Source organism: Amycolatopsis minnesotensis, assembly GCF_039529815.1.
GTDB classification, from domain to species: domain Bacteria; phylum Actinomycetota; class Actinomycetes; order Mycobacteriales; family Pseudonocardiaceae; genus Amycolatopsis; species Amycolatopsis minnesotensis.
On sequence record NZ_BAAANN010000026.1, the window covers coordinates 56,491 to 112,947 of the forward strand.

The window sequence follows — 56,457 nt, forward strand, 5'->3', positions numbered from 1 at the left end:
GTTCATCCTGCTCGCGGTGGCGGTGCTGCTCGGCGTCACCGGGTGCGCCGGTGCGGGCGCGATCGGGGCGGGCGGCCGCACGCTGGTGATCGCGATCGTGGCCAACCCGCAGATGAAGGACGCCATCGCCCTGTCGAAGCAGTTCGAACAGGAGAACCCCGGCGTCAAGCTGAAGTTCGTGTCGCTGCCGGAAAACCAGGCCCGCGCGAAGATCACCGCGTCCACCGCCACCGAGGGCGGCGAGTTCGACGCCGTGATGATCAGCAACTACGAGGCGCCGCAGTGGGCTGCCAACGGCTGGCTCGAAAACCTGAGCCCCTACATCGACCGGACGCCGGGGTACGACAAGGACGACTTCATCCCCAGCATCCGCGACTCCCTGTCCCACGACGGTTCGATGTACGCCGTCCCGTTCTACGGCGAGTCGTCGTTCCTGGCCTACCGCAAGGACCTCTTCGAGAAGGCCGGGCTGACGATGCCCGCGAAGCCGACCTGGAAGCAGATCGCCGAGTTCGCCGGGAAGCTCGACGACAAGGCGGCCGGGGTGTCCGGGATCTGCCTGCGCGGCAAGCCGGGCTGGGGCGAGAGCCTCGCGCCGTTCTCCACGGTGGCCAACACCTTCGGCGCCCAGTACTTCGACAAGGACTGGAACGCGAAGCTCACCTCGCCGGAGTTCAAGGCGGCGGCGAACTTCTACGTCGACCTCGTCCGCGAACACGGTGAGGTGGGCGCGTCGAGCGCGGGCTTCTCCGAATGCGGCACCGCGTACACGCAGGGGCAGACCGCGATGTGGTACGACGCGACGGTCATGGCCGGTACCAACGAGGACCCGTCGGCCAGCAAGGTGGTCGGCAAGTCCGGGTACGCGCCCGCGCCGGTGGACAAGACGCAGGCGAGCGGCTGGCTCTACACCTGGTCGCTCGGCATGCCGAAGGTGGGCAAGAACAAGGAAGACGCCTGGAAGTTCATGCAGTGGATGACCAACAAGCAGTTCGTCAAGGACGTCGGCAAGACGTTCGGCTGGAACCGGGTGCCGCCGGGCGTGCGGAAGTCGACCTACGAGATCCCCGAGTACAAGCAGGCCGCCGCCGCGTACGCGCAGCCGACCCTCGACGGGATCGACGCGGCGAACCAGCAGAAGACGATGGTGAACCCGGTCCCGTACCCCGGGATCCAGTTCGTCGGCATCCCCGAGTTCCAGGACCTCGGAACCAGGGTGAGCCAGCAGTTGTCGGCGGCCATCGCCGGGCAGATCTCGGTCGATGACGCGCTGGCGCAGTCACAGGAGTACGCGCAGACGGTCGGCGCGTCCTACCGGGAGGGACACTGATGTCCACGCTCTCCGCCCCGGCGCGGTCCGCGCCGTCCAAGGCCACCACGGGTAAGGCCGCGAAACCGCGCACGTCCGGTTCGTGGAAGCGGCGCCTCCCGCTGATGCCCGCGCTCCTGTTCACCGTCGCGGTCACGCAGCTCCCGTTCCTGCTGACGGTGTTCTACTCGTTCCAGTCGTGGAACCTGGTCCGCCCCGGTTCGCGGCACTTCGTCGGCTTCGGCAACTACCTCGACGTGTTCACCGACAGCCAGTTCCGCGGCGCGATGCTGAACACGGTGATCCTGACCATCGTGTGCGTGTTCTTCTCGCTGCTGCTCGGGCTCGGGTTCGCGCTGCTGCTCGACCGGAAGTTCCTCGGCAGGGGAGTGGTCCGCACGCTGCTGATCACGCCGTTCCTGATCCTGCCCGCCGCGGGCGCGCTGCTGTGGAAGACGACGATGTTCCACCCGAGCTTCGGGTTGCTGCACTTCGTCTTCGGCACCGACACCGACTGGCTTTCGGCGTTCCCGCTCGCTTCGGTGATGGCGCAGATCGTGTGGCAGTGGACGCCGTTCATGATGCTGCTGATCCTGGCCGGGCTGCAGAGCCAGCCGAAGGAGGTGCTGGAGGCCGCTTCGGTCGACGGCGCCGGCCGGGTCCGCACGTTCACCGCGATCACGCTGCCGCACCTGAGCCGGTACCTGCAGCTCGCCACGCTGCTCGGCGCGATCTACATCGTGAACAGCTTCGACGCGATCTTCCTGATGACCCAGGGCGGTCCCGGCACGGCGAGCACGAACCTGCCGTACTACATCTACCAGCGCGCGTTCGAAGGCTTCGACATCGGGCAGTCCTCGGCGATGGGCGTGATCGTGGTGATCCTGACCATGATCGTGGCGACCTTCGCGCTGCGCCTGATGTTCCGGACCTTCGCGGTGAGCGGAGGCGTGAAATGACCACGGCAACGGCCACCAGGCAGGCGGAACCGGCGAGCCCGGCCCCGCGCAAGCCCAAGCGCGGGCTCGGTCCCGGCGCGCTCACCGCGGCGACCTGGATCGTCGCGATCCTGTTCGTGTTCCCGTTGATCTGGATGGTGCTCACCGCCTTCAAGACCGAGAGCGACGCCTTCACGGATCCGCCGAAGCTCTTCTTCACCCCGACGCTGGACCAGTTCGCCGGGGTGATCGACCGCGGGTTCCTGCCCTACCTCGGCAATTCCGCGTTCGTCACCGTCCTTTCGACACTGCTGGTGCTGCTGCTCGGCGTGCCTGCCGCGTACGCGCTTTCGCTGGCACCGGTGAAGGGCACCAGCAACGCGCTCGGCTTCTTCCTCTCCACGAAGATGCTGCCGATCGTCGCGGCGATCATCCCGCTGTACGTGATTTCGCAGAACGTGCAGCTGCTCGACAACGTGTGGGCGCTGGTCATCCTCTACACCGCGATGAACCTGCCGCTGGCGATCTGGATGATGCGCTCGTTCTTCCTCGAGGTGCCGACCGAGATGATCGAAGCGGCCCGTGTGGACGGTGCGAGCCTGCCGACCCTGCTGTACAAGGTGATCCTGCCGGTCGTCGCGCCGGGGATCGCCGCCACGGCACTGATCTGCGTGATCTTCTCGTGGACGGAGTTCTTCTACGCGGTGAACCTGACCGCGGCGCGCGCGGGCACGGTCCCGGTCTTCCTCGTCGGCTTCATCACGAGCGAGGGCCTGTACTGGGCGCAGCTTTCGGCGGCGGCGCTGCTCGCCTCGCTGCCGGTGATGATCGTTGGCTGGATCGCACAGAACCACCTGGTACGCGGCCTTTCCATGGGCGCGGTCAAGTAAGGAGAAAAAATCATGGCCGCAGTCGCTTACGCCGCCGCGTCCCGCGTGTACCCCGGTGCCAGCGCGGTGCGCGCCGTCGACCGGCTCGAACTGTCCATTCCGGACGGTGAGTTCCTGGTGCTGGTCGGGCCTTCGGGGTCCGGCAAGTCCACCGCGCTGCGCATGGCGGCCGGGCTCGAAGACGTCGACGAGGGCGCGATCCACATCGGTGACCGCGACGTCACGGACCTGCCGCCGAAGGATCGCGACATCGCGATGGTGTTCCAGTCCTACGCGCTCTACCCGCACATGACGGTCGCCGACAACATGGGCTTCGCGCTGCGCCTTCGCGGTGTGCCCAAGCCGGAGATCGCGGACAAGGTCAAGGAGGCCGCCGGCCTGCTCGACCTGACGAAGTACCTCGACCGCAAGCCGAAGGCGCTTTCCGGCGGGCAGCGGCAGCGCGTCGCGATGGGCCGCGCGATCGTGCGCGAGCCCAGTGTGTTCCTGATGGACGAGCCACTGTCCAACTTGGACGCGAAGCTGCGGGTGGAGACGCGCGCGAACATCGCGAAGCTCCAGCAGCGGCTCGGCACCACCACGATCTACGTGACCCACGACCAGGTCGAGGCGATGACCATGGGGGATCGGGTCGCGGTGCTGAAGGACGGCGTGCTGCAGCAGTGCGCTTCGCCGCGCGAGCTGTACGAGAACCCGGCCAACGCGTTCGTCGCGGGGTTCATCGGCTCGCCCGCGATGAATCTGGGCACCTACCGGGTCGTCGACGGCGGGGCGCGGCTGGGCGAGCTGACCGTGCCGGTGCCGCGTCCGGTGCTGGACGCGGCCTCGGGCCTCGACGAGATCGTGCTGGGCGTGCGCCCGGAGTCGCTCGGCCTGGTCGGCGCCGGCGAGGACGGTTTCGAGCTGACCGTCGACCTGGTGGAGGAACTGGGCGCGGACGCCTACCTGCACGGCACCGTCGACGGCGCGAGCGAGCGCATCGTGGTGCGCGTGGACGGCAGGACGCCGCCGCGGATCGGCGAGAAGGTGCGCGTCGGCCTGCGGGACGCGGGCGAGGTGCACGCCTTCCACCCGGAGACGTCGCGGCGCCTCGGCTGAGAGTGCTTCGGCCGCCCGGCGGGAACCCCTTACCCGCCGGGCGGCCGCGCGTTTTCGACTGCCCGAAGGTCACCTCCGGGGCGTCACTCCTGCTTGAGCGAGAGCGCCTGGCTCGGGCAGACGTGCACGGCTTCCTGGACGCTCACCAGGATTTCGCCGTCCACCTCGTCCCGCTGCACCAGTACGGTGCCGTCGTCCTCGCTCTGGTCGAACACGGCGGGCTCGGTCAGCACGCACTGCCCTGCCCCCACACACCGATCGCGGTCCGCGATGATTCGCATGGTTCCTCCCTACCAGGTCACGGGCAGCTCGTGCAGCCCGTAGATGGTCGCGTCGTCCTTGAACGGCAGGTCGGCGACCTTCGCGGCCAACCGCAGCCCAGGAATGCGCGCGAAGAGCGTGTCGAACACGATCTGCAGCTCCATCCTGGCCAGATTCTGCCCGAGGCACTGGTGCGCGCCGAACCCGAACGCCACATGGTGGCGCGCGCCGCGTTCGAAGTCGAGGGTGTCCGGGGCCTCGAAGGCCGCCGGGTCCCGGTTCGCCGCGTTGCCGAGCGTGATGACGCCTTCGCCCGCTTTCACCAGCACGCCACCGATTTCGATGTCCTCGACGGCGACGCGGGACGTCGCGGTCTCGGCGATCGTGAAGTACCGGAGGAGTTCCTCGACCGCGTCCAGCGTCCGGCTGGGGTCGTTCTTGATGATCGCGAGCTGGTCGGGGTTCTCCAGCAGCGCGAGCGTGCCGAGCGAGATCATGTTCGCTGTCGTCTCGTGCCCGGCGACCAGCAGCAGGAACGCGAGCGACACCAGCCCGTCGTGGTCCTCGGCGTCCTGTGCCCGCTGGCGGAGCACCTGCCTGCCGAGCAGGTCGTCCTCGGTCGGCGCCTTCTCCTTGCCCGTGACGAGCTGGTCGAGGTAGTCGAGCAGCTCGTCGAAGGCTTCGCCGCGCTCGTCGGCCGGGGTGTGCCGGTTGAGCAGCTTGGCCGTGCGGGCCTGGAAGAAGTCGTGGTCGCGGTAGGGCACGCCGAGCAGTTCGCAGATCACCAGTGACGGCACCGGGAGCGACAGCGCCCGCACCAGGTCGGCGCCGGGCGGCCCGGCGAGCATCGCGTCGATGCGCTCGTCGACGATCTCCTGGATCCGCGGCTGCAGCGCCTTCATCCTGCGGACGGTGAACTCGCCGACCACCTCGCGCCGCGCCTGCCCGTGCTCCGGCGCGTCCATCGTGATGAGCGAGGCCTTGAAGTCCGGCCGCCTGCGCTGGCCCGGCACGATCATTGGGAAGTTCGGGTTGCGCCGGTCGGAGCTGAGCCTCGGGTCGGTGAGCATGGTCCGGACGTCGTCGAGCCGCGTGACCACCCACGCGCGCTGGCCGGTCGGCAGCTCGACCTGGGAGACCGGGGCCTCCTCGCGCATCGTGCGGTACTCGGCGGGCGGCGAGAACGGGCAGGTCCTCGTCATCGGGAAGCTGGCGACTTCGGTGTCCGCGACTTCGGTCATGGGTGTGGTTCCCCTCAATCCAGGCAGTCCGTCGGGAGCGGAGCTATGTGGAGTTTGTTCGTCCACTTGTGAAACCAGGGTACTTAAGCGGAGAGTTTCCGTCCACGTGCAAAGGGGTGATGGTCACGGAACGGACGTACGTTCCGTTGGTCGTTGCCCATGCGAGAATCTCCGCGTCAGTGCTGAGAGGTGACGAGATGACGGCGGACCCCGAGACCCGGCTGCGGGCCGACGCGCGCCGCAACCGCGACCAGATCCTGGCCGCCGCGCGGGCGATCTTCGCCGATCACGGCCCCGACGTGCCGATGGAGGAGATCGCGCGCGCCGCCGCGGTCGGCGTCGGCACGCTCTACCGGCGGTTCCCCGATCGCGAGAGCCTGATCAGGGAGATCGCGCGGGAGAACTTCGACCGGATGCTGAGCCAGGCGCGTGCCGCCGCCGACGAGGAGCCGACGGCGTGGGCGGCGCTCGTCCGGATCCTGCGGCACTCCCACGAGCTGCAGCTGAGCATCCAGCTCGCGATGCTGTCGCCGATGGCGCACGCGGTGCTGCAGAACGACCCGAAGACCGAGGAGTTCCGGACGGGGCTGCTGCGGACCATCGACGAGGTGGTCAGGGCAGGCCAGGCGGAGGGCTCGCTGCGCACCGACATCGACACCGGTGACGTCGCCATCCTGGCCGCGATGCTGCTGCGGCGGGTGCCCAAGGGCCGGTTCACCGCGATCGCGGACCTGGCGACCGACCGGTGCACCGCGATCATGCTCGACGGCCTGCGCGCGGGCGTCGGAACCGCGTTGCCGGGCAGGCCGCTGACCGCCGACGACATCGAGCCCCCCGGCCGCACTACCCCCCGCTGACCGCCGCGGTGCCGTCACGGTGGCTTTCCCTCATGCCGCGAAGGCCACAGTGATGATGTGTGCGCGTTGATTCTGGTGAGGTGGGTGGCGGAAGCGCGGAGCCGCCCGGGGGCTTGGTCTGTGAAGGTCGCCTTCGGGGAATCTGACGCCGCGATCTCGTCCCTCGCGGCGGGCGGCACGGCGACGCTGATGCCCTGAAGGGGCCCTTCGCGGCATCAGATTCCCTCAAGGGCCCCTTCGGGGTATGCGCCCGGGGCAGAGCGGGTCTGTGGAGGCCGCTTCCGTGGCATTCACGCCTATGAAGGCCTTTTTTGGGGCGCCGGCGCGGAGATGAGAATGAGACGTGAGCGGCGAAGTCCCAGTGCATGCTGTGAAGGGCGCCTTGAGGGAATCTGACGCCGCGATCTCGTCCCTCGCGGCGTGCGGCATGGTGGTGCTGATGCCCTGAAGGGGCCCTTCGCGGCGTCTGATTCCCTCATGGGCCCGTTCGGGGTATGCGCCCGGGGCAGAGCGGGTCCGTGGAGGCCGCTTCCGTGGCATTCACGCCTATGAAGGCCTTTTTTGGGGCGCCGGCGCGGAGATGAGAATGAGACGTGAACGGCGAAGTCCCAGTGCATGCTGTGAAGGGCGCCTTGAGGGAATCTGATACCGCGATCTCGTCCCTCGCGGCGTGCGGCACGGTGGTGCTGATGCCCTGAAGGGGCCCTTCGCGGCATCACATTCCCTCATGGGCCCCTTCGGGGCATGCGCCCGGAGCAGAGCGGGTCCATGAAGGCCACATCCGCAGTATGCACGTCGATGAAGGCCCTCTTTCGGGGCGCCAGCGCGGGGATGAGAATGAGACGTGAACGGCGAAGTCCCAGTGCATGCTGTGAAGGGCGCCTTGAGGGAATCTGACGCCGCGATCTCGTCCCTCACGGCGGGCGGCATGGTGATGCTGATGCCCTGAAGGTGCCCTTGGCGGCATCAGATTCCCTCAAGGGCCCTTCAGGGCACCTCGCTTTTGACCTCTACAGGAGCATCCTTCGGGGCATGAGGGTGGTCAGACGCCGAGCGGGTGCCAGACGGTCTTCGGTTCCAGGTAGCGGCGCAGGCGGGCGATGTCCGGCGTCGCGGTCCAGTCCGGCTCGGCGTCCGGCACGGTCAGCACGCGCTTCACGGTGCCCGCCGCTTCGCGCGCCAGGCCCGCGCGGTCCTCCGGCGCGGCCCCGGTCGGGTCGAGCGCGTTGACGTCGCCGTGCGCGGCGAGCCACGAGCCCAGTTCCGACGCCTTGCCGGTGAGGATGTTCGCGACACCGCCGGGCAGGTCCGAGGTGGCCAGCACCTCGGACAGCGTGATCGCGGGCAGCGGCCGTTCGGCGCTCGACACCACCACGGCCGTCGAGCCGGTGGCGAGCACCGGCGCGAGCGCGCTCACCAGCCCCAGCAGCGAGGAGCGCTGCGGCGCGAGCACGCCGACCACGCCGGTCGGTTCCGGGACGGTGAACGAGAAGTACGGGCCAGCCACCGGGTTCGCCGCGCCGAGCACGGTCGCGATCTTGTCCGTCCAGCCCGCGTACCACACCCACCTGTCGATCGCGGTGTCCACAAGGGACTGCGCCTTCTTCGCGGTGGCACCCTCCGAAGCGGACACTTCGGCGATGAACTGGTCGCGGCGGCCTTCGAGCATTTCGGCGACGCGGTAGAGCACCTGGCCCCGGTTGTAGGCCGTCGCCGACGACCAGCCGCCGAACGCCTTGCGCGCGGCGACCACGGCGTCGCGGACGTCCTTCCTGGACGCGTGCGCGGCGTTGGCGAGGAACTTCCCCTTGGTGTCGCTGACCGGGTACACCCGGCCCGACTCGGAGCGGGGGAACTTCCCGCCGACGTAGAGCTTGTAGGTCTTGGCGACGGAGATGCGCTGATCGTCAGACATCGAGGTAGGCCTCCAGCCCGGTCCGCCCGCCTTCGCGGCCGAAACCCGACTCCTGGTAGCCGCCGAACGGGGCGGTGGGGTCGAAGCGGTTGAACGTGTTGGCCCAGACGACACCGGCGCGGAGCTGGTTCGCCATCCACAGGATGCGCGAGCCCTTCTCCGTCCAGATGCCCGCCGAAAGCCCGTACGGCGTGTTGTTGGCCTTCGTCACGGCCTCGTCCGGGGTGCGGAAGGTCAGCACCGACAGCACCGGCCCGAAGATCTCTTCGCGCGCGATGCGCATCGACTGGTGCACGTCGGAGAACACCGTCGGCGCGAAGAAGAAACCCTTGTCCGGCACCGGGCACGGGCTCGTCCACCGCTGCGCGCCTTCGCTCTCGCCGGACTCGACGAGCCCCTTGATCTTCGCGAGCTGCTCGGCGGAGTTGATCGCGCCGATATCGGTGTTCTTGTCCAGCGGGTCGCCCATGCGCAAAGTGGACACCCGGTGGCGCAGCTTCGCCAGCAGCTCGTCCACAATGGACTCCTGGGCGAGCAGGCGCGAACCGGCGCAGCACACGTGGCCCTGGTTGAAGAAGATCCCGTTGACGATCCCCTCCACGGCCTGGTCGAGCGGGGCGTCCTCGAACACCACGTTCGCCGCCTTGCCGCCCAGCTCCAGCGTCAGCTTCTTCGCGGTGCCCGCGACCTGGCGCTGGATGAGTTTGCCGACGTCGGTCGAGCCGGTGAACGCGATCTTGTTGACGTCGGCGTGCTCGACCAGGGAGGCCCCGATGTCACCGGCGCCGGGCAGGATGTTCACCACGCCGGGCGGCAGCTCGGCCTGCTGGCAGATCTCGGCGAACACCAGCGCGGTCAGCGGGGTCGTCTCCGCTGGCTTGAGCACCACGGTGTTGCCGGTGGCCAGCGCGGGCGCGATCTTCCAGGCCAGCATCAGCAGCGGGAAGTTCCACGGGATGATCTGACCGGCGACGCCGAGCGGTTTCGGGTTCGGGCCGAGCCCGGCGTAGTCGAGCTTGTCCGCCCAGCCCGCGTGGTAGAAGAAGTGCGCGGCGGCCGTCGGGACGTCGGAGTCGCGGGACTCCTTGATCGGCTTGCCGTTGTCCAGGCTCTCCAGCACGGCCAGCTCGCGCGAGCGCTCCTGGATCAGCCGCGCGATGCGGAACAGGTACTTGGCGCGCTCGCTGCCCGGCATCTTGGACCAGACCCGGTCGTAGGCCCTGCGCGCGGCCTTCACCGCGGTGTCCACATCGGCCGTCGAGGCGGTGTTGACCTCGGCGAGCACCTCTTCGGTCGCCGGGTTGACCGTCTTGAGCGGCTCGCCGGACCCGTCGACGAACTCGCCGCCGATGAACGGCCGGTAGTGCGGTTTGAGGTTCGCGATCGCGCGGGACTCCGGCGCGGGCGCGTAGTCGAAGATTCCCATCAGTCCACCGTGACGTAGTCGGGGCCGCTGTAGTGGCCGTCGGCCTGGGTGCGGCGTTGCAGCAGCAGGTCGTTGAGCAGGCTCGACGCGCCGAACCGGAACAGGTGCGGGGTCAGCCACTGCTCGCCGGCGACCTCGTGCACGGCGACGAGGTAGCGCACCGCGTCCTTCGTGGTGCGGATGCCGCCCGCGGGCTTCACCCCGCGCAGCTCGCCGGTCTGGGCGTGCCAGTCGTGCACCGCCTGCAGCATCACGTGCGTGACCGGCAGGGTCGCGGCGGGCGAGACCTTGCCGGTGGAGGTCTTGATGAAGTCGCCGCCAGCGAGCAGCGCCAGCCAGGAGGCGCGGCGCACGTTGTCGTAGGTCGCCAGCTCGCCGGTTTCGAGGATGACCTTGAGGTGCGCGGGACCGCAGGCGGCCTTGATCGCCTTGATCTCGTCGAACACCTGCCCGTAGCGGCCTTCGAGGAAGGCGCCGCGGTCGATCACCATGTCGACCTCGGCCGCGCCCGCGTCGACGGCGATCTTCACGTCGGCGAGCTTGATGTCGAGGCTCGTGCGCCCCGACGGGAAGCCGGTGGCGACGCTCGCCACGTTGATCCCGGTGCCTTCGAGCGCTTCGACGGCCGTCGCGGCGAGGTCCGGGTACACGCACACGGCCGCGACCTGGGGAGTGTCCGGCCGGTCGGGGTCGGGCCGCTTCGCCTTCGCGGCGAGCGCGCGGACCTTGCCGTGCGTGTCGGCGCCTTCGAGGGTGGTCAGGTCGACCATCGAGATGGCGGTGTCGATCGCCCAGAGCTTGGCCGCCTTCTTGATGCTGCGCGTGGCCAGCCCCGCGGCCCGCTGCTCGACGCCGACCTGGTCGACGCCGGGCAGGCCGCGCAGGAACCGGCGCAGGCTCGCGTCGTCCCTCGTCGCGTCCTGCAGGGCGGGCGGCAGCGGGGTCTCCGCGGCGCTCGTCTGCGGTGACGTTGCCGTCGTTGCTGTCATGCGGTCGAGTGTATTCGCCGGTCAACGGCCGTGGGCGTGGCCGGGGAGAGGCGCGAAGATCTTCGGGGCCGTTCGCCCGGGATGGCCGCCGGGTGACCGAGCGGCTGCGGGGGCGCGGTCGCGATCACAGCATCCGAGGGCGGTTCCGATGTGCTTGGGATAGAGATGGGGCGACAGGTCTTCTCTTCCTGATCTTGACTCTGCTCGAATTGTCGGTGGTCTTCGGTAGAGTTGAAAATGGGGGCTGCTTTTTGGGTTTTGCTCGCGTGTTTGGGGGGCGCGGTGAAGGTTTACGGCACGCCTTCGGCGCGCCGTTGGCAATCGCCGCTCCTCGGCGCGGGTCGCGTCGTTGGTCACCAGCGGCGATTGCCAACGGAACGAAAACCTTTGGTCGCCTTGGGGTAGCGTCCCCGACGCACTGTCGGTCCCGTATGTTGTTTGGCTTGCGGTTTCATTGTGGGCGCGTTGTGGCAGGTTGTGATCATTTCTGTACCCGATCGGGTGATGGGTTGATTGATAGAATTGTTTTGTGGATGTACTGGAGAAGTCTGACGGTCGGGTTATTTCTGATTCTGCGGAGCATTGGAAGAGGTGGTTCCGGTTTGGGCAGGCGATGTTGTTGCGGCAAATCGCGCAGATGAGTGGGGTGTGGTCGCGAAGATCGGTGCTGGCGTGGGTGGCGTTGTCGTGCAACTGCACCCAAGCCGGGGCGGAGAAGAAGGCGGCGCTCGCTGACGCGTTGACGTCCTACCTGCCGCGCACCCTGGAGGCGTTGGAGAACGGGCTCATTGATGAGGGTATGGCGTCGAAGGTGTTTGAGGCTACCGCGTGTGCGTCTCGGGAGGTGGCGGCTGAGGTGGACTCGCGGTTGACGTTCGAGAACAAGAATCCAGGCTCGTTACGACGGATGGCCAACTCGCTGCTGATGCGGGTCGATCCCGAGGGGTATGAGCAGCGGCGGCGGGCCAAGACCGCCGCGCGGATGGTGGAGATCCGGCACGGGGATCACGGGTCCTCGACGTTGTTCGCGGAGTTGCCCTCGGATCGGGCGCAGGCGATCTATGCCCTGTGTGACCGGTACGCGTTGGACAAGAAGCGCCAAGGCGACGTGCGCACCATGGACCAGCTCAGAGCCGATGGCCTCGTGGAGCTGTGCCTGGGTGGGGAGTGCGGCGGTAAGCCGACGGCGCAGGTCTTCGTCTACATCGACCTGCCGACCCTGATGGGCCTGCGGAACAACCCCGCCGAGCTGGCCGGGTGCGGCGAGATCTCACCGGAGATGGCGCGCGAGATCGCCTTCGACTCGAACTCGGTGTGGAACCGGATCGTGTCCGAGCCGATGACCGGGCTACCGATCGACATGGGCCGCAAAAGCTACCGGCCGTCGAAAAAGATGCGCAGGTACGTCCAGGTCTTGCACCGCACCTGCTACCTGCCGGGCTGTTTCCGGCCCGCCCAGTACAGCGACCTCGACCACATCCAGCCCTGGAGCGAAGGCGGCGGCACCGACAAAGTCAACTTCCGACCCTTCTGCCGCGTGCATCACGGCCTGTGCGATGAACCCGGCTGGGAATTCCACACCGGCGACGACGGCACCATCACCGTCACCACCCCCGACGGCCGCACCTACACCGAAAAACCGACCGGGTTCATCTAGCGGATCGACTTACTCTTCGATCTGCTTGGTGGGCTTTTCGCGCGGCTTGCGGACCACCGTCACGCCGCCCCAGAACGCGAAACCGGTGATCTTGACGACCGGGGCGCCTGCCGACGGTGCGGGGCGGTCGCTGCGATCGTTGAGTTCGAAGCCGCCCATGATGCCGATGCCGTTCACGTCGACGACGATGTCGTCCGGCACCACGATGTCGATGCCGCCCATCACGGCGACAGCGGTGATGGTGGAGTTCTTCACCGCGAAGCGGGCGTGGCGCAGGTCGATCTCGACACCGCCCCAGAACGCGACACTGGTGTGCTGCGGCGGGACCACCCAGCTGCCCTTGCGGCTGGCGCCCGACATGAACGCGAACGACATCTGCGAGCCAGCGGTGCCGCCGATGCGGCTGTCCGGCCCGGTGACCGTGTGTGACTGGGCGGGCTGGATCGCCCCGCCCGGCGTCGCGGTGACACCGGGTAGGTCCACGACCACGGGTTCAAGTTCCTTGAGCGTTTTCGCTGCGTACACGGTGTCGAGGCGCTCTTCGAGTTCTTCGACCGTGATCCGGCCCTCGCCGAGGGCGTTGTGCAGAATCTGGGCGAACCGCTCACGATCGGCGTTCGACGCACGCATGGCCGGAAGCTCAGGCACAGGGGACTCATCCGTCACCCGGAGGAGCTTAGCGGGTCTGATGTCGCAGGAAGGCCAGCCAGGCGGAAGTCGGCAAGGTCAGCGCGCCGCCGGGCCGGTCCTTCGTGTCCCGGACTCGCACGGCCACCGGCGCTACCGCAACCTCGACACAGTTGGCCTGGTCGCTGCTGTAGCGGCTCTTCCGCCAGTGTGGCGCTGCGGTCATGGATTGCGCTCCTCCGGAGTGATCAGCTCGCTTGAAACACTGGCAATTAGCCGCCCAGAGTCTTCGGGTGACAATGCTATGGCACGAAGCTCTCGCCAGGCGACCCTCACACTGTCCACATGCTCACCTTCTTCGAGGAAGCTGCTGGTTCCTCGGCTTTCGACGTAGGCAAGTGCCGGACTGCCAGGTGATTCGAGAAGAACGAACGGTCCGGTGAGACCGGGGTGGGCGCCGGAAGCGAATGGCACGACCTGGAGGGACACCTTCGGGCGCTCCGCCAGGTGGAGCAGGTGCCGGAGTTGCGTTCGCATCACCTCCACACCGCCCACTGGGCGCCGCAGGACCATCTCATCGATAACGAGATGCACCACGGGAGCCTGACGGCGACTGAAGATCACTTGTCTTGTCATCCGAGCCGCCACCAGATTTTCCACTTCGCTTTCGGAGAGTCGTGAGTTGACTCCGTGCATGATCGCGCGCGAGTAGTCAGGTACCTGGGCCAAGCCGGGAACGATTATCGGCTCGTAGTTGCAAATCGCAGTCGCTTCGTTTTCGAACCGGATCAGGTCATGCCAGTTCGTCGGCAGCTTTCCGTGGATCTCGTGCCAGTTCCGCTCTTCCCCCTCGCGCACGAGCGCCAGCAGCTCTTGCCGCTTCGCCGCCGGACACTGCAAGAAACCCAGCACGGTGGCCACATCGTCGGCGTAGAGGCCGCGATCGCCGGTCTCCATGCGACTGATCTTGCTCTCCGAGCAGTCGACCCCTACCGCAACGTCCTTGCAGCTCAGCCCGCGGTCACGGCGCAGTGACCGCAGCTCGGCGGAGACCCGCCGTTGCCGGACGGACACTCCCTTGCGCTTGCTCATCGCCTCCCCTTTCGCTCCACGATCACCCTCGTGTCTTGCCACCGGGGCACGAAAGGAGAGCCACCCGAAGGAAGTTTGCGTGCCCGATTGGCAAGGTTGAAGGATTTGGCGAGTGAGCCTGTGGAGGAAGAAACCTATGCAAAGAAGCTGGACCATCAGCGGGACCTACGCCACCTGGAAGATGACCGTCGACATCGAACCACCCGACGAACCCGCGCGCCTCGACGGGTACTGCGTGAAGGAGTGGCCAGCCGAACGGCTGGCACCGGTGATCGGGCACTTCTTCGAGGCGGTGAACTTCTACGAGCTGAGCCGTGACGCCGAGGACACGATGAAAAGCGCTTGACCGCCGACGATCCCGAAACTGTCGGTGGTCGCCGCGATCATGGTTCCACCAGCGACCACGGCAATGGTCGCGTTGTCAGCAAGAGGGGAGACCGGATGGGGGGCAACCGCGGTTCCGCCGCGTGCCGCGGCCGGGGCGGCACGAGTACTACGGATCCACCCTGGTGGGCTGAGCCCGTCCGTGGGCGGTCGCCGCCGTATTAGGGTGACCGTCCATGGATGTGCGAGTCGTCGATCACCCGCTGGCGAAGGCCAGGCTCTCCACCATGCGCGACGCGCGCACCGACAGTGCCGCGTTCCGCGCCGCGCTGCACGAGCTGACCGTCATGCTGGTCTACGAAGCCACCCGTGACGCGCCGGTGCGCACCGAGCGGATCCACACGCCGGTCGCCCGCACCGACGCCTACCGGCTGGCGAACCCGCCGCTGCTGGTGCCGGTGCTGCGCGCCGGGCTCGGCATGGCGGACCAGGCGCACAAGCTCATCCCGGACGCGCAGATGGGGTTCGTCGGGCTCGCGCGCGACGAGGAGACGCTGCAGCCGACGCCCTACATGGAGTCGCTGCCGGAGAACCTCGCCGAGCGGCCCGTGCTGGTGCTCGACCCGATGCTCGCCACCGGCGGGTCGATGGAGTTCACCATCCGCCTGCTCACCGGGCGCGGCGCCACCGACGTCACCGCGATCTGCGCGCTCGCCGCGCCGGAGGGCATCGCGCACCTGGAGCAGTCCGGGTTGCCGCTGCGCGTGGTCACCGCCAGTATCGACGAACGGCTGAACGACTCCGGGTTCATCGTTCCCGGCCTCGGCGACGCGGGCGACCGGCAGTACGGCTCGCGGTAGAAACACCCGCGCCGGTGCCGGGCACTGACCCGGTGTGAGACCCGATGCGCGACGAACGGTGGCCGAGATGCCGGGGGAGGAACTCGGCGACGCCGAGCTGTGGTCCCGCGCCGCCGCCGGCGACGAGGACGCTTTCGGCGACCTGTTCGAGCGGCACGCGCAGGCGGTGTGGAACCACGCCTACCGCCTGACCGGATCGTGGGCCACCGCCGAGGACCTGGCGTCGGCGACGTTCCTGATCGCGTGGCGGCGCCGCGGCGAGGTGACGCTCGTGCGCGAGAGCGCGTTGCCGTGGCTGTACACGGTGGCCGGGAACCTCGCCAGATCGGAGTTCCGCAGCGCGGGGCGAAGGCTGCGGCTGCTGAACCGCGTGCCCGCGCCAGCCGACGAGGCGGACCACGCGGACGCGGTCGTCGACCGGATGGACAGCGAAGAACGCCTCCGGCAGGCGATCGACGCGGTGCGCCGGTTGCCGAAGTCGCAGCGCAAGGCCGTCGAGCTGTGCCTGCTCGGCGATCTTTCGATCGGCGACGCCGCCGAAGCGCTCGGGATCAGCGAAACCACCGTCCGCGTGCACCTTTCACGCGCCCGCGCCCGCCTGCGCAAGCTGTGCGAGGAGGAACTGTCATGACCCTCCCCCCTCGGCGCGAACTTCCCGACGACGTCCGCGAACGCATGCGGGCCGCGGTCCGCCACGGCATGGCGGAACCGCGTCCGCGGCGCCGTGGCAGCGCCGTGCTGGCCGCCGCGGCGGTGGTCGTGCTGGCCGCGGGCGCGGTGACCGCGGTGACCATGACGCGCGCCGCTCGCGATTCGTCCCCGGCGGTACCGCGGATCGAGCCGCCGCCCCCCGGTTTCACCTTGGACACCGCCCGTGCGAACGCGCAGCTCGACCGCTGCTGGGACGCACTGGGCACAGCGGGAAACCGGGGCTCCTACCCGGACCGTGACCGGTGGCGCCCGGTGTTCGAGAAGTCGAGCGATCCGGCGGCCCTGGACGGTTCCGGCGTCCAGGTGGTCGCCGTCCGCGCCGATGACCGCGTGCTGTTCTGCGAAACCACGGCCACCAGCGCCACCGTCTCCGCCGATCCGATGGCGGACGCGGTCGGCTTCCCCGCCGGGATCTCGCTGTTCAGCGCGAGCGGAACCATCGCGGGGTCGGCGGGGCCGGGTATCGGGTCGCTCCGGGTGACTGGCCGCACCGGGATCAGCAGCGGCGCCGACACCTTCGGCATCGACGTGTCGGTCGGTGACGGGCTCTTCGTGGCGTTCGCCCCGGCGAAGCCCGTCACCGGGATCGAGGTGTCCGTTGCCCCGGCTTCGGTGGCACCACCGCCGGGCCGGAACATCGTGACGACCGGTGTTTCGCAGGCCAGGTACCCGGTGCCCAAGCTGCGCCAGGCGTGGGCCGTGGTCGACCGGCCACGGGCACCGGCACCGGATCGCGCCTCCCCCGAAGGGAGGCTGCTCGGCGCCTGTCTCGCCTCGACCGGTGTTTCCTTCGATGCCGCGAGCTACGCGCCCGCCGCCAGGCTGGAGGCGAACGGCGCGGCACTCGTCATGGGCCAGGCGCAGGGCCGGGTGATCGCCTGCGCGCGATCGGCAGGGCCGGGGCAACCGTTCTACTCGATGACCGTGGTGCCCTATCCGGAGACCGCGGGGGCGGTGCGGGCCAAGCTGTGGTCCGGCATCGACGGTGCGAAGGCACTCGTCGGCAGCGCCCCCGTCGCCGGCGCGAAGATCACTTTGGACTTCGGCGGCGGTGTGGTCGCCGAGGCGCCGATCGTGGACGGCACGTTCGCGGCGGCCAAACCGGCGGGACTGGTCGAAGACCGCCCGCTCCGCTGCACCGCGGTGGTGACCGACGCGCGGGGCAGGCCGCTGGCCCCGGCGTTCGAGGTACCGGTCGGCGGCTGATCAGCGGAGCCAGCCTCGTGCGTTCGCGCGCAGGGCGGCCTCGAACACGGCGTCGACGGCGAAATCGGGCGGCAGGTTGCCGTTCAGCTCCAGCGACACCAGCCCGTGCACCTGGCCCCAGCAGGCGAGCGCGATCCCGGCGGGTTCCTGGTCGGCGAAGACACCCGCTTCGACGCCGTCGCGCACGACGTTCTCCAGGGTGGCGATGGCGTCGAGTGACAGGCGTTTCGCCTCGTCGTTGGGCTCGAACCCGGGGACGGCCTTGGTGAACATGATCAGGTACAGGTGCGGGTCGGCCAGCGCGCTGCGGCGGTAGGCGATGCCGAGCCGCACCATGTCCTCCACCGGATCGCCCGATCTCGGCACGTCGTCCAGCCGGTCCTGGAACCGCTGGAACCCCTCGACGTACAGCGCGTTCACCAGATCGGGTTTGCTGCCGAACAGGGAGTAGACGGCCGTGGTCGAGGTCCCCGCGTCGGCGGCGAGCTTGCGCAGGCTCAGTGCCTTCGGGCCGTCGAGCGACAGCAGTTCGCCCGCGCGGTCGAGCAGCCTGAGGCGGAGCGCGTCGTCGTGGGTGCGGGGCCGTGGCATGTGCTGAGCGTAACCGAACGGGGGTGCCGAACGGGTGCGATCGCAGTTGACCTGGAGTGCGCTCCAGGTCGTACTGTCCCTGTCATGAGCTACTCGATAGCGGAAGCCGCGCGACGTAGCGGACTGTCGATCGACACCCTCCGGTACTACGAGCGCATCAAACTGCTCGAACCGCCCGCACGGGACGCGGCGGGCAGGCGGGCCTATTCGGACGAAGACCTTTTGTGGCTGGGGTTCCTCACGAAGCTGCGCACCACCGGCATGCCGATCCGACTGATGCGCGAGTACGCCTCACTGCGCCGCCGCGGGGTCGCCGGCGCCGGTCGACGCAAGGCGATCCTGGTCGAACAGCGCCGCACGGTCGCGGAGCGGATCGCCGAACTCCAGTCCTGTATGGACGTGCTCGACTACAAGATCGAGAACTACGAGCAGATCGAACGCAAGCTCGCCACGGAAAACAATCCCAAGGTGGAGGGACTCACCGCGTGATCACCAAGAAGCTCGGCGCGCTCGAAGTCGGCGCGCAGGGTCTCGGCTGCATGGGCATGAGCCAGGCCTACGGCGTGCGCGACAACGAAGCGGAGTCGATCGCCACGATCCACCGCGCGCTCGAACTCGGCGTGACGCTGCTCGACACGGCGAACGTCTACGCCGACGGCGTCAACGAGGAACTGGTCGGGCGCGCGATCCGCGAGAGCGGCGTGAACCGCGACGACATCGTGCTCGCCACGAAGTTCGGCATCGTCTGGACCGATGGCCAGATGAGCGCCAGGGGCGGCGCGGCCTACGTCAAGGAGTGCTGCGAGGCGTCGCTGCGCAGGCTCGGGCTCGACCACATCGACCTGTACTACCAGCACCGCGTCGACCCGGACACGCCGGTCGAGGAGACCTGGGGCGCGCTGGCGGAACTGGTCGAGGAGGGGAAGATCCGGTACGCCGGGATCTCCGAGGCCAGCGCCGAGTCCATCCGGCGCGCGCACGCCGTGCACCCGGTCACCGCGCTGCAGAGCGAATGGTCGCTGTGGACGCGGGGCATCGAGGACGAGGTGCTGCCGACCTGCCGCGAGCTCGGCATCGGGATCGTGCCGTTCTCCCCGCTCGGCCGCGGGTTCCTCACCGGCCAGGTCACCTCGGTGCAGGACCTGCCAGAGGACGACATGCGCCGCCGCTTGCCGAGGTTCGCCGGGGAGAACTTCGACAAGAACCTCGCGATCGTCGAGGCGTTGCGCGCGCTCGCGGAGGAAAAGGGCGTCACCGCCGGTCAGCTCGCGCTCGCCTGGGTGCAGCACCACGGCGACGACGTCGTGCCGATCCCCGGTACGAAACGGCGCAGGTACCTGGAAGAGAACGTCGCGTCCGTCGAGATTGCACTGAACTCACTGTCCGAATCGGACCTCAAGGCGATCGAGGACGCGGCGCCCGCGAGTGCCGTCGCCGGTGCGCGGTACCCGGAGAGCCTTTCCCGCGCGGCGGGCAAATGAGAGGCAGGGAAAATGGCTGACTCCCGTCGGCTCGGCGCGCTCGAAGTCGGCGCGCAGGGCCTCGGCTGCATGGGCATGAGCGAGTTCTACGGGACCGGGGACGACACCGAATCGGCCGCCACGATCCACCGGGCGCTCGAACTCGGCGTCACCCTCTTCGACACGGCCGACATGTACGGCATGGGGCGCAACGAAGAACTGGTCGGCCGGGCGCTTCGGGGAAGCTCCGTGAAGCGCGAAGACTACGTGCTGGCCACGAAGTTCGGCATCGTCCGGGACCCGGAGAACGCCGACCAGCGCGGCGTCCGCGGCGACGCGGCGTACGTCCGCCAGGCCGCGGAGCTGTCGCTGGCGAGGCTCGGGCTTGACCACATCGACCTGTACTACCAGCACCGCGTCGACACCTCGGTGCCGATCGAGGAGACGGTCGAGGCGATGGCCGGGCTCGTCGAGCAGGGCAAGGTGCGGTACCTCGGGCTGTCCGAGGCCGGTGCGGAGACGATCCGCCGTGCGCACGCCGTGCACCCGATCACCGCGGTGCAGACCGAATGGTCGCTGTGGTCGCGCGACATCGAGGACGAGGTGGTGCCGACCTGCCGCGAGCTCGGCATCGGGATCGTCCCGTATTCACCGCTCGGGCGCGGATTCCTGACCGGGCGGTTCACCTCGAAGGACGACTTCGGCGACGGTGACATCCGGCAGAGCAGGCAGCCGAGGCTCGCGGATGGGAACCTCGAAAAGAACCTCGCCATCGTCGAGGCGTTGCGCGCGCTGGCCGCGGAGAAGGGCGTGACCGCGGGGCAGCTCGCGCTGGCGTGGGTGCAGGGCCGCGGCGGTGACGTCGTCCCGATTCCGGGGACCAAGCGGCGCAAGTACCTCGAAGAGAACCTCGCCGCCGTCGAACTCCGGCTGTCGGACGAGGACCTCGCGGCGATCGAGCGGGCCGTGCCCGCCGAGGCCGTGGCGGGCTCGCGCTATCCCGAAGAGGGCCTGAAGCTCGTCGGCCGGTGAGGCGCCCATAGCGGGTGCGGGGGCCGTGCTCCCGCACCCGCTATGGGAGAATCCGGACCCGTGCGGTGCGAACTTGTGCAGGTGAACGTCCTCGCCGGTGATGCGGAGCCGGGCGAGGGAAGGCGACATTGAGGGTGGCGTCCCACCCCAGTCGTCCTTGTTCCGCCTGACCACCGAGGGATTCCCGTGAAGACCGACAACAGCCCCGCCAGGGGTACCCGCGACCTGCTCCCGGCCAGTGTGGCCACCCGTGACCGCGTGCTCGGCCTCATCCAGGACGTGTACCGCCGCTTCGGCTACCAGCGCATCGAAACGCCCGCGCTGGAGCGGATCGAGCGGCTGACCGCGGGCCAGGGCGGGGACAACGAGAAGCTGCTGTTCCGCATCCTGCGCCGCGGTCTCGACGAGCGGCTGCCCGCCGAGACCGAGGTCAACGGCCTGGTCGACATGGGCCTGCGCTACGACCTGACGGTGCCGCTCACCCGGTTCTACAGCCAGTACCGCGCCGAGCTGCCGCAGCCGTTCCGGTCGTTCCAGTTCGGGCCGGTGTGGCGCGCCGAGCGTCCGCAGAAGGGCCGCTACCGGCAGTTCCACCAGTGCGACATCGACGTGATCGGCGAAGCGAGCGTGCTCGCCGAGGCGGAACTGATCGAAGCCACCACCGCCGCGCTGGCCGCGGTGGGGCTGTCCGGCACCACCGTCCGGCTCTCCGACCGCCGCTTCCTGTCCGCGCTGGCGACCGCGGCCGGGGTGCCGCAGGACGCGCACGCCGGGTTCTTCGTCACCGTCGACAAGCTCGACAAGATCGGCTGGGACGGCGTCACCGCGGAACTCACCGGTGACCGCGGCCTCGACGCGTCCGTCGCGAGCGCCGCGCGCGAGAAGATCGAGGCGCTGGCTGATCTGCCAGCCGACAAGGTCGCCGCGGTGCTCGCCGACGTCGTGCCGGGGCTGCCTTCCGACGTCGTCACCGATCTCGCCACCACCGCCGAATGCCTCGCGGGGCTGCCCTGCTCGTGGGCGTTCGACCCGACACTGGTGCGGGGGATGGGGTACTACACCGGGCAGATCTTCGAGATCACGCACCCGGACGCGGCGGGCTCGATCGCGGGCGGCGGCCGGTACGACGAGCTGATCGGGCGGTCGATCGGCACCGACGTGCCCGCGTGCGGGTTCTCGATCGGCTTCGAACGCATCGTGGACCTCGTCGCCGCCGAGCCGCCGGCCGACCGCGTCGCCGTGCTGTACGAGGCGGATGTCCCGGTGCCGCAAGCGCTTGCCGTGGCGCGGCGGCTTCGGGAAGAGCGCGGCGGGGTGGTGTCCGCGGTGAAGCGCGGCGGCAAGTTCCCGGCTCAGCTCACCAGGCTGGAAGGCTGGGGCTTCACCGGTTTCCTTTCCCTGAAGGCGGATCAGGATCCCGGCGAAGTCCGCCCGCTCGGCAAGTCCTGACCTCCGCGCTTTCCGTTGTCCCCGAAGGCCACCACGACGGCGCTGGATGCCGTCATGGTGGCCTTCGCGGCATCCAGTGCGGTGAAGGATGCTCCTTTAGAGGCCGGGTGCAAGGTTCGTTGCGCATACCCTGAAGGTGCCCTTGGGGGCTTGGGGGCTTGGGCGTGCCGTGTGCCGTGAGGGGCGGGATTGGGGCGTCAGATTCCCTGAAGGTGCCCTTGGGGGAATGGGCTGGGATTTCGCGGCTCTTTCTCGTTTCCGTGCTGGTGCCCTGCAGGGGGCCTTCAGCGGCGTGAGTGTCGCGGATGTGGCCTTCGCGGGGCCTGCCCTGCTCGGGCCGCGTGCCCTGAAGGTGCCCTTGAGGGAATGTGATGCCGTGAAGGGCACCTTCAGGGCATCAGCCCCGGCAAGCTCCCCGCCACGAAGGGTGAGTTCGCGGCGTCAGATTCCCCGAAGGCGACCTTCAGTCATCTGTGTCCCCTGGGGACGTCCTGCCAGGGGTGAAAATAGGGGCGCGCCTCCGCTGGAGGGGCGATCCTGCTGTGCCCGGCGAATCTGCTTATTTACGAGCCAGGGCATGGGCATTGCCGTGCCGTGCGTCGTGCCGTGCGCCGTGCCGTGCGCCGTGAGGGGCGGGATTGGGGCGTCAGATGCCCCGAAGGTCACCTTCAGGGACCAAGCCCCGCCACCCATCTCACCGGAATCGACGCGCACACATCATCACGGTGGCCAGCACGGCATAAGTGTCGGTGCCCGGGGCTAACCTCGCGGCTGTGACTGAGACCTCATCCCATCTGAACGTGACAGCCGGGGCTTATGGCGCCGTCGCCGATCTCTACTTCGACCTGGCCCGCGACGACATGGATTCCCTGCCACTGGACCGGGCCATGATCGGCGCCTTCGCCGACCTGGTGCGGCCCGCCGCCGGGCTCACCGGCGATCTCGGGTGCGGTCCAGGGCAAATGTCGGCCATGCTGACCGGGATGGGGCTCGACGTGCTCGGCGTCGATCTCACGCCGGAGATGATCGACATCGCCCGCGCGCACTACCCCGGCCCGCGCTTCGAGGTCGGTTCGATGGACGCGCTCGACCTCGCCGACGGCGCGCTCGTGGGCATCGTCTCGTGGTACTCCGTCATCCATGCCCTGCCCACGGAGCTGCCGAAGTACTTCGCCGAGTTCCGCCGGGTGCTGGCGGCGGACGGGCACCTGCTGATCGCCTTCTTCGAGTCGGAGGACGGCAAGGTCGAGCCGTTCGACCACAAGGTGACCACGGCGTACCGCTGGCCGATCGACGAGATCCGCGACCTGGCGCACGAGGCCGGGTTCACCGAAGTCGGCCGGATGCTGCGTGCGCCGGGGGAGGAGGAGCGGAAGCTCCGCCGGGGCCATCTCCTGCTGCGCGCCGTATCCGGCCAAAGTGGACAAACCGAGACCCGGTGATCGTGTCGTCACCGTTGGTTCAATAACGGTGTATTGAGGGCATTCGGTTGTTTGCCGATTACTTTCGGCGACAACGGGAAAAGCGGCCAAGTACCGGCGGATAATCAATCGGGGCTATCCGGGCAGTATCGCGGGGACATGGGCGAACGGTCATGAAAATGGGTGGCACGTTCGTATCCCGCAAGGAGTTCGCCCATGTCTTCGCCCGCCGCGCTGGCCGCCACCGAGTGGCGTCCGCGGCGGCGGAATGCGCGGCTGCGCGTGCTGCTGAAACATCCCGCGGTGAGTCCTTATGTCCGGCTCGGCGCTTTCGTCTGCGTGGTCAACGCCCTTGTCGTGCTGGCATCCGACCCGCTGCCCGACCCGGCCGATCTCGCCCTGGTGAACCTCGCGGTCGCGGTGCTCATCCGGCAGCGCCTGGTGGTGAACGCCCTGTTCCGTGCCGTGCTGCGGGTGCCGTTGAGCTGGCCGTACCCCGTCCGGTGGGCCGCCGGGAAGGTGTCGCACTTCGGCGGTATCCACGTCGGCGCCGCCACCTGCGGCGTCCTCTGGTACGTCGTCGCCACGATCGGCTCGGTGTCCGAAGTGGAGCATGGGCGGAAAGCGCCCTCGTCGCTGATCCTGTCCGCGGTCATCGCGGCCGGGCTGGTGGTGATGACCGCGGCGGCCACCCGCCCGGTGCGCGAGCGGTGGCACGACTTGTTCGAGCGGACGCATCGCTGGATCGGCTGGACGCTGCTCGTTCTCATGGTCGCCGACGTTTTTGCCGCCGCGATCGCGCGCGTGGGATTTTCGTGGCGCCTCGTCGTGGTCGCGCTCGTGGCGTTGAGCGCCGCACTGCCGTGGCTTTCTTTGCGGCGCGTGCCGATCGTGGTCGAACGGCTTTCCCGGCATGCGGCCGCGGTGCGATTCCCGCATCCGAATTGGGTGCCGCTCGGTTCGGCGATCGCGTTCAGCAGAGCGCCGTGGCGCGAGTGGCATCCGTTCGCGATCGTCGGTTCCGGTACCGAAGGCCGCGGCGAGGTGATCGTTTCCCGCGCGGGCGACTGGACCTCCCGGTTCATCGACGACCCGCCGGACCACATCTGGCTCAAGGGCGGCGCGACCGCCGGGATGGGTTCGGTGGAAGCGCTGTTCCCGCGCGTCCTGTTCGTCGCCACGGGCAGCGGCATCGGCCCGCTGATGACCGTCATGACCAGGCGCACCATGCCGTTCCGCGTGCTGTGGGTGACTCGTGACCCGCTGGCCACCTACGGCGAGGAGCTGACCGCGCGCGTCCGGGGCCTCGATGCCGACGCGGTCGTCTGGGACACCACTCGCCACGGGAAGCCGGACACCGTGCGGCTGGTCGAGCAGTGCCAGGCGGAGTTCGGCGCGGAGGCGGTCATCTGCGTTTCGAACAAGAAGCTGACCTGGGCGGTGGTCGGCGGGATGGAGGCTTCCGGCGTCGCCGCCTACGGCGCGATCTGGGACTCCTGAACGACGTTTAGCCCGCTAACTGCAGGCCACGGGCCATGACCAGGCGGACGTCGTGCAGGGCGCTCAATGCCTTCAGCGGGTCGCCGTCGACGACGAGCAGGTCGGCGCTGTAGCCCGCGGCGAGCCTGCCGGTCACCTCGCCGAGCCCGAGCACGCGCGCGCTGTCGACGGTCGCGATTTCGAGGATCCTGGTGCGCGAAAAGCCGAGCCATTCGTACAGTTCGAGCCCGCCGACGGGGTTGTCGAACACCGAACCGGGCAGGCCGGCGTCGGTGCCCGCGATGAGCGTGACGCCGAGCCCGTCCATCCAGGTCAGCCTGCCGTAGACCTTCTTCGCGATCTCGGGCCCCATCCGGTCGCGCATCATCCGCCAGTTCGGGCTGCTCGTCGAGCAGGCCGCGATGCCCCGCTCGGCCATCTTCTTCGCAACGTGCTCGCGCAGGTCCGTCTGCTGCGGCGCGACCATCCACGTGCAGTGCTCGATCGTGCTGACCCCGGCTTCGACGGAGGCTTCGATCGCGTCGGCGCCGTGCGCGTGCGCCGCCACCGGCAGCCCGTGCCGCCCGGCGTGCTCGACGAGCACGCCGAGCTGCCGCGCGTCGAACTGCGACTCCCACATGTTCGCGCCGCCCGGCGTCATCTGGCCGCCGCTCGCCATCACCTTGATCACGTCGGCGCCCGCCGCGGCGTTCGCGTCGACGAGCGCGCGGATCTCGTCGTCGCCGGTGGTCTCGCCGCCGAAGAAGTGGCAGTGCCCACCCGGCACCGTGATCGGCGCGCCCGCCGCGAGGATCCGCGGGAGTGTCTCGTCCGCCCGCGCCCGTACGGCGAACGCGAGACCGTCACGGTCGCCGAGGTCCCGCACCGTGGTGACGCCACTGCGGAGAAGTTGTCGCGCGCGTTCGATGCCACCCGCGATCAGGGCGTCCCCGCTCGTTTCCGCGAGCGTGCCGACGGGATCCTTCCCCGCGTCGAACGCGAGGTGGACGTGGCAGTTGACCAGGCCGGGCAGCACGGTCGCGTCGCCGAAGTCGTGGTGTACCGCGTCCGGCGAAGCCTGCGCCAGCACGTCGGCCCGCGCGCCGACGGCGACCACCGATTCGCCGCGGACCAGCACCGCCCCGTCCCGGATCGGAGCCGACGGTTCCGGCAGCACCTGCCGCGCCGTGAGCACGGTTTCCTCGGCCGTCATAGACCACCTTCCGGGTTCAGCCCACCGCGCGGGCGAGCGCGAGCAAGGGTTTCACGTCGGCTTCGAGGTCGCTCGCGCCGCCGGGCAGTACGAGCTTGGCCTTGCCGTCGCTCTTCTCGCCCGCTTCGCGCCGTGCGAGCGCGGCCTCCAGCTCGGCCGCCGCGCCGCGCGGGTTCTCGGCGGCGAGCGCGGTCAGGTCGGTGCCGAGGAACGGGCTGAGCTGCACGAGACCGTCCCGGATCTCGATCACGCGGCGGTAGTACTGGCGGTGCACGTGCTGCGGGCGGAGCCAGTCGAGCCGGCGGCCGCGGCCCGTCCTGAGCACGACGGTGGGGAACGACCGCGACATCAACGTCCACAACGGACTCAGCTCGCGGTATTCGCGGCGGTGGCGCCGCCGCCGTGCCAGCGCGGACACCCTGGCGCGCAGGCCCGGGTAGCAGATCCCGGCGAGGAACAGCGCGGTGCCGACGATCACCAGCGGCACCCCGAGCTGCAGCAGGATCCGCCACGACGGCCCGAACGCCCACGCCACCACGATGTACAGCGCGCGTAGCACGCTGCCCGCCGCCGCGCAGCCGAGCCCGATCGCGCCCAGCCGGAGCCCCGAGCGCAGGTTGCGGTCCGCGTCGCGCAGGTACCGCAGCATCCACCGCACGCACGCGCTCAGGCCGTAGATCATGTACAGCCCGGCGCCGAGGTAGAACAGCGCGATACCGGGGATGTGCACGCGCGCCGGGTTCAGGCTCATCCCGCGGACCTCGACCGGGGTGATCGCCGTCGCGACGACCATCAGCACGAGATCCGCGGCCAGCGGGAGCAGTTCGAACGCGGCCCGCCGGTGCGGGCGGGTGTCGACCGTCGCGCCGACGAAGAAGACCAGCAGCGCACACAGCCCGGCCGCGAGCAGCGCGTTGTTGAGCAGCCTGCCCGCGCCGTGTCCCAGCACGCCGTCGACGGCGTCGTCGATCGCCTGCTGCTGGAACAGGAAGCTGATCGCGACGCACGTGATGGTGATCGTGACCGCCCAGTTCGGCAGCGATCGCGGCGCCCGCGCGAGCAGGTGGATCCGCCAGCCGAGCGCGGCCGCGAAGAGCAGTGCCGCGCCGATGTTGAGCGGGTTCAGGAAAGCGGTCACAGCCAGCCCTGGCGATCGCCGAGCGCGTCCTGGATGCGGCGGAGGTCGTGGTCGCCCGCGGCCTTCGGGATCGTGTAGTTCAGCACCGACGCCCATTCCAGGATGATCGTGGCGACCGTTTCGGCCTCCCACTCGTGCGCTTCGTCGTAGGAGGTCCGGCGAAGCGCCCTGCGGACGGCGTCGCCGTCGATGTCCGGTGGCAGGCCGGGGAGGAAGTCGTCCGGCTCCGCGTCGCCCATCGCGTGGTGGTCGGCGAGGATGTGGCCCAGTTCGTGCAGGATGATGTGGTCCTGGTGGGACCGGGTGGTCTCCTGCTGGAAGAAGACGTAGTCCGCGCCCGCGGTGGCGATCCAGCAGCCGAACGGCCCCGGCACCTCGAGCGGGTAGGGCATCAGCCGGATCGGCTTGCCGCGCTGCGCGCCGAGGCGTTCGCAGAGCTCGGGGACATCGAGCGGGGGTTCGATGTGGAGCTGTTTGAGGAGGCGGCGACACCGCCGGCGCAGTTCGCGTTCCTTCATGTAGCTCAGTTTCCGGTCGGTTTGTCCCGATCTGTCCGTTCGTATCGTTCCACGAGTTCGAGTAGATCCATAATCTGGCGGCGGCCCTCCGGAGACAACTCCTGGGCGCGCATCGCCATCAGCCGGGCTTCGCCCGCGCCGTCGGCGCGCGGTGCCTCGCCGCGGTCGACCTCCTCGGCCACCTGGTCGTCGAAGAAGTAGGCGACCGGGACGTCGAACAGCTTGGCCAGCGCTTCGACGTAGTGGATCTTGGGGTTGATCCGCTTGCCGGTGGCGAGTTGCTGGATGTAGGCGGGCGACATCGCGGGCCCGCCCGTCTCGTCGATGGCGGAGGACAGCTCGCGGTAGCTGTGCGGTACGCCACCCGATGCCCTGGCACCCTCGATGAGAGTGCTCAGCTTCTGGGCGAAAGTTCTTCGCCGGGTCACGCCGCCTCCAGTGTCTTGCCGGACACCAGCCCCCGGGCCGGCCCCATGTGCGGTGCTGCGTGACTGCCACTCGCGGCAGCCCCCGGCTCACGCTCCGCCGTTCCCGTCGGACGAGTCTAGCGCCCGAACGTCTGTACGCATCTGTTGACAGCATGCGTATGCAGTGGTTTACAGTACGGGCATTCGCTCACCGCTGCGCGGCCTCTCGTCTCGAGTCCGGGTGCTGGGGGTGTCCGGAGTCGAGGCGAGAGGCCGCATTCGAAGTGACTTTGGTCACTCGAATGGCGGCTTGACCAGTAAAACCACGCCGTTGTGCGATAACTCGTCCACCCACCGCGCGCCTGGATGTAGTAGACTCTCGGTGTCGGGGTTGAGCCCAGCTCCCTCGGCTTGGCCTGTCGCCGGAGGTCGACCCCCAGGGCTTCCGGTGACAGGCCCCTTTAATCTCAGGTCATCAACCCCGCGGCCACGGTCGCACCCAGTTCCCAGCAGGCCGCCAGCTCGGCCTTGCCGGGATCGCCGGTCACCAGCACCGCCTCCGCCGCCTTCTGCCAGCCGAGCCCCGTCGTGATCGATTCGATCCCGCGCACCGTCCCGGCGACGTCGGAGCTGCCGTGCACGTAGAACCCGAACGGCCTGCCCTTCGCGGCGTCGAGGCACGGGTAGTACACCTGGTCGAAGAAGTGCTTCAGCGCGCCGCTCATGTAGCCGAGGTTCGCCGGGGTGCCCAGCAGGTAGCCGTCCGCGTCCAGCACGTCGGGCACCGTCGCGGCCAGCGCGGCCCGGCGGACCACCTCGACCCCTTCGATCTCGTCGGTCGTCGCGCCGGAGACGACGGCCTCGAACATCGCCTGCGTCGACGGCGACGGCGTGTGGTGCACGATCAACAGTTTCGCCACGGTGCCCGAGCCTCTCGCGCCGCCCGTTGGCCCGCAAGGGGGATTCCGCCGTGCCCGGCCCCTGCCGCGCCGTCCCTGAGATGTGAATAGGGCGCGGCAGCGTGCGGAGGAGCGTGACCTCGCAGGTCACTGAAGGGCTCGGGTGGAATGCTGACCTCGTCTCCACGTGCTTCGCGGCCGAAGGGGCCGGGGCGGCATGCGTGTTTTCCTCCTCCTCCTCCTCCTCCTCTGGTGCGCCCGCCCGCGCCCATCGCCCCTGAAGGACGCCTTCGGGGAATCTGACGTCTCGTACTCGGCCTTCGCGGCGCGCGGGCGTGGTGGTGCTGATGCCCTGATGGGAGCCTTCGCGGCGTCAGATTCCCTCAAGGCTCCCTTCGGGGCATGGGGCTACTCGGTCAGCAGGGCTTCGATGTCGGTGCGCAGGGCAGCGCTTCGGGGCTTCTCGGAAAGTCGCATGCCCTGAAGGATGCTCCTATAGAGGCCGAGGTGAGGTCCGCTGCGCATGCCCTGAAGGTGCTCTTCGGGGAATCTGACGCCGCGAGGGTGACCTTCAGGGCATGCGCTGGGATTTCGTCGCCCGCGCCTCTTTCCCCCGTCCGCGCTGAAGGCTCCTGCAGGGGCCTTCAGGGATGTGCATGCCGCGGATGCGGCCTTTCACCGGGGCTGCTCCGCTCCAGGGCGCATGCCCTGAAGGTGCCCTTGAGGGAATCTGACGCCGCGAAGGTCACCTTCAGGGCATCAGCACCACCACGCCGCACGCCGTGAGGGGCGAGATCGCGGCGTCAGATTCCCCGAAGGCGCCCTTCAGGGACCAAGCCCCCCGACGGCTCCACGCATCCGCCACCCACCTCACCGGAACCGACGCGCACACATCAAGGTGGCCTTCGGGGACTCTGACGCCACTTTTCCCACCCTCGGGGATGTGCGGGCGAGGCTGCTCATGCCCTGAAGGTCACCTTCAGGGCATGCGGGAACCTCGTTGGGCAGTGCGAGAGCGGAGTTCGGGGCAGGCGGCTCTACTCGGTCAGCAGGGCTTCGACGTCGGTGCGCAGGGCGGCGAGCTTGGCGCGCGCGGCCGTGCGCGCGGCGGCGAGGTCGCCCGCCACCGGTTCCACGACCTGCAGGTACGACTTCAGCTTCGGTTCGGTTCCCGACGGCCGGATCACCACGCGCAGCCCGCCGCCGCTCAGCCGCAGCACGTCGGCGTCCGGCAGCAGGTCCTCTGCCGCCACCCCGGTTCCGGCCAGCGTCGCGGGCGGCTCGGCGCGCAGGCTCGCCATCAGCTTCGCCCGCACCTTCAGATCGGTGACCCGCAGCGAAACCTGGTCCGTCAGGTGGACGCCGTGCCGGGTCGAAAGCTCGTCGAGCGAGTCCAGCGGCGACCGCCCGGCGGCTTTCAGCGTCGCGGCGAGATCGCACGCGGCGACGGCGGCGGCGATACCGTCCTTGTCCCGCACGAAATCCGGGTTGACGCACAGTCCGAGTGCCTCTTCGTAGGCGAACACCAGCCCGTCGCCGGCGCGCACGAGCCATTTGAACCCGGTGAGCGTCTCCGCGTACCGGGCGCCCGCCGCCTTCGCGACCTCGCCGAGCATGGACGAGGAGACGATCGTGGTGGCCACCAACGGGTCCGGAAAATCCTTTGTGGACAGTATATGCGCGCCGAGCAGGACCCCGGTCTCGTCGCCGCGGAGCATCCGCCACGCGCCACCGGGTTCGCGGACGCCGATCGCGCACCGGTCGGCGTCCGGGTCGAGCGCGATCGCCAGGTCCGCTTCCACCCGGGAAGCCAGTGCCAGCACCAGGTCGGTGGCGCCGGGCTCCTCCGGGTTCGGGAACGAGACGGTCGGAAAGTCCGGATCGGGTGTGGACTGCTCGTCGACGAGGTGCACGTCGGTGAACCCCGCGCGGTTCAGCGCCTTCGTCAGCACGTCCGCGCCGACCCCGTGCAGCGCCGTCGCCGCGACGCGAAGATCCCGCGAGGTACCGACGGGCAGCGCGGCGACCTTCGCGAGGTACGCGTCGAGCACCTCGTCGGACAGTGACGGCGGAACGGGGTGACGTGGCACGGAAATCGCGGCGGGCGCCGCCTTGATCGCGGCCTCGATGGCGTGGTCGGCCGGCGGCACGATCTGCGCGCCGGTCTCGTCGTAGAGCTTGTACCCGTTGTCCTGCGGCGGATTGTGCGACGCGGTGACCTGGATGCCCGCCGCCGCACCGAGTTCGGACACCGCGAAGGCCAGTACCGGGGTCGGCAGCGGGCCGGGCAGCACCCGCACCGCGAACCCCGCCGCGGCGAGCACCTCGGCCGCGGCGGTGGCGAACGCCGCCGAGCCGTGCCGCGCGTCGCGCCCCACCACGACCGTGCGCCCGGCGTGCCCGCTCGCCGTGAGCCAGGTCGCGACGCCGGCCGTGGTGCGCGTGACCACCGCGGTGTTCATCCCGTTCGGCCCCGCGCGCACCGGGCCGCGCAGGCCCGCGGTGCCGAACTCGAGCGGCCCCGCCATCCGGTCGGCCAGTTCTTCCACCGCGCCCGGCGCGCCGCCCATCGCGTTGGCCAGCACCTGCTGGAGTTCGGCGCGCGCACCGTCTTCGACGTCGTCGGCGATCCAGCGGAACGCCTTGTCGCGCAGTTCCGTGGTCAGTTTCCCTGGCGTGGTCACCTCGCCACTTTACGGTGCCTGGCGCCCGGTTCTTTCCCGTGCTGGCGAAACGGCGACCGCCGCGGAGTTCGGCGTCGCGCTGGCCGATCCCGGCAACTCCGGGTTCGTTCAGGCCCTGCCGACGAGGTCGCGAAGGAGCGTGCCCATCTTCGTCGCGGAGGCACGGCCCGCTTCGAGGACCTCTTCGTGGTTGAGGGGTTCTCCGGTCATGCCCGCGGCGAGGTTGGTGACGAGCGAGAGCCCGAACACCTCGACGCCGGCGGCGCGTGCGGCGATCGCCTCCAGCACGGTCGACATGCCGACCAGGTCCGCGCCCATCGCGCGCAGCATGCGGATCTCGGCCGGGGTCTCGAAATGGGGCCCCGGCAGGCCCGCGTAGACGCCGTCTTCGAGGTCCGGGTCGATCTCGCGCGCGATGCCGCGCAGCCGGGCCGAGTAGAGATCGGTCAGGTCGACGAAGTTCGCGCCGGTGATGGGGGAGCGGGCGGTCAGGTTCAGGTGGTCGGAGATCAGCACCGGCTGCCCGACGCGCATGCCCTCGCGGAGGCCGCCTGCCGCGTTGGTCAGCAGCACGGCCGACGCCCCGGTCGCCGCCGCTGTCCGTACATTGTGGACGGTTCGCTCGATGCCCTTGCCCTCGTACAGGTGCGTGCGGCCGAGCAGCACGAGCGTGCGCTTGCCCTCGATGAGCAGGGAGCGGGCGGTGCCGCCGTGGCCGACCGCGCCGGGGGTGGCGAAACCGGGGAGCTCACCGAGGGGGATCTCGTGCTCGGGATCGCCGAGCACGTCGGCGGCGGGGCGCCAGCCGGAGCCGAGCACGACCGCGATGTCGTGCGATCCGGCGCCGGTGCGCTCGGCGATGGCCGCCGCGGCTTCCTGAGCCACGGCGGTTTCGTCGGTCAGGGACCCTGTGTCAGTCATGCGCGTGAGCGTAGGCGATCGCTCAGTCGGCGATGGTGAAGCTGGGCAGGATCCTGGCCGAGAGGTCCGCGCCGTCCGGGGCCTCCTGCGTCGTCGGCACCGTGACGCTGACCACCCAGAGGCTGGTGCCGTGCCGGAACGCCTGCGCGAACGTGGTCCTGCCGATGCTGGCCTGCCCGGTCGGCTTGGCGCCCCGCCCGCCGCTGCCCCATTCGACGGTGCGGTAGGTGAACGCGAGGCCTTCCTGGCCGGAGAGCGGTTCCGGCGGGTTGACGAGCTTGAAGTCCTTGTTCGACGGCAGCACCTTCAGGTACCGCTCGATCGAGCCCTTGGGGAAGTAGTCGGGGAACCGCTCGGCGCTGAACACCTGGTCGCCCCGCGGCGAGACGAACTGGATGAGCGAGCTCGGCGGCAGCCCGTCGCCCTCCTGCTGGGTGGTGAACTGCGCCCACTCACGCGGCAGCAGGACGGTGAACTCGCTGCCCTTCTGGCCCCTGAGCGTGGTCGTCTCGCCCTTGCGCTGTTCGAGCTGCACGGGCGGCGCCGCGACGGGCAGCGTGGTGTCCACCTTCGGCGGCGGGCTGATCTGCTCGCCGCCGATCGTCCTCGCCGCGACGAACCCGCCCGCCGTGGCGACCAGGAACAGCACGACCGCCGTGACGGTGATCGCGACGCTCGCGAGCGGCCGCCGGGGCTGCGCCTGCTGGATCGGCTGGGGCACCACCGTCGGGCGGTCCGCGGTCATGAACGGCAGCGGGCCGGGGTCGGCGGCCAGCTCGGTGCTCTTCTCCGCGCCGCCGTTCGAAGAAGCAGCCGGGGAGGGTGCCTTCGGCGCGGGGATGACCTGCGTGTCCGTGACGTCGGGGCGGTCGCTCGCCTTCTGCCCGGCAGGCGAGGCGAACAGCTCCGGCGGGAACAGCGCGTGCGCGGCCTTCGTGTACAGCGGGTAAAGGCGGTGGCGGGCTTCGGCCAGCGAGATCCGGTCCCGCGGCTCCTTCGCCATCAGGCCTTCGATGATCTTCGAAAGCGGGCCGGGGGACGGTTTCGGCACCTCGCCGTGCACGACCTTGCCGACGGTCTCCAGCGGGTCGCCGTCCGCGTCGTAGGGCGGGGAGCCTTCGACGGCGGCGAACAGCGTCGCGCCGAGGCCCCACAGATCGGCCGACGGGGTGACCGCGCGGCCGGAGGCGACCTCGGGCGCGATGTAGGCGGGCGAGCCGAGCATCATGCCGGTCCGCGTCATGGTGGCCTCGGAGACGTTGCGCGCGATTCCGAAGTCGGTGAGCTTGATCCTGCCGTCGTTCGAGATCAGCACGTTGCCCGGCTTGACGTCGCGGTGCGTGATCCCGGCGGCGTGCGCGGCCTCCAGCGCGGCGGCCACCGCGTCGGCCATCGCGGCCGCCTGCTCGACGTCGAGCGGCCCGTGATCGCGCAGCAACTCGGCGAGGCTGTGCGACGGCAGCAGCTCCATCACCACGAACGGGTCGCCGTCCTCGCGCGCCACGTCGTGCAGGATGATCACGTTCGGGTGCGAGAGCACGGCGATCGCGCGCGCCTCGCGCAGCGTCCGTTCCCGCAGTTCGTCGGCCTGCGAGGCGGCGACGCCCGGGGGCAGGCGCACCTCCTTGACCGCGACCATGCGCTGGAGGAACTCGTCGTAGGCCGCCCACACGGTGCCCATCGCCCCGGATCCGAGCACCGAGCGCAGGCGGTAACGACCGGCTACGATGCGTGGTTCCTCGTCGGGGGTGGACATCGTCCCATTGTTGCGGATGACCCCAGCCCGACCGGACTGCCCCGCGCAATAAGGGCCCCTAAGGGCGACGGGAGTCATATAGCGGTCGCCGTGGAGGGCTCTAACATCGACAGGCATGACACAGGCAGGGACGCCAGGTGACACCTCCGCCCGGGCGGGCGCCGAGCGCGAGGTACCCGACGAGCTGACTCTCGCCGCCGAGTTCCCCTCGCCGGTTAAGGCGCAGTGGCGCGAGCTGGTGGCCGGGGTGCTCGGCAAGAGCGGTGCCCTGCCCGAAGGCTTCGAGGGAAATCCCGAGACGCTGCTGGCGTCCAAGACCTACGACGGCATCGAGATCCAGCCGCTGTACACCGCCGGCGAAGCCGCGCCGCCCGCCGGGTATCCGGGGCTGCCGCCGTTCACCCGCGGCGCGCGCCCGGAGGGACTGGTCGGCACCGGCTGGGACGTGCGGGTCCGGCACGGTGCCGCGGACCCGGCGAAGACCAACAAGGCCGTGCTCGCCGATCTCGAAGGCGGTGCGACCTCGGTGTGGCTCCGCGTCGGCGGCGCCGCGCTGCCCGTCGGCTCCCTCGCCGAAGCCCTCAACGAGGTGTACCTCGAACTCGCCCCGGTGGTGCTCGAACCGGGCGAGGACTACGAGGCCGCCGCGACGGCGCTGCTCGAAGTGTTCTCCGACCGGGAGATCCCGGCCAGCGCGGTGACCGGCAACATCGGTGCCGACCCGATCGGCCTGCGCGCCGCCACCGGGGCCGCGCACGATCTCGCACCGGCCGCCGAGCTGGCCGCGCGCCTTTCGCCCCGGTATCCGGGACTGCGCACGCTCGTCGCGGACGGGCTGCCCTTCCACGAGGCCGGTGGCTCGGACGCGCAGGAGCTCGGCGCGACGGTCGCGGCGGGCGTCGCGTACCTGCGCGCGCTCACCGAGGCCGGGCTCGGCGTCGACGAGGCGGCCGCGCGGCTGGAGTTCCGGTTCGCCGCCACCGCGGACCAGTTCCTGACCATCGCGAAGTTCCGCGCGGCTCGGCGGTTGTGGGCGAGGGTCCTGGAAGTCTCAGGAGTCTCCGGTGCGAGCACGGCCGCGCGCGGCATGCGCCAGCACGCGGTCACCTCGCCCGCGATGCTCACCCGCCGCGACCCGTGGGTGAACATGCTCCGCACCTGCGTCGCCTGTTTCGGCGCCGGGGTCGGCGGTGCGGACGCGGTCACCGTGCTGCCGTTCGACTCCGCGCTCGGGCAGCCCGACGGCTTCGCGCGGCGGATCGCCCGCAACACCAGCGCGATCCTGCTCGAAGAGTCCAAACTGGCCGAGGTGATCGACCCCGCGGGCGGCTCGTGGTACGTCGAGAACCTCACCGATTCGCTCGCCACCGCGGCCTGGCGCGAGTTCACCGGGATCGAGCGCGCGGGCGGGATCGAGTCCGCTTTGGACTCCGGCAAGCTCGCCGGCGAACTCGCCGCCACCGCCGAAGCGCGGCGCAAGCGGATCGCCACCCGGAAGGACCCGATCACCGGGGTCAGCGAGTTCCCGATGCTCGACGAGAAAACCGTGACCCGTCCTGCCGAAGCGCCCGCACCGTCCAATGCGGACGGACTGCCGAAGCTGCGCCACGCGGCGGACTACGAGGCGCTGCGCGACCGTTCCGACGCCCACCTCGCCGAACACGGGGCCAGGCCGAAGATCTTCCTCGCCACCCTCGGCCCGGTCGCCGCGCACACCGCGCGCGCGACGTTCGCCGCCAACCTCTTCCAGGCCGGTGGCATCGAACCGGTCAACCCCGGCGCGACGGAAACCGTCGACGACGTGGTGCGGGCCTATCGGGACAGCGGCGCCACCGCGGCCTGTCTCTGCGGCAGCGACCGGTCCTACGGCGAACAGGCCGCCGAAGCCGCGGCCGCGCTGCGCGACGCGGGCGCGGAATCCGTGCTGCTGGCCGGAAAACCGGGCGGGTACGAGGCGATCGCCGGATACGTCTTCACCGGCTGCGACGCACTCGCCGTGCTGACGAGCACACTGGAAACGCTGGGAGTCAAGTGATGGCCATCCCGAACTTCGCCGACGTCGAACTCGGTACCCCGGAGCCGTCCGACGCCGCCGCGTGGGCCGAAGCGCTGCACGCCAGCACCGGCAAGGGAGCCGACGCGCTGGCGTGGGAAACCCCGGAGGGGATCGGCGTCAAGCCGGTCTACACCGCGGCCGATCTGTCCGAAGTGGACTTCCTCGGCACCTTCCCGGGGATGCCGCCGTTCCTGCGCGGGCCCTACCCGACGATGTACGTGAACCAGCCGTGGACCATCCGCCAGTACGCCGGGTTCTCCACCGCGGCCGAGTCGAACGCGTTCTACCGACGCAACCTTGCCTCTGGCCAGAAGGGCCTTTCGGTCGCCTTCGACCTCGCCACTCACCGCGGCTACGACTCCGACCACCCGCGCGTCACCGGTGACGTCGGCATGGCCGGTGTCGCGATCGACTCCATCTACGACATGCGCCAGCTCTTCGACGGCATCCCGCTGGACAGGATGAGCGTGTCGATGACTATGAACGGCGCCGTGCTGCCGGTGCTCGCGCTCTACGTCGTCGCCGCGGAGGAGCAGGGCGTCGGCGCGGAGAAGCTGGCCGGGACCATCCAGAACGACATCCTCAAGGAGTTCATGGTCCGCAACACCTACATCTACCCGCCGCAGCCGTCGATGCGGGTCATCTCGGACATCTTTTCCTACACGTCCCAGCGCATGCCGAAGTACAACTCGATCTCGATCTCCGGCTACCACATGCAGGAGGCGGGGGCGACCGCCGATCTCGAACTGGCGTACACCCTCGCGGACGGCGTCGAGTACATCCGCGCCGGTGTCGACGCGGGGCTCGGCGTCGACAAGTTCGCGCCGAGGCTGTCGTTCTTCTGGGCGATCGGGATGAACTTCTTCATGGAGGTCGCCAAGCTGCGCGCGGCGCGGCTGCTGTGGGCGAAGCTCGTCAAGCAGTTCGACCCGAAGTCCGCGAAATCCCTTTCGCTGCGGACGCATTCGCAGACCTCCGGCTGGTCGCTGACCGCGCAGGACGTCTACAACAACGTGACCCGCACCTGCGTCGAGGCGATGGCGGCGACGCAGGGCCACACCCAGTCGCTGCACACCAACGCGCTCGACGAGGCGCTCGCGCTGCCGACGGACTTCTCCGCGCGCATCGCGCGCAACACGCAGCTGTTGCTGCAGCAGGAATCCGGCACCACGCGCGTGATCGACCCGTGGGGCGGCAGCGCGTTCGTCGAGAAGCTCACCTACGACCTCGCGCGCAAGGCGTGGGCGCACATCAGCGAAGTCGAGGCCGCGGGCGGGATGGCGCGCGCGATCGACGCCGGTATCCCGAAGCTGCGCATCGAAGAGGCCGCCGCGCGCACCCAGGCGCGCATCGACTCCGGCCGCCAGCCCGTGATCGGCGTCAACAAGTACCAGGTCACCGGCGACGACGAGCAGATCGAAGTGCTCAAAGTGGACAATGCCGATGTCCGCGCGCAGCAGCTCGAAAAGCTGCGGAGGCTGCGGGAGGAACGGGACACCGAGGCCACCGAGGACGCGTTGCGGCGGCTGACCGCGGGCGCCGAGGCCGACGGGAACCTGCTGGAGCTGGCCATCGACGCGGCGCGCGCGAAGGCCACCGTCGGGGAGATCTCCGACGCGCTGGAGCGGATCTGGGGACGGCACTCCGGGCAGATCAGGACCATCTCCGGCGTCTACCGCGACGAGGTCGGGAAGGCGAAGAACGTGGAACAGGCACGGGAGCGCGTCGAGTCCTTCGCCGAGGTCGAGGGGCGGCGGCCGCGCATCCTGGTCGCGAAGATGGGCCAGGACGGGCACGACCGCGGGCAGAAGGTGATCGCGACCGCGTTCGCCGACATCGGTTTCGACGTCGACGTCGGCCCGCTCTTCTCCACCCCGGCCGAGGTCGCGCGCCAAGCGGTCGAGGCGGACGTGCACATCGTCGGCGTCTCGTCGCTGGCCGCGGGACACCTTTCGCTCGTGCCCGCGCTGCGCGCCGAACTGGCCGAGCTGGACCGGTCCGACATCATGGTCGTGGTCGGCGGCGTGATCCCGCCGCAGGACTACGACGCGCTGCGCGAGGCGGGCGCGGCGGCCATCTTCGGGCCGGGCACCGTGATCGCGGACGCCGCGATCAACCTGCTCGACCAGCTCATCGCGCAAGAGTCCTGAACGTGGCGCGGAACATCGACGTCGCCGCGTACGCCAAGGGCGTGCTCGCGGGCGACCGGGGCGTGCTGTCGAAGGCGATCACGCTGGTCGAGTCCCATCGCGAGGACCACCGCGCGCGGGCGCAGGAGCTGCTCGTCGAACTGCTGCCGCACGCGGGCGGGGCCTACCGGCTCGGGATCACCGGCGTGCCCGGTGTCGGCAAGTCGACATTCATCGACCAGCTCGGCGTCGACCTCACCGGGCAGGGACACCGCGTCGCCGTGCTCGCCGTCGACCCGTCGTCGACGCGGACCGGCGGCAGCATCCTCGGCGACAAGACCAGGATGGCGCGCCTCGCGGTCGATCCCGGCGCGTTCATCCGGCCGTCGCCCACCTCGGGCACGCTCGGCGGGGTCGCGCGCGCGACGCGCGAGACGATCGTGCTGATGGAGGCCGCCGGGTACGACATCGTGCTGGTGGAGACCGTCGGGGTCGGACAGTCCGAAGTGACCGTCGCGAACATGGTCGACTGCTTCCTGTTCCTGACCCTGGCGCGCACCGGCGACCAGTTGCAGGGCATCAAGAAGGGCGTGCTCGAACTCGCCGACGTGATCGCGGTGAACAAGGCCGACGGCGACCACGAGCGCGACGCGCGCCGTGCCGCCCGCGAGCTTTCCGGCGCGCTGCGCATGATCTACGGCCCCGATGCCGCCTGGACGCCGCCGGTGCTCACCTGCAGCGCGCTGCACGACGTCGGCCTGGACACGGTGTGGCAGCAGGTCCAGCGGCACCGGGACACCCTGGACGAATCGGGCGACCTGGCGGGGAAGCGCCGTCAGCAGCAGGTGGACTGGACCTGGGCGATGGTGCGCGAGCAACTGCTCGGCAGGCTCGGCGCGCACCCGGACGTCCGCGCGGTGGTGCCCGAGGTCGAACGGGCCGTGCGCGACGGCGAACTGACCCCGACGCTCGCCGCCCAGCGCGTTCTGGACGCGTTTTCCGGCGGCGCCACGCCGTGAAGCGGTTGGCGGCTGACGGATTGTGCGCGACAAGGCAGACTGGCACCGGTTTCGGCGCAGCGGGGAGGAACGGGTGACCACGAAGGTGCGGGCGGCAGTGCCCGCGATGGTGCTGGGGGCGCTGCTGGCGCTGTGCTCCGCGACGGTGTGCGCCGCTCCCGCGGCCGCCGCGCCACCGCCGGTGGCGGCGGCCGTCGCCGCGCCGCCCCCCGCGACACCGTCCACCGCGCCGCCCGCCGCGCCGCAGGGACCGAAGATCGATCCGGCCCAGAACAGCCAGGCGAACGCCGACAAGACGAAGAACAAGGTGATCATCGGCGTGATCGCGGCGGTGCTGCTGGTGATCGTCGTGTGGGGCCGCAGGATCCGCAGCCGCGCGGAGAAGAACGGCTAGCGAAGGACCAGGCCACGGGCGAGCAGGGCCTTCCGGCCCTGGCCGGTCCGCCGGTTACAGCCTGGCCGAATTCCGCACAGCCGTTCAACGCAGATCCACTACCGGCCGTCTAGCGCGACCGCCGTTCGGGGCGTTCCTGCCGCCCGCATGGTGCACGATTGTCTGCAAATGCTTACGACAATCAACACCCGACGAACCGTGACCAGGTGCGCACCCCGTGCCATGACTGCGTTCGGTGTACCCGGTGTGGACGGAGGTGTGGCGTGACGGTGCTGGACTCACGGCCCGAGATCCCCGGCGATCCCAGCGGTTCCCACGAGAGCGCGGCCGGCGCCGCCGCTGCCACGATCGGGCAGTCCGACGCGCTGATCACCTCCGGCGGCGTCAGCATGGCACCTGTGCACGATCTGGGCGCCGGCCGCGGTCCGTACTGGCTCGACGAGTGGCTGCGGGACAACGCGGCGGATGTGGTGGCGTGGCGCCGCCACATCCACTCGCATCCCGAACTGTCCCGTCGCGAGTACGGCACGACCGAACTCGTCGTCAGCGTGCTCCGCTCGGCAGGGCTCAAGCCCTCCGTGCTGCCCGGCGGCACCGGTGTCCTGTGCGACATCGGCTCCGGACCCACCTGTGTCTCGCTGCGCGCCGACATGGACGCGCTGCCGCTCACCGAGGCGACCGGCCTGCCGTACTCGTCTACTGTGGACGGTGTGGCGCACGCCTGCGGGCACGACGCGCACACCTCGATCCTGCTCGGCGCCGCGATGGCGCTGGCGTCCGCGCCGGAACTGCCCGGCCGGATCAGGCTGATCTTCCAGCCCGCCGAGGAGGTCATGCCCGGTGGCGCGCTCGACGCGATCGCGGCCGGTGCGATGGAGGGCGTCGACCGGATCTTCGGGCTGCACTGCGACCCGCGCGTCGAGGTCGGCAAGGTGGGCACCAGGGTCGGCGCGCTCACCTCGGCCGCCGACCTGATCGAGCTGCGGCTCACCTCGCCCGGTGGGCACACCTCGCGCCCGCACCTCACCGCGGACCTGGTGCACGCGCTCGGCACCGTCATCACCTCGCTGCCCGCGGTGCTGTCCCGCCGCGTCGACCCGCGCTCGGGCACCGTGCTCGTATGGGGCGCGGTGCACGCGGGCGAGGCGGCGAACGCGGTGCCGCAGGACGGCCTGCTGCGCGGCACGCTGCGCACCGCCGACCACCGCGTGTGGAGCGAACTGGAGCCGCTCGTCGCGTCCTCGGTGGAATCGCTGCTGGCGCCGACCGGGGTCGGGTTCTCGCTCGACTACCGCCGGGGCGTGCCGCCGGTCGTCAGCGACGAGGACAGCACGCACCTGCTGCGCGCCGGCGTCGAAGCCGCGCTCGGCGATACGGCGCTGACCAGCACCGAGCAGTCCTCCGGCGGCGAGGACTTCGGCTGGTACCTCGAACACGTCCCCGGCGCGTTCGCCCGCCTCGGCGTCTGGCCGGGCGAGGGCGCCATGCGGGACATCCACCAGCCCACCTTCGAGCTGGACGAGCGCGCCCTGCTCGCCGGCACCCGCACCATGGTGCACATCGCGCTGGCCGCACTCGCCTGACCGCGCGCCCCTCCCGTCCGCGCACCCCGAGTCACCACTCGGGGTGCGCGGCTTCCACTTGTCCACAGGTCGAGTGAGTTGTCCCCAATTGTGGACAACCGCGTTCCAAATGTTCCGCCGCCGTGCCCTGCCGGTTCACTCCGCGTTGCCCGCCCCGAAGGTCACCGTGATGTGTGCGCGTCGATTCCGGTGAGATGGGTAGCGGAGGCGGGGAGCCCGCCGAGGGCCCCTTCAGGGAATGCGCGGCGAACCTCACCCTTTGGGAGCATCCTTCGGGGCATAGCGGGCGGGCGCGGCTTCAGGCGCGGCCTTCGGGGCCGATGCCCTGGCAGGGGCGGGTCCGCAGCGCGTCGACGTAGTCCGCGGGCGCCGCGGCGGCTTCGGCGGCGTCGGCGAGCACGCCGAGGTAGCGGGCCGAGGGCAGGCCGCCCTCGTAGGCGTCGAGGACGTACAGCCACGCCAGCACCGAGCCGTCCATGGTCTGCACCCGCAGCCGGATCTTGTTGTGCATGCCCAGCTCGCCGCCTTCCCAGCGGTCGAGCCCGTCCTCGTCGAGCGTGGTGACGTCGTAGAGCACCACGAACACCCGTGAGCCGGGGTCTTCGACGATGGTCGCGAGCGCGCCTTCCCAGCCGATGTCCTCGCCGCCGAAGGTCAGCCGCCAGCCTTCCAGCCAGCCGGTCCCCGCCATCGGTGAATGCGGGGCACGCTCCATCATCTGGGCGGGCTCCATGTTGGATCCGTACGCGGCATACAACGGCACGGGCACAGCCTAGCGACCGAGGCGTCGCCCGAAGGGACGTACCGGGGGTGTCCGGCCACCCAACCGGACGAAATTCCGCCCGCGTACGGTTGGCGCAGGGCCGCGAACAGGAGGAGCAGCAGGTGACCAGGATCGTGATCATGGGTGGCGGACCTGCCGGTTACGAGGCCGCACTGGTGGCCGCGCAGCACGGCGCGGACGTCACCGTGGTCGAGCGTGACGGCCTCGGCGGCGCTTGCGTCCTCTACGACTGCGTCCCGTCGAAGACGTTCATCGCCTCCTCCGGCGCCCGGGCGAACATGCACGGCCTCAGCGAGCTCGGCATCACCACGGACCTCGCGGACACCAGCATCGACCTGCGCACCGTGCACGGCAGGGTCAAGGGCCTCGCGCTGGCGCAGTCCGCCGACATCAAGGCCAGGCTGCAGCGCGAAGGCGTGCACCTGATCATCGGCGAGGCGCGGTTCTGCGACGAAGAAGCGGGCCTCGCCACGCACAAGGTCGCGATCACCCGGATGACCGGCGAGCAGAGCGTGGTCGACGCCGACGTCGTGCTGATCGCCACCGGTGCCACGCCGAGGGTGCTGCCCGGCGCGGTGCCCGACGGCGAGCGGATCCTGGACTGGCGGCAGCTCTACGACCTGCCGGAACTGCCGGAGCACCTCGTGGTCATCGGGTCCGGCGTCACCGGCGCCGAGTTCGCCTCCGCCTACACCGAGATGGGCGTCAAGGTCACCGTCGTCTCCAGCCGGGACAGGGTGCTCCCGCACGAGGACGCCGACGCGGCCGCGGTGCTCGAAGAGGTGTTCTCCCAGCGCGGCACCACCGTCGCCAAGCGCGCCCGCGCGGACCGCGTCGAGCGCACCGCCGACGGTGTACTGGTGCACCTCGCCGACGGCAGGCAGATCGAGGCCAGCCACGCGCTGATGACCGTCGGCTCGATCCCGAACACCGGCGACATCGGCCTCGAACGCGTCGGCATCGAGCCGGGGCCGGGCGGGTTCATCACCGTCGACAGGGTATCCCGCACCGCCGTTTCCGGCGTGTACGCCGCCGGGGACTGCACCGGGGTGCTGATGCTCGCGTCGGTCGCCAGCATGCAGGGCCGGATCGCGATGTGGCACGCGCTCGGCGAGGGCGTCGCCCCGATCAAGCTCAAGACGGTCGCCGCGAACGTGTTCACCCACCCCGAGATCGCCACCGTCGGCATCAGCCAGCAGGCCATCGACTCGGGCGAGGTCCCCGCCCGCACCATCATGCTGCCGCTCGCCACGAACGCCAGGGCCAAGATGGAGGGCCTGCGCCGCGGATTCGTGAAGCTCTTCTGCCGCCCGGCCACCGGTGTGGTCGTCGGCGGAGTCGTGGTGGCGCCGACCGCGAGCGAGCTGATCCTCCCCATCGCGCTGGCCGTGCAGAACCAGCTCACCGTCGAGCACCTCGCGCTCACGTTCTCGGTGTACCCGTCGCTGTCGGGCTCCATCACCGAGGCAGGCCGCCAGCTCATGCGCCACGACGATCTGGACTGAGATCGGGCGCCGATGCCCCGCAGGCAACCTGGCGCATTCCGGGACGTCTTCCTGGCGTCGGGACAAGAGCAACACGGGGTGGAACACCAGTGCGGATGAAGAACGTGGTCGTGGCGGCGCTGACGGTCGGGGCGGCGCTGCTGGCGGCAGCGGGGACCGGCCAGGCCGGGGAACCGGACCAGCCGGGGCAGCCGGAGTGGGCGGGCAAGGTCCAGCTGAACGCGGACACCGCGGTGACCATCGGGCGGGTCGGGAACTACCAGAACGACGACGACAACCTCGCGCTCGGCGGCTGCCTCGCGCCGGGGTCCACGACGCTGAACGCACCGGCAGGCGCGAAGTTCTCCTCACCGGTGCTGACTTTCAGCGACTACAGCTACGTGCAGCTGGTGAGCGCGCCCGGCAACCTCACCGCCACCGCGAAGCTCGCGCCGGGGACCCCGCCCGGCACCTATCCGCTCACCCTGGACTGCGTGGGGCAGCGGTCCACCACCACGTTCGTCGTGCACGCCAAGCAGGTGCATGCCGTGCCGCGCGGCGCGGCGAAGGCCGGCGGCGGGGGCACCGCGCGCTGACACGGCACGCTGACACGGCACGCGAAGCCGCCGGGAGGATGTTTCCTCCCGGCGGCTTTCTTGTTTTCAGCGGAGCATTTCGGCCGCCTTCGGCGTCTTCGGCGTCTTCGTCGGTGAGACGCACGGGAAGCGCCGGAATCACTTCATTCGGGGATGTCCGTCTGTCCTTTCCACGGGGAGATCGCCGTGCGGATCACCTGCGCGGGGAAGCCGGAGCCGGGTTCGACGGCCGTGCGGCGGACGGGCAGGTCCACCCCGGTGTGCCCCGATCCGGGTGCCGTGGCAACCCGGACGGCCCGAGCGGCGTGGTGAACAATGAGCCAGGGAGGAAGCGCATGCCCACAGCGGAAAAGCAGGTCGCGGGGCGCAGGCGTGCCCTGATCGGCGTGGTGGCGGTGATCGTGGCCGCCGCACTGGCCGCGATCGTGGTGCTGCTCACCCAGCACGACGACGGTGCCGCGACGGCGGCACCGCCGCCGACCGCGCAGGCCAAGCCGCCGGAAACCACGGAGCCCGCCACGAACGCGATGCCGCGTTCGGAGCCGGCCGCCATCGACATCCCGAGGCTCGGCGCGCATTCGTCGCTGATCCCGCTCGGGCTCAACGCGGACGACACCGTCGAGGTGCCGCCGGTGTCCAAGCCGATGCAGGCGGGCTGGTACCGGTACGGCCCGACGCCGGGTGAGACCGGGCCCGCGGTGGTGCTCGGGCACGTGGACGGCAACAAGCTGCCGGGAATCTTCTTCCGCCTCAAGGAACTGGCACCCGGCGACGCGGTGGCGGTGTCGCGAAAGGACGGTTCGACGGCGCGGTTCGTGGTGCGCCGGGTCGACCAGGTGCCCAAGGACACCTTCCCGACGGACGCGGTCTACGGCGACACCGACGCGCCGGAGCTCCGGCTCATCACCTGCGGCGGCAGTTTCGACCACGCCGCGCACAGCTACCGGGACAACGTCATCGTCTACGCGACGCTCGAATAGCCGCGGGACGGGACAACGGCCGCCAGTGCGCAGTCCTGGCGGTCATTCCCTTGTGGACAGTCCAGTGAATCGCTGATTTTTCCTTTCCAGGCAACCTTTTCACTCGTTCGTGAGTGTGCACAGTGGAAGCACAGCCTGGAGGAGAATTGCGATGAACATTCGAAGGATCATTCTGACGGGCGGCCTGCTGGCGGTCGCCGGAAGCCTGGTCATGGCGTCGACGGCGAACGCGACCCGGCCGCCGGAGCTCAAGGTGAGCCCCGCGCAGGTACCGGTCAACGGCGCGATCACCGTCAGCGGGTACTGCCCGGTGAACGCCGACCCGGCCGGCCCGGTCACTTCACCCGGTTTCGCCGCCCCGATCACGCTCGGCAAGACGAGCACCGGCCAGCAGGACCCGTCCGGCACCGGCAAAGTGGTCGCCAAGCCGGGTACCTACACGGCAACCATGCACTGCCGGAACTGGAGTTCGCCGGTCACCGCGACCTTCACCGTCACCGGCTCGGAGTGCCGCCTGGAGCCGGGGTCGACCGGTTCCTGCGGCTGGATCACCGTGTCCCCGAAGTCGGCGAAACCGGGGGAGCAGGTGGACGTCGAGGCCGGCTGCCTGAACAACGCGAAGGCCAAGCCGGAGTCGGCCGCGCTGACCGGTTTCGTCACCGCGGGCACGCGGCACTGGCGCGCGACGGTGGCGGCGAACGCCAAGCCCGGCAAGCACTCCGCGTCGGTCACCTGTCCCGAACGCACCTACTCGGCCAGCTTCACCGTGTCCGGTTCCGGCGGCACCACAGCACCGGCGCCGCCGGTGAAGCAGACCGCGCGCGTCCCGTCCGGCGCTCCGGAAACCGGCGACGGCAGCTTCGCCGCGCTCAACTGAGGGACCGCTTTCCGGTGACCCTGATAGCCACCATGACGGCATTGGGCGCCCGGGACCCGGCCTTCGCGGTGGTCCCTCTTGGGCTGGATTCCCTGAAGGACGCCGTGATGGGGCCTTCCGGGGCGCGGTCATGCCCGGAAGGGCGCCTTCGGGGAATCTGACGCCGCGATTTCGCCCCTCGCGGGGAGGGGCCGTGGCAGCGCTGATGCCCTGAAGGGTGCCTTGGGGGAATGGGATGCCGTGAAGGGCGCCTTCGGGGCATGGGCGGGCGGTGGGCCGTATCGTGCGCGCCTGGTGGGCATTGCGGGTGCCGTCATGGTGGCCGTCACGGCACCTGTTGCCGTCATGGTGGTCATCAGGGGACTTCCTCTCGCGAACACGCTGTTCGCGAGAGGAATGGCGGGGTTCACTATGCCCTGGCTCGTAAATAAGCAGATTCGCCGGGCACAGCGAGATCGCTCCTCCAGCGGAGGCGCGCGCCCCTATTTCCCCCTGGCAGGACGTCCCCGCCCAGGGGGCACAGATGACTGAAGGGCGCCTTCGGGGAATCTGACGCCGCGATTTCACCCTTCGCGGTGAGGGGCCGTGGCAGCGCTGATGCCCTGAAGGGTGCCTTGGGGGAATTGGATGCCGTGAAGGGCGCCTTCGGGGCATGGGCGGGCGGTGGGCCGTGTCGTGCGCGCCTGGCGGGCATTGCGGGTGCAGTCATGGTGGCCGTCACGGCACCCGTTGCCGTCATGGTGGCTATCAGGGGTCTTCCTCGCGAACACGCTGTTCGCGAGGAAGACGGTGGGGTTCACCATGCCCCGAAGGGCGCCTTCGCGGCGGCAGAGTCCCCGAAGGCGCCCTTCAGGGCATGCGGCCCGGACCCGGGCAGCCAGCGAAGGCCACCTCCGCAACATTCACGGCCGGCCGTTGTGGACGGTGCTATTCGTCTTCGACCCAGTCGAAGGTCCTCGTGACGGCCTTCTTCCAGTTCCGGTATTCGGATTCGCGGCGCTTCTCGTCCATCGCCGGATCCCACTGCTTGTCCTTTGCCCAGTTGGCGCGGATGTCGTCTTCGCTTTCCCAGAACCCGACGGCGAGCCCCGCGGCGTAGGCGGCGCCGAGCGCGGTGGTTTCGTTCACCACCGGCCGGATCACCGGCACGCCGAGGATGTCCGCCTGGAACTGCATGAGCAGCTCGTTGACGACCATGCCGCCGTCGACCTTGAGCGATTTCAGCGGGACCCCGGAGTCGGCGTTCATCGCGTCGATCACCTCGCGCGACTGGAACGCGGTCGCCTCCAGCACCGCGCGCGAAATGTGGCCCTTGTTGACGTACCGGGTGAGCCCGACGATCGCGCCGCGCGCGTCGGAACGCCAGTACGGCGCGAAAAGACCGGAGAACGCGGGCACGAAGTAGGCGCCGCCGTTGTCGTCGACGGTGTTGGCGAACTCCTCGACCTCGGCCGCGGACCCGATCAGGCCGAGGTTGTCGCGCAGCCACTGCACCAGCGAACCGGTGACCGCGATCGAGCCTTCCAGCGCGTAAACCGTGTCGTTCGAACCGATCTTGTAGCAGACCGTGGTGAGCAGCCCGTTCTCCGACAGGACCTTCTCGGTGCCGGTGTTGAGCAGCATGAAGTTGCCGGTGCCGTAGGTGTTCTTGGCTTCGCCGGGCGAAAGGCAGGCCTGGCCGAACGTGGCCGCCTGCTGGTCGCCGAGGATGCCGGAGATCGGCACGCCCGCCAGCGCGCCGCGTTGGCGGACCTTGCCGTACTCCTCCGACGACGACCGGATTTCCGGCAGCATCGACAGCGGGATGCCCATGTCGGCGGCGATCTCGGCGTCCCACGAAAGGGTGTCGAGGTCCATCAGCAGGGTGCGTGAGGCGTTGGTCGGGTCGGTGACGTGCACGCCGCCGTCCGTGCCGCCGGTCATGTTCCACAGCACCCAGGTGTCCATGTTGCCGAAGATCAGGTCGCCCGCTTCGGCGCGCTGGCGCGCACCGTCCACATTGTCCAGGATCCACTTGATCTTCGGGCCGGAGAAGTAGGTCGCCAGCGGCAGGCCGGTCTTCGCGCGGTAGCGCTCCTGCCCGCCGCCCAGCGCACCCAGCTCGGTGACGATCTTGTCGGTGCGGGTGTCCTGCCAGACGATCGCGTTGTACACCGGCTCGCCGGTCTTGCGGTCCCACACCAGCGCGGTCTCGCGCTGGTTGGTGATGCCGACCGCGACGATGTCGGCAGGCTGCAGGTCCGCCTTGGCCAGTGCGCCCGCCGCGACCGCCCTGGTGTTCTCCCACACCTCGTTGGCGTTGTGCTCGACCCAGCCCGCCCTCGGGAAGATCTGCTCGTGCTCGCGCTGGTCGACCGCGACCACCCGGCCGGAGTGGTTGAAGATCATCATCCGGGTCGAGGTGGTGCCCTGGTCGATGGCGGCTACATAGGAGGTCATGCGTGCTCCGGTTTCTTCGAAGGGTGCTTCGAAATCAGGCGGCGGACGGATAGACGAGGAATACCAGCGCGGCCAGCACGCCGCCGATGATCGGGCCGACGACCGGGACCCACGAGTAGCCCCAGTTCGGGTCGGCCTTGCGCTTCAACGGCAGGATGAACGCGTAGGCGATGCGCGGGCCGAGGTCGCGAGCGGGGTTGATGGCGTACCCGGTCGGGCCGCCGAGCGAGGTGCCGATCACCAGCACGACGAAGGCGACACCGGCGTAGCCGAGCGCGCCGTTGCCGAACGTCGGGACGCCGTGCTCGCCCATCTTCGCGGCCGGGGTGAACAGGATCCAGCCGACCAGCACGAAGGTGCCGATGATCTCCGAAACCAGGTTCCACACCTTGTTCGGGATCTGCGGCGCGGTCGAGAACACACCGAGGGTTTCTTCCACCACCGGGTGATCGTCGAACTGCAGTTTGTAGGTGGCCCAGCACAGGATCGCGCCGATGATCGCGCCGACCATCTGCGCGAGGATGTAGATCGGCACATCCGACCACTCGGTCTTCCCCGCGACGGCGAGGCCGATCGTCACGGCGGGATTCAGATGCGCCTGGCTCGGATTCGCGATGCTCGCGCCCGCGAACACGGCGAAGCCCCAGCCGATGTTGACGAACAACGGCCCGCCGCCGTGCCCGTTGTTCTTCCTCAGCACGTGGTTCGCGACCACGCCGTTGCCGAGGAGAATCAGCACGGCCGTGCCCAACATCTCCCACAGGAATATCGAACCCGCGTTCATACCGCCGTCCCTCCACACTGGACACACTCTGGGCGCAGGGTCGGCTACCGCGCGCATCGGCACCGTTGCTGACCCACGTCCGGGGGAACGTTACTTGCCGGTTGGTGATCATTCCAGGAGCCGGGTGCCGCAATTTCGCGTGAACGCGACTCGTATGTCACACGGACCGCGTCGCCGGGATGCGGCAACGGCCGGACGTGCGATGCTGGTCGGGTAAGGCGGATCGAGGAGGAACACAGGTGACTGAGGTGAGCAACCCGGCGATGCTGGGCCCGTCCGCACGGGAGGAGTCGTGGCAGCGGCTCGGCAAGGAATCCTTCGATCTGGTGGTGATCGGGGGCGGCGTCGTCGGGGCCGGCACCGCGCTCGACGCGGCGACCCGCGGCCTGCGGGTGGCGCTCGTCGAATCGCGTGATCTGGCGTCCGGGACCTCGAGCCGGTCGAGCAAGCTCTTCCACGGCGGCCTGCGGTACCTCGAACAGCTCGAATTCGGACTGGTCAGGGAGGCGCTGCGGGAGCGGGAGCTGATGCTCACCCTGATCGCGCCGCACCTGGTGAAACCGGTCAGCTTCCTGTACCCGCTGACCCACCGCGTGTGGGAGCGGCCCTACACCGCGGCCGGGCTGCTGATGTACGACACGATGGGCGGCGCCAGGTCGGTGCCCGGCCAGAAGCACCTGACCAGGGCGGGTGCGCTGCGCATGGTGCCCGCGCTCAAGCGCGACGCGCTCATCGGCGGTATCCGCTACTACGACGCGCAGTCCGACGACGCGCGCCACACCATGACCGTCGCCCGCACCGCCGCGCACTACGGCGCCGTGGTCCGCAACTCGACCAAGGTGACCGGGTTCCTCCGCGAGGCCGACCGGATCTCCGGTGTGCGGATCGCCGACGTCGAGGACGGCCGCGAGACCGAGGTGCGCGCCAACGCGGTGATCAACTGCACCGGGGTGTGGACCGACGAGCTGCAGAGCCTTTCCGGCAGCAGGGGCCGGTTCCGGGTGCGGGCCAGCAAGGGCGTGCACATCGTCGTCCCGCGCGACCGGATCGTGTCCGAGTCCGGGATGATCCTGCGCACCGAGAAGTCCGTGCTGTTCGTGATCCCGTGGCGCAACCACTGGATCGTCGGCACCACCGACACCGACTGGAACCTCGACCTCGCGCACCCGGCGGCGACCAAGCACGACATCGACTACCTGCTCGAGCACGTGAACTCGGTGCTCGCCACCCCGCTCACCCACGACGACATCGAGGGCGTCTACGCGGGGCTTCGCCCGCTGCTCGCGGGGGAGAGCGAAGAGACGTCGAAGCTGTCCCGCGAGCACGCCGTCGCGCGCGTGGCACCGGGGCTCGTCGCGATCGCGGGCGGAAAGTACACGACCTACCGCGTGATGGCCGCCGACGCCGTCGACGCGGCCGCGCCGGACCTGCCCGGCCGCACCCAGCCGTCCATCACCGACAAGGTGCCGCTGATCGGTGCCGACGGCTACCACGCGCTGGTCAACCAGGCCGACCACCTGGCGGGGCAGCACGGCCTGCACCCGTACCGGGTCCGGCACCTGCTCGACCGGTACGGCTCGCTCGTGCACGAGGTGCTCGCGCTCGCCGACGGCAGGCCCGAGCTGCTCAAGCCACTCGAATCGGCGCCGGACTACCTCGCCGTCGAGGTCGTCTACGCGGCGAGCCACGAGGGCGCGCTGCACCTCGAGGACGTGCTGGCGAGGCGGACCCGGATCTCCATCGAGTACCCGCACCGCGGCGTCGACTGCGCGGAGCAGGTCGCCGGCCTGGTGGGCGAGGTGCTCGGCTGGTCCTCCGAGACGGCCGCGCGCGAGGTCGAGATCTACAACGCGCGCGTGCGGGCCGAGCGCGAATCGCAGACCGAACCGAACGACGAAGCCGCCGACGCGCGGCGCAAGGCCGCCCCGGAAGCACGCTCCGGCCTCGGCTGAGGTCTTCCCGCCTTGCCCTGAAGACGCCTTTCAGGGCAAGGCGCGGACCCCCGGATGCTCAGACGCCGGGGGAAGGGGCGGTGGCGGTGAGGATGCGGCCCGTGCGCGGTTCGTCGCCGAAGGGGCCGCGCGGCATGTCGCCGGTGAGCAGGTACAGGGTGTCGCCGCCGAGCGCGCACGCGAAGCAGCCCTGAGTCAGCTCGATCCGTTCTAGGACTTCGCCGCCTTCGCGGACGCGGACGCACCGCTTGTTCGGCACGTCCGCGTACCAGACGGCCCCATCGGCGTCCAGGCAGATGCCGTCCGGGACGCCGTCGCCGAGATCGGCCCACACCCGCCGGTTCGACAGGCTTCCGTCGGCCTCGATGTCGAACGCGGTGAGCCGGTTCGCGAAGGATTCGGCGACGATCACCGTGGTGCCGTCCGGGGTGACGACCATGCCGTTCGGGAAGGCCATCCCGTCGGCGACGCGCCGCACGGTGCCGTCCGGGGTCACCAGCGCGATGCTGCCCGGCACGAATTCGCCCATCGGGAATTCGAACGCGACATCGCCGACGTAGGCGTTGCCGCGGCCGTCCACGGCGATGTCGTTCGGCGCCGAGTAGCCGCTCAAGTCGCCGTGCACCACCGGTTCCGGGTCGTGGCGCACCAGCGCGGGCCCGGTGATCACGAGCAGTTTCCCGTCCGGTGTGTGATCGAGGCAGAAGGGCGTTTCGGGGCCGTCGGCGATCACCTCGACCGTGCCGTCCGGCGACGCCGCGAGCACCTGGTGCGTGCCCCAGTCGGCGAACCACAGCCTGCCGTCGTGCCAGCGGGGCGATTCGGTGACGCCGCGGCCGGTGAGGAAATCCTTGACTTCCAGCATGTCTTCTCCAGGGTTCGAAGTGCGTTCTCACTGGAGACGTAGTAGCCGTTCGCGCTATTTCGACATCGCCAGCAGCTTTTTCTTGTCGACCTTGCCGATGCCGGTGAGCGGCAGCCGGTCGGCGAAGGCGATCCGCTTCGGGACGAAGTGCCCGGCGCCGAAATGGGTCAGCAGGAAGGCGCGCAACTCCGCTTCGGTGACCTCGCGCGCCACCACCACGGCGTGCACGAGCCGGTGCTCGCCATCGTCCACACCGAACACGGCGGCTTCTTCGACGCGCGGGTGTTCCAGCAGCGCGTGCTCGACCACCGTCGAGTACACCTTGGTGCCGTGCTCGCCGGTGACGATCACGTCGTCGGTGCGGTCGAGCAGGTACAGGTAGCCGTCCTCGTCGAACCGGCCGAGATCGCCGGTGCGCAGCCAGCCGTCCTCGGTGAACGCGGCCGCGGTCAGCTCCGGCTGTCCGAAGTAGCCGTCCATCGTGGCCAGTCCGCGGACGAGCACCTCGCCGATCTCGGTGCCACCCCCGGCGATCTTCGCCTCGCTGCCGGGCGCGATCCGGCCCACCGAAGCGAGCCGGTGCGGGTGGCCGTCGAAGTCCGCGGCCGCGATCGTGGCGACCACGGGGTTCTCGGTGAGGCCGTACCCCTGGCCGACGACCGGGCCGAACACTTCGAGTGCCTGGCTCAGCCGTGCCGGTGGCAGCGGGCTCGCGCCGAGCGAGAGCGAGCGGACGCTGCTCAGGTCGGTCGAGGCGAGGCCGGGATGGTCGAGCAGTGCCGACAATCGAGGCGGGGTGAGGGAAAGGTGTGTGAGCCCCTCGGTTTCGATCGCGTGCAGTACCGCGCCCGCGTCGAACTTTTCGTACAGCACCACCAGATCGCCGCGCAGGAAACCGCCGAGCGCGCCCGCGTTGCCGGTCATGTGCGACAGCGGCGCGACCACGAGAATCCGGTTTCCCGCGTGCGGCTCCCAGGGGAAGATGTGCGCGATCCCGTCGTACATCCCGGTGTGCGCGATGAGCTTGGGCACCCCGGTGGTGCCGCCGGACGGGAAGATCACGCGCACCGAATCCGGCAGTTCGAACGGTGATTCCCCTTGAGCGGCAAGGAGATCAGCCGCATAGCCGAGTTGGCGCACGCGTGCCGGGCCTGCCGAGGCGGCCAGCTCGGCGGCGTTCTCCCGCTCCGGGTCCACCACGAGCGTGCTCACCCCGGCGCCCTCCACCATGGCGAGCCGGTCGGGGGTGCTGCTCGACGCGCCGACGAGCAGCACGCTCGCACCGGAGAGCTGGATCGCGAACTGCGCCAGCAGCGTCTCCGGCCGGTTCCCGCCGACGAGCGCGACGACCTCGCCCGGTTCGACGCCGAACGACGCGTGCAGCCGCCGCAGCACCTTCCCGGCGTCCGCATAGGACAGTTCGCCGCCGTGACCGCGGAACGCGATCCGGTCGCCACCGGACTCGATGGTTTCCAGCACCCTGCCGAGGAAGAAGCTGCTCATGCGGTCAGCACCCAGCGCACGCCGCGGCCGAGTCCCGGCATGTCTTCGCCGAACAGGCCGTCGTAGCTGAACCCGCAGCGCTCCGCGACCGCGCGGGACGCGGAGTTGGCTTCGGAGTGCAGGTAGCGGATCTCGGTCAGCCCGACCGCGCCAAAGGCGAACCGCAGCACCGCGCCGAGTGAAACGGTCGCGGCACCGCGACCGCGCGCGGCCGGGTGCAACCAGATCGCCGCCTCGCCGGTGCCCGCCGCCAGGTCCAGGTTCTTGATCCCGGTTTCGCCGAGCAGCGCACCGGTCGTCGGCTCCGCGATCGCCCACGCGTACCGCTGGTCGCCTGCCCATTCGGCGTCCCGTCGCACGATGTAGGCCCCGGCCTCGTCGAGCGTGGTGACCGCCAGTTTCGGTTCGAACCGGCGGAACACGGGATCGGTGAACGCTTCCACCAGCGCGGGCCGGTCGTCCATCAGGTCGTCGGCGCGCAACTGTCGCAAGTAGAACTCACCGGCGTTGATCTCGACATGCTCCACGAGCCGACCTTAGCCGTTCAGCCGAGGAGTTTGCGGCGATATGCCTCACCGACCGCGCCCGCGCGGTCCCGCACCTCGAGCTTCGCGTAGATGTGCAGCAGGTGGGTCTTGATGCTGGCCTCGCTGATGAACAGCTTCGCGGCCGCCGCCTTGTTGCTCGCGCCGCCGGCGACCAGCTTCAGCACTTCCAGTTCGCGTTTCGTCAGCGTGCCCTGCGCGGGCCTGCGCACCTGCCCCATCAGCTTGCCCGCCACCGACGGCGACAGCACCGACTCGCCGGTGGCCGCGGTCCGGACCGCGCGCAGCAGTTCCGCGGTCGGCGCGTCCTTCAGCAGGTACCCGGTCGCGCCCGCCTCCACCGCGGGCAGCACGTCGGCCTCGGAATCGAACGTGGTGAGCACAAGCACCCGCACGCCCGGCGCGGTCTCGGCGAGCTTCCTGATCGCGCTCACCCCGTCCACCACGGGCATCCGCAGGTCCATCAGCACCAGGTCGGGCCGGTACGCGGCGGTCATCGACAGCGCTTCCGCGCCGTTCGCCGCCTCGGCGACCACCTCGATGTCGTCCTCGCCGGTGAACGCGCCGCGCAGTCCGTCCCGGACGATCGGATGATCGTCGGCGATGATCAGCCTGATCACTGCGGTTCTCCTCGTTCGGCCGGGATCGCGGGAATCTGGGCGCTCACCGCGGTGCCTTCGCCGGGAGAGCTTTCCACGACGACGGTGCCACCCACCCGCGCGACGCGCTGGCGCATGCCTTCGAGGCCGAATCCGCTGCCGTCGCGCGCGGGCGCGCACTCGCCGGGGGTGAACCCGTCGCCGTCGTCGCGCACGTCGAGCAGCACCACATCATCCAAATAGGACAGAGTGACGCCGGTCTTCTTCGCGCGGGCGTGCTTTTCGATGTTCGTGAGCGCTTCCTGCGCCACCCGGTACACCGTGATCTCCAGCTCCGGCAGCAACGAGCGCGGCTCACCGGTCGCTTCGACCGCGACGGGCACGCCGGAGGACTCGGACCACCGCCGCGTCAGCTCGGCGAGCGCGTCGGGAAGCCGGGCCGCGGCAAGGGGTTCCGGGCGCATCGCCCGCACCGACCGGCGCGCCTCGGACAGGCTTTCCTTGGCCAGCGCGTGCACCTGGTCCAGATGGCGTTGCCAGCGCTCGGGATCGTCGCGCGCCCGGTCCGCGGCGTGCAGCTGCGTGATGATCCCGGTGAGGCCCTGCGCCAGCGTGTCGTGGATTTCGCGCGCCATCCGCTGCCGCTCGTCGAGGACACCGGCCTCGCGGGCGCCTGCCAGCAGCCGCGCCTGCAGTTCGGCGTTTTCTTCGAGCGCCGTCTCCAGCTTGCGGTTGCTCTCGGCGAGCTGGTCGTTCGCCTTGCGGCGCTGGTCGTTCTCCCTGCCGACCCAGTACGCGGCGTAGAGCAGCGGGCCCACCACGGACACCAGGATCACCCACAGCGGCGAGTCCGCCATCGTGCCGAGGCCGGCCCGCGTCAGCAACGGCGTGACCGCGGTCAGCGCGACCGCGAAAATGCTCACCCGCGCGGTGAACAGCGCGAACGCGAACGGGTAGCCCACCGAGAGGAACGCGTTGTAGACGTCGTCGCGGGTCAGCAGGAGCGCGCCGAACGCCAGCAAAACGACGAAGTACGAGCCGACCAGGACGCGGTGGCGCTCGCGGTTCGGGAACGCCCAGAGCATGCCCAGCAGCCAGACCGCGGTACCGCCCGCGATCGCGAGCGTGCCGGGCCAGTGCCCGGGCGGGGAGTCGTCGGACAGCCCGGCCCACAGCGTCGTCACGGCGAGCGCGACCAGCCCCACGGCGGTGAACACGGGGGCGGCGACGCGCTCGATCTTCGCGTGCGGCCCGCCGGCGGGCCCGCTGCCGCCCGGTACTACGCCCAGCATCGGCACGTCACCGGCGGGCCCGCGTCGACAGGTAGGCCACCAGCCCGAGCGCGACGACCCCGGCCAGGAACGGGTTCCGGGTGATGAAGATCAGCGCCGCGGCCGCGACCAGTGCGATCGGGATGATCCCCGGCACGAACCGCCGGGTCGGCGCGGTGGCCCCGGTCGCGGCCGTGGCACCGGCCGTGGCCAGCGCGCTCGGATACG

At 69.9% G+C, this 56,457-nt stretch carries 52 protein-coding genes (2 of these 52 cut by a window edge); 26 read left to right on the forward strand and 26 right to left on the reverse strand.

All coding sequences use genetic code 11. The annotated features are described in order from the left end of the window. The 4 genes in view from ABD256_RS28855 to ABD256_RS28870 are tightly spaced (at most 12 nt apart) and all read left to right on the forward strand, a layout consistent with a single transcriptional unit that may run on beyond the window. Positions 1–1,330, forward strand: partial view of an ABC transporter substrate-binding protein gene (locus ABD256_RS28855; RefSeq protein ID WP_344425763.1) — the 3' portion only. The gene continues 8 nt to the left of window position 1, outside the view; the window shows 1,330 of its 1,338 coding nt (coding positions 9–1,338); its start codon lies off the left edge, out of view; it ends in the stop codon at positions 1,328–1,330. Then, a complete protein-coding gene (locus tag ABD256_RS28860) occupies positions 1,330–2,268 on the forward strand; it encodes a carbohydrate ABC transporter permease (RefSeq protein WP_344425766.1) in 939 nt (312 codons plus the stop codon). The genes ABD256_RS28855 and ABD256_RS28860 overlap by 1 nt, the downstream gene beginning before the upstream one ends. Beyond that, entirely contained in the window at positions 2,265–3,137 is an 873-nt protein-coding gene (locus ABD256_RS28865; protein WP_344425768.1) for a carbohydrate ABC transporter permease, read from the forward strand. The genes ABD256_RS28860 and ABD256_RS28865 overlap by 4 nt, the downstream gene beginning before the upstream one ends. A 12-nt stretch (positions 3,138–3,149) precedes the next feature. After that, positions 3,150–4,235: an ABC transporter ATP-binding protein gene (locus ABD256_RS28870; protein ID WP_344425771.1), complete on the forward strand. Its 1,086-nt coding sequence runs from the start codon at positions 3,150–3,152 to the stop codon at positions 4,233–4,235. Between the two features lie 83 nt (positions 4,236–4,318). Here ABD256_RS28870 and ABD256_RS28875 read toward each other — a convergent pair whose 3' ends face one another. Together ABD256_RS28875 and ABD256_RS28880 are read right to left on the reverse strand one after the other, a co-directional pair. Next, positions 4,319–4,516 carry a ferredoxin gene (locus tag ABD256_RS28875; protein ID WP_344425774.1) on the reverse strand — a complete coding sequence of 66 codons (198 nt, stop codon included), beginning with the start codon at positions 4,514–4,516 and terminating at the stop codon, positions 4,319–4,321. Positions 4,517–4,525: 9 nt separating this feature from the next. Then, the gene (locus ABD256_RS28880; RefSeq protein ID WP_344425776.1) at positions 4,526–5,737 is read right to left on the reverse strand and encodes a cytochrome P450; all 1,212 of its coding nucleotides are present in this window, start codon (positions 5,735–5,737) and stop codon (positions 4,526–4,528) included. 197 nt (positions 5,738–5,934) lie between these two features. Between ABD256_RS28880 and ABD256_RS28885 the strand changes: the two genes are divergently transcribed. Continuing rightward, positions 5,935–6,594, forward strand: coding sequence for a TetR/AcrR family transcriptional regulator (locus tag ABD256_RS28885; protein WP_344425780.1), 660 nt, complete (start codon positions 5,935–5,937; stop codon positions 6,592–6,594). Between the two features lie 1,042 nt (positions 6,595–7,636). On the opposite strand, the gene ABD256_RS28890 is transcribed toward ABD256_RS28885, so the two are convergent. The 3 genes from ABD256_RS28890 to deoC are packed head-to-tail and all read right to left on the reverse strand — an operon-like array spanning position 7,637 to position 10,924. Beyond that, on the reverse strand, positions 7,637–8,509 hold the full coding sequence (locus ABD256_RS28890) for an aldehyde dehydrogenase family protein (RefSeq protein ID WP_344425783.1): 873 nt from the start codon (positions 8,507–8,509) through the stop codon (positions 7,637–7,639). After that, positions 8,502–9,935 carry an aldehyde dehydrogenase family protein gene (locus tag ABD256_RS28895; protein ID WP_344425786.1) on the reverse strand — a complete coding sequence of 478 codons (1,434 nt, stop codon included), beginning with the start codon at positions 9,933–9,935 and terminating at the stop codon, positions 8,502–8,504. The genes ABD256_RS28890 and ABD256_RS28895 overlap by 8 nt, the downstream gene beginning before the upstream one ends. Then, positions 9,935–10,924, reverse strand: a complete 990-nt coding sequence (gene deoC / locus ABD256_RS28900; RefSeq protein ID WP_344425789.1) for a deoxyribose-phosphate aldolase — start codon at positions 10,922–10,924, stop codon at positions 9,935–9,937. The genes ABD256_RS28895 and deoC overlap by 1 nt, the downstream gene beginning before the upstream one ends. Before the next feature lie 529 nt (positions 10,925–11,453). Here deoC and ABD256_RS28905 point away from each other — a divergent pair. Then, positions 11,454–12,581, forward strand: a complete 1,128-nt coding sequence (locus tag ABD256_RS28905; RefSeq protein ID WP_344425792.1) for an HNH endonuclease signature motif containing protein — start codon at positions 11,454–11,456, stop codon at positions 12,579–12,581. 9 nt (positions 12,582–12,590) lie between these two features. Here ABD256_RS28905 and ABD256_RS28910 read toward each other — a convergent pair whose 3' ends face one another. Genes ABD256_RS28910 through ABD256_RS28920 form a run of 3 tightly spaced genes read right to left on the reverse strand, consistent with a single transcriptional unit; the run spans position 12,591 to position 14,300 of the window. After that, a complete protein-coding gene (locus tag ABD256_RS28910) occupies positions 12,591–13,211 on the reverse strand; it encodes a DUF1707 SHOCT-like domain-containing protein (RefSeq protein ID WP_344425795.1) in 621 nt (206 codons plus the stop codon). A gap of 46 nt (positions 13,212–13,257) precedes the next feature. Further along, positions 13,258–13,434: a DUF397 domain-containing protein gene (locus tag ABD256_RS28915; protein WP_344425798.1), complete on the reverse strand. Its 177-nt coding sequence runs from the start codon at positions 13,432–13,434 to the stop codon at positions 13,258–13,260. Continuing rightward, positions 13,431–14,300: a helix-turn-helix domain-containing protein gene (locus ABD256_RS28920; RefSeq protein ID WP_344425801.1), complete on the reverse strand. Its 870-nt coding sequence runs from the start codon at positions 14,298–14,300 to the stop codon at positions 13,431–13,433. Before ABD256_RS28920 ends, ABD256_RS28915 begins: the two co-directional genes overlap by 4 nt. Positions 14,301–14,436: 136 nt before the next feature. On the opposite strand from ABD256_RS28920, the gene ABD256_RS28925 reads away from it, so the two are divergent. The 4 genes from ABD256_RS28925 to ABD256_RS28940 all read left to right on the forward strand — a co-directional run bounded on the left by ABD256_RS28925 (position 14,437) and on the right by ABD256_RS28940 (position 17,401). Continuing rightward, positions 14,437–14,646: a hypothetical protein gene (locus tag ABD256_RS28925; RefSeq protein WP_344425804.1), complete on the forward strand. Its 210-nt coding sequence runs from the start codon at positions 14,437–14,439 to the stop codon at positions 14,644–14,646. A gap of 214 nt (positions 14,647–14,860) precedes the next feature. Continuing rightward, complete coding sequence (upp, locus tag ABD256_RS28930; protein WP_344425807.1) at positions 14,861–15,484, forward strand: uracil phosphoribosyltransferase; 624 nt, start codon at positions 14,861–14,863, stop codon at positions 15,482–15,484. 67 nt (positions 15,485–15,551) lie between these two features. Then, positions 15,552–16,115 carry an RNA polymerase sigma factor gene (locus ABD256_RS28935; protein ID WP_344425810.1) on the forward strand — a complete coding sequence of 188 codons (564 nt, stop codon included), beginning with the start codon at positions 15,552–15,554 and terminating at the stop codon, positions 16,113–16,115. Then, positions 16,112–17,401, forward strand: a complete 1,290-nt coding sequence (locus ABD256_RS28940; RefSeq protein ID WP_344425813.1) for a hypothetical protein — start codon at positions 16,112–16,114, stop codon at positions 17,399–17,401. Before ABD256_RS28935 ends, ABD256_RS28940 begins: the two co-directional genes overlap by 4 nt. On the opposite strand, the gene ABD256_RS28945 is transcribed toward ABD256_RS28940, so the two are convergent. Further along, positions 17,402–17,992, reverse strand: a complete 591-nt coding sequence (locus ABD256_RS28945; protein ID WP_344425816.1) for a TetR/AcrR family transcriptional regulator — start codon at positions 17,990–17,992, stop codon at positions 17,402–17,404. Between the two features lie 84 nt (positions 17,993–18,076). Between ABD256_RS28945 and ABD256_RS28950 the strand changes: the two genes are divergently transcribed. The 6 genes from ABD256_RS28950 (at position 18,077) to ABD256_RS28975 (ending at position 24,854) form a co-directional block, all read left to right on the forward strand. Beyond that, on the forward strand, positions 18,077–18,481 hold the full coding sequence (locus tag ABD256_RS28950; RefSeq protein ID WP_344425819.1) for a MerR family transcriptional regulator: 405 nt from the start codon (positions 18,077–18,079) through the stop codon (positions 18,479–18,481). Between the two features lie 50 nt (positions 18,482–18,531). Continuing rightward, a complete protein-coding gene (locus ABD256_RS28955) occupies positions 18,532–19,473 on the forward strand; it encodes an aldo/keto reductase (RefSeq protein WP_344425968.1) in 942 nt (313 codons plus the stop codon). Between the two features lie 12 nt (positions 19,474–19,485). After that, positions 19,486–20,484: an aldo/keto reductase gene (locus ABD256_RS28960; protein ID WP_344425822.1), complete on the forward strand. Its 999-nt coding sequence runs from the start codon at positions 19,486–19,488 to the stop codon at positions 20,482–20,484. Positions 20,485–20,670: 186 nt separating this feature from the next. Then, positions 20,671–21,933, forward strand: coding sequence for a histidine--tRNA ligase (gene hisS / locus ABD256_RS28965; RefSeq protein ID WP_344425825.1), 1,263 nt, complete (start codon positions 20,671–20,673; stop codon positions 21,931–21,933). A gap of 773 nt (positions 21,934–22,706) precedes the next feature. Further along, complete coding sequence (locus ABD256_RS28970) at positions 22,707–23,375, forward strand: class I SAM-dependent DNA methyltransferase (protein WP_344425829.1); 669 nt, start codon at positions 22,707–22,709, stop codon at positions 23,373–23,375. 195 nt (positions 23,376–23,570) lie between these two features. Further along, positions 23,571–24,854, forward strand: coding sequence for a ferredoxin reductase domain-containing protein (locus ABD256_RS28975; RefSeq protein WP_344425832.1), 1,284 nt, complete (start codon positions 23,571–23,573; stop codon positions 24,852–24,854). A 7-nt stretch (positions 24,855–24,861) separates the two neighbouring features. Here the strand turns inward: ABD256_RS28975 and ABD256_RS28980 are convergent, their stop codons facing one another. The 8 genes from ABD256_RS28980 to ABD256_RS29015 form a co-directional block, all read right to left on the reverse strand. Next, positions 24,862–26,046: an amidohydrolase family protein gene (locus tag ABD256_RS28980; protein ID WP_344425834.1), complete on the reverse strand. Its 1,185-nt coding sequence runs from the start codon at positions 26,044–26,046 to the stop codon at positions 24,862–24,864. 16 nt (positions 26,047–26,062) lie between these two features. After that, positions 26,063–27,184, reverse strand: coding sequence for an MAB_1171c family putative transporter (locus tag ABD256_RS28985; RefSeq protein WP_344425838.1), 1,122 nt, complete (start codon positions 27,182–27,184; stop codon positions 26,063–26,065). Next, entirely contained in the window at positions 27,181–27,702 is a 522-nt protein-coding gene (locus ABD256_RS28990) for a hypothetical protein (RefSeq protein WP_344425841.1), read from the reverse strand. The genes ABD256_RS28985 and ABD256_RS28990 overlap by 4 nt, the downstream gene beginning before the upstream one ends. A 5-nt stretch (positions 27,703–27,707) precedes the next feature. After that, the gene (locus ABD256_RS28995; RefSeq protein WP_344425844.1) at positions 27,708–28,130 is read right to left on the reverse strand and encodes an XRE family transcriptional regulator; all 423 of its coding nucleotides are present in this window, start codon (positions 28,128–28,130) and stop codon (positions 27,708–27,710) included. 446 nt (positions 28,131–28,576) lie between these two features. Then, the gene (locus tag ABD256_RS29000) at positions 28,577–29,029 is read right to left on the reverse strand and encodes a flavodoxin family protein (RefSeq protein WP_344425847.1); all 453 of its coding nucleotides are present in this window, start codon (positions 29,027–29,029) and stop codon (positions 28,577–28,579) included. A 1,016-nt stretch (positions 29,030–30,045) separates the two neighbouring features. Then, positions 30,046–31,692: a phospho-sugar mutase gene (locus ABD256_RS29005; RefSeq protein WP_344425850.1), complete on the reverse strand. Its 1,647-nt coding sequence runs from the start codon at positions 31,690–31,692 to the stop codon at positions 30,046–30,048. A gap of 108 nt (positions 31,693–31,800) precedes the next feature. Next, entirely contained in the window at positions 31,801–32,613 is an 813-nt protein-coding gene (locus ABD256_RS29010; RefSeq protein ID WP_344425853.1) for a purine-nucleoside phosphorylase, read from the reverse strand. A gap of 22 nt (positions 32,614–32,635) precedes the next feature. Next, on the reverse strand, positions 32,636–34,369 hold the full coding sequence (locus ABD256_RS29015; RefSeq protein WP_344425855.1) for a serine/threonine-protein kinase: 1,734 nt from the start codon (positions 34,367–34,369) through the stop codon (positions 32,636–32,638). A 115-nt stretch (positions 34,370–34,484) separates the two neighbouring features. Between ABD256_RS29015 and ABD256_RS29020 the strand changes: the two genes are divergently transcribed. From ABD256_RS29020 to ABD256_RS29040, 5 genes are all read left to right on the forward strand, one after another. Continuing rightward, entirely contained in the window at positions 34,485–36,404 is a 1,920-nt protein-coding gene (locus ABD256_RS29020) for a methylmalonyl-CoA mutase family protein (protein ID WP_344425857.1), read from the forward strand. After that, positions 36,404–38,575: a methylmalonyl-CoA mutase gene (gene scpA / locus ABD256_RS29025; protein WP_344425860.1), complete on the forward strand. Its 2,172-nt coding sequence runs from the start codon at positions 36,404–36,406 to the stop codon at positions 38,573–38,575. The genes ABD256_RS29020 and scpA overlap by 1 nt, the downstream gene beginning before the upstream one ends. 2 nt (positions 38,576–38,577) lie before the next feature. Next, positions 38,578–39,573 carry a methylmalonyl Co-A mutase-associated GTPase MeaB gene (gene meaB / locus ABD256_RS29030; protein ID WP_344425863.1) on the forward strand — a complete coding sequence of 332 codons (996 nt, stop codon included), beginning with the start codon at positions 38,578–38,580 and terminating at the stop codon, positions 39,571–39,573. 73 nt (positions 39,574–39,646) lie between these two features. Next, complete coding sequence (locus ABD256_RS29035) at positions 39,647–39,967, forward strand: hypothetical protein (RefSeq protein ID WP_344425866.1); 321 nt, start codon at positions 39,647–39,649, stop codon at positions 39,965–39,967. Positions 39,968–40,230: 263 nt separating this feature from the next. Then, positions 40,231–41,550 carry a M20 family metallopeptidase gene (locus ABD256_RS29040; protein ID WP_344425869.1) on the forward strand — a complete coding sequence of 440 codons (1,320 nt, stop codon included), beginning with the start codon at positions 40,231–40,233 and terminating at the stop codon, positions 41,548–41,550. A 298-nt stretch (positions 41,551–41,848) separates the two neighbouring features. Here the strand turns inward: ABD256_RS29040 and ABD256_RS29045 are convergent, their stop codons facing one another. Further along, positions 41,849–42,313: a gamma-glutamylcyclotransferase family protein gene (locus tag ABD256_RS29045; protein ID WP_215547709.1), complete on the reverse strand. Its 465-nt coding sequence runs from the start codon at positions 42,311–42,313 to the stop codon at positions 41,849–41,851. A gap of 122 nt (positions 42,314–42,435) precedes the next feature. Between ABD256_RS29045 and ABD256_RS29050 the strand changes: the two genes are divergently transcribed. The 4 genes from ABD256_RS29050 to ABD256_RS29065 all read left to right on the forward strand — a co-directional run bounded on the left by ABD256_RS29050 (position 42,436) and on the right by ABD256_RS29065 (position 46,271). Next, a complete protein-coding gene (locus tag ABD256_RS29050) occupies positions 42,436–43,839 on the forward strand; it encodes an NAD(P)H-quinone dehydrogenase (RefSeq protein WP_344425876.1) in 1,404 nt (467 codons plus the stop codon). Positions 43,840–43,934: 95 nt separating this feature from the next. Then, positions 43,935–44,414, forward strand: a complete 480-nt coding sequence (locus ABD256_RS29055) for a hypothetical protein (RefSeq protein ID WP_344425879.1) — start codon at positions 43,935–43,937, stop codon at positions 44,412–44,414. Positions 44,415–44,749: 335 nt separating this feature from the next. After that, on the forward strand, positions 44,750–45,394 hold the full coding sequence (locus tag ABD256_RS29060; protein ID WP_344425881.1) for a class F sortase: 645 nt from the start codon (positions 44,750–44,752) through the stop codon (positions 45,392–45,394). A 151-nt stretch (positions 45,395–45,545) separates the two neighbouring features. Continuing rightward, complete coding sequence (locus tag ABD256_RS29065) at positions 45,546–46,271, forward strand: hypothetical protein (protein ID WP_344425884.1); 726 nt, start codon at positions 45,546–45,548, stop codon at positions 46,269–46,271. 927 nt (positions 46,272–47,198) lie between these two features. Here ABD256_RS29065 and glpK read toward each other — a convergent pair. Both glpK and ABD256_RS29075 read right to left on the reverse strand, forming a co-directional pair. Then, positions 47,199–48,710, reverse strand: coding sequence for a glycerol kinase GlpK (glpK, locus tag ABD256_RS29070; RefSeq protein ID WP_344425887.1), 1,512 nt, complete (start codon positions 48,708–48,710; stop codon positions 47,199–47,201). Positions 48,711–48,744: 34 nt separating this feature from the next. After that, positions 48,745–49,494, reverse strand: a complete 750-nt coding sequence (locus tag ABD256_RS29075; protein ID WP_344425890.1) for an MIP/aquaporin family protein — start codon at positions 49,492–49,494, stop codon at positions 48,745–48,747. A gap of 263 nt (positions 49,495–49,757) precedes the next feature. Here ABD256_RS29075 and ABD256_RS29080 point away from each other — a divergent pair, with 263 nt between their 5' ends. Then, positions 49,758–51,446 carry a glycerol-3-phosphate dehydrogenase/oxidase gene (locus ABD256_RS29080; protein WP_344425971.1) on the forward strand — a complete coding sequence of 563 codons (1,689 nt, stop codon included), beginning with the start codon at positions 49,758–49,760 and terminating at the stop codon, positions 51,444–51,446. Between the two features lie 58 nt (positions 51,447–51,504). On the opposite strand, the gene ABD256_RS29085 is transcribed toward ABD256_RS29080, so the two are convergent. The 6 genes in view from ABD256_RS29085 to ABD256_RS29110 are tightly spaced (at most 54 nt apart) and all read right to left on the reverse strand, a layout consistent with a single transcriptional unit that may run on beyond the window. Beyond that, complete coding sequence (locus ABD256_RS29085; protein WP_344425894.1) at positions 51,505–52,311, reverse strand: SMP-30/gluconolactonase/LRE family protein; 807 nt, start codon at positions 52,309–52,311, stop codon at positions 51,505–51,507. Positions 52,312–52,365: 54 nt separating this feature from the next. Beyond that, positions 52,366–53,814, reverse strand: coding sequence for a class I adenylate-forming enzyme family protein (locus ABD256_RS29090; protein WP_344425897.1), 1,449 nt, complete (start codon positions 53,812–53,814; stop codon positions 52,366–52,368). Beyond that, the gene (locus ABD256_RS29095) at positions 53,811–54,341 is read right to left on the reverse strand and encodes a GNAT family N-acetyltransferase (protein ID WP_344425899.1); all 531 of its coding nucleotides are present in this window, start codon (positions 54,339–54,341) and stop codon (positions 53,811–53,813) included. Before ABD256_RS29095 ends, ABD256_RS29090 begins: the two co-directional genes overlap by 4 nt. 17 nt (positions 54,342–54,358) lie before the next feature. After that, positions 54,359–54,979 carry a response regulator gene (locus ABD256_RS29100; protein WP_344425902.1) on the reverse strand — a complete coding sequence of 207 codons (621 nt, stop codon included), beginning with the start codon at positions 54,977–54,979 and terminating at the stop codon, positions 54,359–54,361. Then, the gene (locus ABD256_RS29105; RefSeq protein WP_344425905.1) at positions 54,976–56,250 is read right to left on the reverse strand and encodes a sensor histidine kinase; all 1,275 of its coding nucleotides are present in this window, start codon (positions 56,248–56,250) and stop codon (positions 54,976–54,978) included. The genes ABD256_RS29100 and ABD256_RS29105 overlap by 4 nt, the downstream gene beginning before the upstream one ends. Positions 56,251–56,257: 7 nt before the next feature. After that, positions 56,258–56,457: the 3' portion of a DUF1707 SHOCT-like domain-containing protein gene (locus tag ABD256_RS29110; protein ID WP_344425908.1), read on the reverse strand. The gene runs 163 nt beyond the window's last position; the window shows 200 of its 363 coding nt (coding positions 164–363); its start codon lies beyond the right edge, outside the window; the stop codon is at positions 56,258–56,260.

Excerpts from the sequence above, each read along its gene's own strand:
- ABD256_RS28860 (WP_344425766.1), top strand. The coding sequence starts at position 1,330 with ATGTCCACGCTCTCCGCCCCGGCGCGGTCCGCGCCGTCCAAGGCCACC.
- ABD256_RS28865 (WP_344425768.1), top strand. The coding sequence starts at position 2,265 with ATGACCACGGCAACGGCCACCAGGCAGGCGGAACCGGCGAGCCCGGCC.
- ABD256_RS28870 (WP_344425771.1), top strand. The coding sequence starts at position 3,150 with ATGGCCGCAGTCGCTTACGCCGCCGCGTCCCGCGTGTACCCCGGTGCC.
- ABD256_RS28875 (WP_344425774.1), bottom strand. The coding sequence starts at position 4,516 with ATGCGAATCATCGCGGACCGCGATCGGTGTGTGGGGGCAGGGCAGTGC.
- ABD256_RS28880 (WP_344425776.1), bottom strand. The coding sequence starts at position 5,737 with ATGACCGAAGTCGCGGACACCGAAGTCGCCAGCTTCCCGATGACGAGG.
- ABD256_RS28885 (WP_344425780.1), top strand. The coding sequence starts at position 5,935 with ATGACGGCGGACCCCGAGACCCGGCTGCGGGCCGACGCGCGCCGCAAC.
- ABD256_RS28890 (WP_344425783.1), bottom strand. The coding sequence starts at position 8,509 with ATGTCTGACGATCAGCGCATCTCCGTCGCCAAGACCTACAAGCTCTAC.
- ABD256_RS28895 (WP_344425786.1), bottom strand. The coding sequence starts at position 9,935 with ATGGGAATCTTCGACTACGCGCCCGCGCCGGAGTCCCGCGCGATCGCG.
- deoC (WP_344425789.1), bottom strand. The coding sequence starts at position 10,924 with ATGACAGCAACGACGGCAACGTCACCGCAGACGAGCGCCGCGGAGACC.
- ABD256_RS28910 (WP_344425795.1), bottom strand. The coding sequence starts at position 13,211 with ATGCGTGCGTCGAACGCCGATCGTGAGCGGTTCGCCCAGATTCTGCAC.
- ABD256_RS28915 (WP_344425798.1), bottom strand. The coding sequence starts at position 13,434 with ATGACCGCAGCGCCACACTGGCGGAAGAGCCGCTACAGCAGCGACCAG.
- ABD256_RS28920 (WP_344425801.1), bottom strand. The coding sequence starts at position 14,300 with ATGAGCAAGCGCAAGGGAGTGTCCGTCCGGCAACGGCGGGTCTCCGCC.
- ABD256_RS28925 (WP_344425804.1), top strand. The coding sequence starts at position 14,437 with ATGCAAAGAAGCTGGACCATCAGCGGGACCTACGCCACCTGGAAGATG.
- upp (WP_344425807.1), top strand. The coding sequence starts at position 14,861 with ATGGATGTGCGAGTCGTCGATCACCCGCTGGCGAAGGCCAGGCTCTCC.
- ABD256_RS28935 (WP_344425810.1), top strand. The coding sequence starts at position 15,552 with ATGCCGGGGGAGGAACTCGGCGACGCCGAGCTGTGGTCCCGCGCCGCC.
- ABD256_RS28940 (WP_344425813.1), top strand. The coding sequence starts at position 16,112 with ATGACCCTCCCCCCTCGGCGCGAACTTCCCGACGACGTCCGCGAACGC.
- ABD256_RS28945 (WP_344425816.1), bottom strand. The coding sequence starts at position 17,992 with ATGCCACGGCCCCGCACCCACGACGACGCGCTCCGCCTCAGGCTGCTC.
- ABD256_RS28950 (WP_344425819.1), top strand. The coding sequence starts at position 18,077 with ATGAGCTACTCGATAGCGGAAGCCGCGCGACGTAGCGGACTGTCGATC.
- ABD256_RS28955 (WP_344425968.1), top strand. The coding sequence starts at position 18,532 with ATGGGCATGAGCCAGGCCTACGGCGTGCGCGACAACGAAGCGGAGTCG.
- ABD256_RS28960 (WP_344425822.1), top strand. The coding sequence starts at position 19,486 with ATGGCTGACTCCCGTCGGCTCGGCGCGCTCGAAGTCGGCGCGCAGGGC.
- ABD256_RS28975 (WP_344425832.1), top strand. The coding sequence starts at position 23,571 with ATGTCTTCGCCCGCCGCGCTGGCCGCCACCGAGTGGCGTCCGCGGCGG.
- ABD256_RS28980 (WP_344425834.1), bottom strand. The coding sequence starts at position 26,046 with ATGACGGCCGAGGAAACCGTGCTCACGGCGCGGCAGGTGCTGCCGGAA.
- ABD256_RS28990 (WP_344425841.1), bottom strand. The coding sequence starts at position 27,702 with ATGAAGGAACGCGAACTGCGCCGGCGGTGTCGCCGCCTCCTCAAACAG.
- ABD256_RS29010 (WP_344425853.1), bottom strand. The coding sequence starts at position 32,613 with ATGACTGACACAGGGTCCCTGACCGACGAAACCGCCGTGGCTCAGGAA.
- ABD256_RS29015 (WP_344425855.1), bottom strand. The coding sequence starts at position 34,369 with ATGTCCACCCCCGACGAGGAACCACGCATCGTAGCCGGTCGTTACCGC.
- ABD256_RS29020 (WP_344425857.1), top strand. The coding sequence starts at position 34,485 with ATGACACAGGCAGGGACGCCAGGTGACACCTCCGCCCGGGCGGGCGCC.
- scpA (WP_344425860.1), top strand. The coding sequence starts at position 36,404 with ATGGCCATCCCGAACTTCGCCGACGTCGAACTCGGTACCCCGGAGCCG.
- ABD256_RS29055 (WP_344425879.1), top strand. The coding sequence starts at position 43,935 with ATGAAGAACGTGGTCGTGGCGGCGCTGACGGTCGGGGCGGCGCTGCTG.
- ABD256_RS29060 (WP_344425881.1), top strand. The coding sequence starts at position 44,750 with ATGCCCACAGCGGAAAAGCAGGTCGCGGGGCGCAGGCGTGCCCTGATC.
- ABD256_RS29065 (WP_344425884.1), top strand. The coding sequence starts at position 45,546 with ATGAACATTCGAAGGATCATTCTGACGGGCGGCCTGCTGGCGGTCGCC.
- glpK (WP_344425887.1), bottom strand. The coding sequence starts at position 48,710 with ATGACCTCCTATGTAGCCGCCATCGACCAGGGCACCACCTCGACCCGG.
- ABD256_RS29075 (WP_344425890.1), bottom strand. The coding sequence starts at position 49,494 with ATGAACGCGGGTTCGATATTCCTGTGGGAGATGTTGGGCACGGCCGTG.
- ABD256_RS29080 (WP_344425971.1), top strand. The coding sequence starts at position 49,758 with ATGCTGGGCCCGTCCGCACGGGAGGAGTCGTGGCAGCGGCTCGGCAAG.
- ABD256_RS29085 (WP_344425894.1), bottom strand. The coding sequence starts at position 52,311 with ATGCTGGAAGTCAAGGATTTCCTCACCGGCCGCGGCGTCACCGAATCG.
- ABD256_RS29090 (WP_344425897.1), bottom strand. The coding sequence starts at position 53,814 with ATGAGCAGCTTCTTCCTCGGCAGGGTGCTGGAAACCATCGAGTCCGGT.
- ABD256_RS29105 (WP_344425905.1), bottom strand. The coding sequence starts at position 56,250 with ATGCTGGGCGTAGTACCGGGCGGCAGCGGGCCCGCCGGCGGGCCGCAC.